Raw genomic sequence first — 57,671 nt, 5'->3', positions numbered from 1 at the left:
GTGATATGAAAAATGGAAATTCATACTATTTTCAATAGATGGTTTTCCGTATAATGGAAGAGTAAAAAAAAGGTGGTGTAAAGCTTTTGAAAATAGTACGAACACTTTTACTAATACTAGGCATTTTTATTATCTTGTTTTGTATCTTTGGCTATATCGATTATAACGGTCAAAAAATGGAGCTAGGAGCCAAACAAGAAAAAAACATCCCATCTTCCATTAACACTGACGGAGGAACCATTACGCTATCTGCTGTCAGTAAAAAATACGATAAAACGCAGTTTGGCTTTTTTGTTATTCAAAACAATTCGACGCATACCTTAACGATTCCTTATGAAAATACGGCGGATCACTTAAAAGACGGAAAGTGGTACGAAGTTGTGCTAAACGGATTAGAGTTTCCTGATAAAAATGTCACGCTGAAGCCAGGGAAATCCTTCAAACAAGATATCGCAACTCCTAACTACAAGGTAGGAAAATATCGTTTTGTGCAGCACTTTAAAGATGAAAATGGCAAAGAGTATGTATTAGCGGCTCCTTTTGAAATTGTCTGGCCGAGTCTTAAGAACGTTCTCGGGCAGTTTGATTAAAGGTAAAAGAGAGAGTTAGAAATACCGAAATTCATCTCACCTAAAGACGAGCAAATCGGGTGAACGATTAGTATGAATTGTTTGTTACCCCGCTGTTGATTTCCGTGCAAGACTTCGCTTTCCGCGGGCGGCCGGTGAGCCTCCTCGTCGCTTTCGCTCCTGCGGGGTCTCACCTGTTCCGCTTTTCCCGCAGGAGTCTTCGTCTTGCCCTCCAATCCACAGCTAGAAGGTGCTACGTTCACTATAAAAACAGAAAAAACGAACGGTTAATAGATAAACCGTTCGTACATTAATTCAACTTATCCTTGCCTCTCTTTATCAGCTCTGATTTAAAACACGAAGCGTAACTTGCTTTGTTCCGACCTTTACCGTCTCTCCGTTTTCGATAGTTTCTGTCACATGAAGACTGTGCAGCAGAAGATTTTCTTGAAGCAGCGTTTCAAACTTCGCCACGGCTTTCTGCACTTCTTTGTCTCCGCTAAGCTCTAAATCAATACGTAAATTCACGGGTAAATCCAGCTTTTTGCGATAATCTTGAACCGCTCGAATTACTTCACGAGCGACTCCTTCCTGCACGAGTTCTTCGGTTAACGCCGTATCCAACACCGCAGTATACGTGCCGTTTGATGCAACCGCAAAACCTTCTTTTGGCACTTTTTCAACAAGTACGTCAGCCGTTTCAAGCGTTGAGCTTTCTCCTGAAGCAAGCGTAACACTTAGCTTGCCTTGTTCAACAAACTCTTTTCCTTGCTCTTCTGAAAGGTTTTTCAGCGCTTGGTTGACCTCATTCACTTGTTTTCCGAACTTTGGTCCAGCCTGTTTAAAATCGAGTTTTAATACGTATGAAACAAGTTTGTCGTCGTCTTGCTCCACGTTAAAGTTCTTTACATTAAGCTCATCTTTGATGACATCACGATATGCTTTCCACTCTACATCTTCTTCCGTTACCACAAGCGAAAGACTTTGCAAAGGCTGCTTTACTTTTAACGAATGCGTATTTCGAATGCTTCGGCCTAGTTCCACTACTTGAAGCACCGCTGCCATTTCTTTTTCCAGCTTTTCGTTCACTTTCGTTTGATCACAAACAGGATAGTCTGCTAAATGAACGCTTTTCCCTGTTAGATTTTCATGAATATCATCCGCAACAAACGGCGTAAACGGTGCTAACAGCTGACTTAACGTCACTAACACTTTATGAAGCGTATCGTAAGCCGCTGCTTTTTCTCCGTCCATTCCTTCTGACCAAAAACGATCGCGGGAACGTCGCACATACCAGTTGCTTAGCTCTTCAATAAATGCCGCGATTTCACGAGCCGCGCTTGTAAATCCGTAATCTTCAAGATGTACTGTTGCGCGCTTGACCGTGCTGTGCAAACGCGAAAGAATCCACTCATCCAATTTTGTTTTTTTCAATTCATACGTTTGCTTCGGGTCATAGCCGTCAAGCTTAGCGTACAACACGTAAAAGCCGTACACGTTCACGAGTGTATCAATCACTTTTGACTTCGCTTCTTGCACGACGCGCTCTGAAAATTTCTTCGGATTCCAAGGCGCACTGTCTGCTAAAAGCGCCCATCTAAGCGCATCGGCACCAAATGCATGAATAAGATCAACAGGGTCCAGCGCATTTCCTTTACTTTTAGACATCTTTTGACCGTTTTCATCTAAGACGTGACCAAGAGACAAAACGCGCTTATACGGTGCTTTGCCTGTAAACAGCGTTGAAACTGCCATCAAGCTGTAAAACCAGCCGCGCGTTTGATCAATTCCTTCTGCGATAACGTCTGCTGGAAACTGTTTTTGGAACAGTTCATTATTTTCAAACGGATAGTGATACTGTGCAAACGGCATCGACCCGCTGTCAAACCAAACGTCAATCACTTCCGACGTTCGCTTCATTTCTCCGCTGCAGACCGGACACGTCAGCTGCACGTCATCTACATACGGCTTATGAAGTTCAATGCTGTCAACCACGGAATGAGACGCATGTTCCTGAAGCTCTTTGATGCTTTTTGGCGCTACTTGATGCTGGCATGCTCCGCATTCCCACACGTTCAGGGGCGTTCCCCAGTAGCGCTTTCTGCTGATGTTCCAGTCCACCATATTTTCTAAAAAATTGCCAAAGCGACCGTGCTTGATATGATCCGGGTACCACGTCACGCTTTCATTGTTTTTCAAAAACTGTTCCTTCAACGCCGTCGTTTGGATAAACCAGCTTTCATTTGCGTAATAAAGAAGCGGCGAGTCGCATCGCCAGCAAAACGGATAGCTGTGCTCGTGCTTTTCTTTATGATACAGCACATCTTGATTGGCTAAATAACGAACGATATCAACGTCGCAGTCTTTCACGAAACGTCCTTGAAAAAGCGGCACTTCAGACGTGTACTGTCCTTTTTCATCCACTACGTTCACAAATGAAAAGCCGTTTTCTTTTACAACTCTGTAATCATCTTCGCCGTATGCAGGTGCTAAATGAACAACTCCTGTTCCGCTTTGATCCGTTACGTAATCAGCCGTTACGACTTCATGCCCTTTTTCCACTTTCACAAAATGAAACGGCGGGTCATACGACATCCCTTTTAACTCATTTCCTTTATGGTGAGATAAAACCGTATACCCTCCTTTTAACACTTTGTCTGCGAGCGCTTCTGCCACTATATACACGCTGTCGCCTTGCTCAGCGCGGACATAACTCATCTCTTCATGCACCGCGAGCGCCACGTTTGACGGAAGCGTCCAAGGCGTTGTCGTCCAGCCTAAAAAATACTCATTATCGCGGTTTTTCACTTTAAATTTCACCGTTACCGTTAAATCTTTTACATCTTTATACCCTTGCGCCACTTCATGCGAACTTAATGATGTTTGACAGCTCGGGCAGTAAGGTGATACGCGGTGGCCTTTATAAAGAAGTCCTTTATCATGAATCGTGCCAAGCACGTTCCATACACTTTCAATGTATGAATTCTCCAAGGTGATGTAAGGGTCTTCCATATCAACCCAATAGCCAAGCTGCTCCGTGAACGTGCGCCACTGCTTTTCATACACAAACACACTTTCCTTACACTTATTGATAAAAGCTTCTACGCCGTATTTTTCAATGTCATGCTTCCCAGATATTCCGAGCTGCTTTTCAACACCGAGCTCAACCGGAAGTCCGTGCGTATCCCAGCCTGCTTTTCGAATTACTTGATACCCCGTCATCGTTTTATAACGGGCCACAACGTCTTTAATCGTCCGGCCTAGCGCGTGCCCCACGTGAGGCAAACCGTTTGCTGTGGGAGGTCCTTCATAAAATACAAACGACGGCTGCCCTTCTCGGTTTTGAACCGACTGCTGAAACACATTTCCTTTTTGCCACTGCTGCTGGATACGCTGTTCGCGCTCTTGCGAAGACTCCCTTACATTCACTTCTTTCATGTGATACCACTCCTTTTAAAGTTAAAAGCACACAAAGAAACCCGTCCCTATGACTAGGGACGGGTTTTAACCGCGGTACCACCCTGGCTTCTATTGATCCGTTCATCAATAGCACTCAGCAACGTACAATCATACGCGTTCTTTTTAACGGTAGACTACCGTTCAAACTTACTTATCGTTCAGTTTGACTTCTCAGAGAGGATATTCCCCTGCAGCTTGAACACCGGCTTTCAGCTATCACCAGCTCTCTGTGGAACAAACTTGCAGCGTACTGATTCTCTTCAACGAATTTGTGTGCTTTTATTAGTAGCTATTGTATGCATTTTGGAAGGGAATGTCAATGTTTATGATATTTATGTATGTTTCTTCTTATAATACAGCCGTCTATTGATAAAATAACTGCTTACCACTGTTTGCTGCCTTTTTCACGCTCTCAGGAAAAGGCAATGTACACAAAAAACCACCTCATTCAAGGTGGGTATTATTTGCATCTACCACTTGAAAGATGATCTTTAAAACCAGTTAATAAACGGCGGGATGCTCTGAGGGAAATGAAATAGATTGCACGGATCATATGCTCGTTTCACTTCTCGAAGCTTTTTAAAATTCTCTCCATAATAAGCTGTTGGCCAATCTCTGATGAACCGGTCCGGCCAGTTCACATAATCTCCAGTTGTATATCTCGATAAAGCATTTCTTAATTCTTCAATCCATCGAATGTTTGCTCGCTCTTCTGAAGGATGGCTCCATGTAGCAAGGTACTCCTGTGCGATAATAGCATCTCTATAATAGAAGGCCGTTTCATTAGAGCCAACCTCCTCCACTGCTCCTCCAAGAGACTGGTGCCAAATACTAGATTTTTCATTCGGAGCATTTTCTAAAAAATGCTTCATTGTTAAAATAGCGTCTTTTGGAAAAGGTTTATTAAGAAAAGAACCTGACCTTTTTCGAGGGGCAGGTTGGTTTCCGCTCGGATCGTCAAAAAATTGTACAGCTTCAATATATGAAACTTCCTTTATTACTACTTTTTTAGGACACCCAACATCTATTAAAGGCTGCAGGAGTTCCTTTAACTTGAATGATGAACCAACGAATTCACCTTGAGCGATAATCTGATTTGCTTCCTTGGATTTTAACTCAATCTCCGAAGTTAAGCGCTTATCGGTATTTGTGGCCCAGTGCTGCCATGCATCAAAAGCAGCTTCGAAATCTTCCCATTCCCATGTAATTGAAAAGATTGACACCTTTGAGATAGGCTGCACTTTGAATGTAAGGGACGTAACAATACCAAAGTTTCCGCCTCCGCCTCCACAACAAGCCCAAAAGAGATCACTGTTGTGATTTTTATTTGCCTTAATGAGTTCAACTTCTCTCTGTTCATTTACTATGGCCATTTCAACTTCAACCAAATTATCACAGGTAAGCCCAAACAACCTTGATAACATCCCAATTCCTCCGCCAAGCACAAGGCCTACAAGACCAACACTGCTTTCCGTACCTGCAGGGACAGTCGTTCCTTTTTCCCATAATTCATTATATACTTTCCCTAGATTAGCTCCTGCTTCTATTTTCGCTGTCATGTCTTTAGAGTTGAACGTGATTCTATCCATTTCACTGACATCAATCACTAATCCACCGTTTACTAATGAAAAATTTTCATAGCTATGCCTACCGCTTCTTATTCGAAATGGGACATGATTTTCCTTTACCCACTTCAATGCATTTACTACATCGTTTGTATTCTGACAAAATACAATTATTCTTGGAAATTTAGGCACACCTAAATTATTATTTGTTCTAGCCTGATCATATTCCGCATCATCAGGTGTAACGATTCGTCCAGTAAGCTTTGTTTCCTCCACGATATAACCCCTTTCTCACATAATACAGATAAGATGCTCTATCCTATGAATTTTCTTCAAAAAAGACACACAGTTTAAAGGGAGGAAACAGAGAATAGAAAACTTACTGGAGAGGTTCTGGACAAGTGTGCTCATTTATTTTTGATGCATCAACTCTCTTGTTGTAGATAAGTTTTCAATTGAACAAATCTTTGCTATAGATTAAAGCTTTCCTGGCGGTGTTGTAAACCGCATAAATTGAAGTACTTTTTATTTCCTATTAAATTATTTAAAAGTGCTATATCACAGATTTTTTCCATTTGAGTATAGGGCAATTTATATTCTTTAAATGAATGATTCGCCTTCCAAAAATGAAACTTCTTAATTATATCTGCTAAAAAAACCATTGAGCTTAGCCAACGGTTTTTTAGGGTTCTTTATTTTATCTATTATTCAGATATCGTATCCTGCTAGATCAATATAGTACCTATCATCCTCCACCATCTTCTTCAAAAACTCTTCTAAAGAATCGGCAATTTTTATATCATCATAATAAATCGCATTGTTCTGTTCTTCACTTATTTCTATCAACAGCAAGGCACTTTCATTTGCTTCAAAAAATATTAATTTGCCTGCTTCAAGATCTTCGTAAAGTTCGATATCAGTGTAAAATTCAAAATCGTTTACTTTTAATCTAGCGTCCCTGATTGAAGAAGGCCCCATGATACGGTTTACATTATATTCTGAACCCTGAAGGAAGCCATACCCCACCTCTAAAAGAAACTTGCTTAACTCAAAAGGAAACTTTAAGCCCAACGTTCCTTCTACTTCTTTAATATCACTTTCATATACGGGGTAAAATTGATTATCTTTTTGATCCGCGACAAAGTCGTACCTCATCATTTCCTCTCCTTTAGATCTTACACATACGTACACTCATTACACATTGCTTAACTTAATCCTCATCAGACAAAGCAAAAGCATCACTAACATCCTCTAATTCTTCCATGATGCTATTGAAGTCGCCCTCTATATGCAATAATTCCACCGTCTGGATAATCCCCACACCATCCACAAGGCAAATACCCGGATCTATGTAATTTAAATATGCTTTCAAAGAAGTTATTTTTAGTACCATTAACCGTTCTACTAATTGCACAATTGTTTAAATCTGCTACGATGTCTTCAAAAAAGGCGTCATAATCTTTTAGGCTCTGTCGTAAGTTTTTAGCTATAACTTTTACTATTTCTTCTAACTCACGAGGTTTTTCAGCGTCCGTTAAATCATAATATCCCTCCCATACGTCACTCATTTTTAATTCTCTAATGTCTTTCCAACTGTATTCTTCTTCACCATATACTTCTTCATATGCAAGATATTCAGCCTTACCATAATCGTATATTACTTGTATTTTATCTACATCTTCTTTTTCTAGAGAAACCTGGCCATAATTTTTTGATAGCTCAATGACCTCTTCTACTAAAGTATTAAACTTACCACCATTATTCATTACTTATGGAGCCGCCTTTCCAAATTGTGATTCTTTCTTTTTTCCGAATGAAGCCTTGTATCATAAACCCTTAATCAACCCCGAGAGATTTCTACTAATCCTTTTAAATGATTTTCTTTCATAATCTTCTAGCTTTACCTCTCCGCTTTTATTGTCTACCACTAACAGCAAACCGTTAGATTCTATCCCTATAGGAATGTTGACGAGGTGATGATGATGAGCTGCTTTATAAAGCTTTGTTTCTTGTTTGAAATCTTGTAATTCTACCCCCGGTACAACAGGATTTAATACTAAGTCATATCCATTGTAGGTTCCAGCCAGTTCTAAAAACCAGTAGGAATTAAAATCAGCCTTAATATCGGGATGCAGCTGAACGTTAAGTTCCTTTTCTACATCTTCAAAATTACTGTCCACCTCTTTTTTCAAAGGTTTCCAAGCTATATAGCCTTCTTCATCTTTTTTACCTTCAAAAATAAACTGTTCTGTTTCTTCCATCCACTCAGTCATAGGCAACGTACCATTAAAAGCTTTCCACTCTTTTAGTAATTTGGTAAAGTATATTTCCGTTGCTTGTTTCACATTTACTATTCCTTTCCTCATCTTCTCGATAAATTATGATTTCTTCAGCTTTATTTTTCTTATTAATTCCTCAAGGGAATGCTCCAATAATGTTAATTCGTTCGTTTCATAATCTTCTATATAAACTTTTCCGGTCTTATTATCTATGTTAATGGCCATTTCGTCCGGAGAAATAAAACCTATCTGTATGTATCTAAATTCCTTTCCTTGACTTTCATCATAATGCGCAAGATGTTTAAAATAACTTCGTACATCCTTACCCGGTTCAACAGGCTCAAGGCATATATATTTCGAATGATAAAGACCTTCTAAGCTTAAAAATAAATAACTGTTAAAATACTCTTTAATTGAATGATGCAAAGGCATTTCAATTTCAGCTTCAATCATACTAAAGTTTTCAACAGCCTTTTTTTCTACTGGCTTCCAAAAAACATACTCTTCTTCATCAGGCTCACTTACATATAGCATTGGATTTATCTCTTCATCCCACGGTGCCTTTGGAAATGTATTATCGTTTTCATTCCAATAATCTAGCAGTCTTTCAAAATAATCCGTCATTATCCCTTTTATACTCATCCTAAGTCTGCTTTATTTAAACTTACCGACTGAAATTTGCTCAATTTCTCCTTTTAATTTCCTCTTAAAGTTTTTCTCTTGGCGTTTTCTAATAATTAATAGAATAACTTTTTGAAATGTTCATCTTGTTTATACCATAGGTTTTAAAGTTTCAGACATCCCTCTATACACTTAAACATAATAAAAAACCTTGAAAGGTATAGAGCCAATCAAGGGTAAATAACTTAACAACCATATAGATTAATTTTAAAAGTCTTCGTCCCAATTTTCTTTGGCATCAAGAAGTCTATTTGTTAAAAACTCATAAAAGTTATCTGCTCTTTTGCCACTATATCCATCAATTCTGTCCCACGACACAACTACACATTCAGCGTCAATTAGGTTTTCAGTATCTAAACAATATACAAACTCTTCACAGTTTTCAACAACTACGTATTGAATTGGCAATCCAATGTTCCGAAATCTTTCAGTGTTTGTTATTACAGATGGAGTTGCGGATTTCCCCCAGCCAAGTATATCTACTCCAAACAGTCCTCCAGAACCATAATTTTCAAGAAACCAGATATAACTATCCGGAAATTTCACTTTAAGTGCTTTTTCAACTTCTTTAATAATTTCGTCTAAGACTCCTCCAGTAAAATCGTTAATCTTAGAATTGAATTGAATAAATTCACTGATTTCTTTTTGGTTCAAATTATTTCTCTCCTCATTAAAATCCTCTACAATAAGTTCTTTTGAGACCTCTATATAGTGCAGTAGACTATCCAATAAAGTGTATTATATTCTTAAACATATTTATCAATGTATCATAAACCGCTAATCAAAATCTACACTTAACCCAGCTAGTGTTTCTTACGGTAACAGCCTCAGCACTTTCGTATTTAATGATATAGTAATAAAGAAATCCCCTATTCCCTAAATCAACAAGGAATTACACAGAGTATGTCACGAAAATGGAGTTGTTGTGACAATGGTATAGTCGAATCTTCTTTGGAATTATGAAGTCTGAACCTTTTAAGCAATTTGAAAGTGTTGAACATTTTAAAAAGGAATTGAAGAAGTGTACTTACTATAAGCATAGAGGGATCAAAACAACATTAAAAGGCATGAGTCCAGTCCAATACCGAACTCATGCCCTGCAAGTTGCCTGCCAAAATAACCTGTCTAACTTTATGGGATCACTTCAAAACTTAAGGCTCTTTTCAGATTATAGCTTACTAATATTTAATGGATAAAAGTTCTTTAGGAACCACTTTTAATTATATCTATTATATTATGAATGTTTTCTTTTAATTCTTGATTCCTATTCTCTTTATACTGATGATATGCCTGAATTCCCCTATGAATAATAGCATTCATAGTAGGATGAAACGACTTATCTGTACACTCAATTAAAAAATCAAAAAACTCTGCACTAGCTGGGGGAGAATAAGAAAATACTTCTATAAGTATATTTATGGTAGCTCCCTGAATCTGTATAGCATCTTTTTTCTCTTTAAGAGAATAGCCGTTTATCATACCGAAACAAAATGTCGATACAACTTGTTTTTCTTGTTCATCTAAATTTTCCGGGGGTAATTGACATATTTCTAAAAAATGATTAACCACCTTTTTCATCTCGCTATAATATGCTAAATTACGCTCCATTTTTTCCTCTTAATATACTAATATGTTTCCATTTGGATAATCTCCATCCCATCCACAAGGAATATGACCACTTAAATAGATGTCTAACATACTAGTATAAAAATCTGAATTATAATATTTCTCATATGTAAGCACCATAATGATGTTGATAATATCAAATTTAACAGAATTCACTATATCACTTGATAACCCTAATATGCTTACTTGGTTTTCGATTTTATCAACAACTTTAGGTAATACCTCTGTTTTAACTTCTCTCACTAATACATTCCAATTTTTATTATACAGCTCCGGTTTATTCTTGGCTAAATAACCCGTTAAATTATTTCTCTCTTCAAGACAAATATTTTCCCATTTCACTCCTTTTACATTCTTATTAACTACTTTTTTATTTGATAAATAAGAATAATTACTTCCTTTTGGAAGATTAGTTTCAACTCCACAGTATTCTAGCCAATTATTAGATGTTATCGCTTCAACTACGGCATTATTTAGTTCCATATAGTTTTCTCCTCTATTTATTCTTCAATTTTATTTCTTCTATTAATTCTTGAAGAGAATGTGCCGCTAAATTCAATTCATTCGTCTCGTAATCCTCTATATAAACTTTTCCTGTCTCGTTATCTACGTTAATTGCCCTCTCATCTGGAGAAATAAAACCTATCTGTATATATCTGAATTCATTGCCTCGGCTTTCTTCATAGCTCTTCAAGTTTTTAAAATAAGTCAATAAATCTTTATCTGGCTCAACAGGTTCAAGGTATATATAATTTGAATGATAAAAACCCTCTAAGCTTAAAAATAAATAACTATTGAAATATTCTTTGATTGTTTCATGCAAGCGTATTTTACACTTTCAATTGTGTCAAAGTCTTCAACATCTCTTTTTTCTATTGGCTTCCAAAAATATACTCTTCTTCGTCAGGCTCACTTAAATATAGTACCGGATTTATGTCTCCATCCCACGGAGCTTTTGGGACTCCATTATATTTGTCATTACAATAATCTAGTAATCTCTCAAAATAATTCGTCATTGCACCTTTTACTTTCTTAAGTCTCCTTCATTAATCTTTCCATCACTTTAATTTCCTTTTTTCATAACCCTTTACACTACATAGATGTAACGAATCTAAAACGACTATTGCTAATTTTCAGTTGTAATAACCATTTCTCTAAAACAAAAAACATCACTCGTGAAATTCAAGTGATGTTTTTGCACAAAATCCAAAAGTATTTCCTTAATTATAAAAAGTTTAAAATATAAACCTTTTAATGTATTAAATCATCCAGCTACATACTTTACCGCTTTTCTATATGAAGTTTTTTAGCATGATTTATTCATAAAAATTCTCAACTTCAATAGGCCAAAAATACCCGTTTCCCATACATTTAGGGTCAATTTTATTTAATTGTTCTTTTAACCAATTAATTACGGATTCTGGTATATCGTTATCGATAAAAGCATCTTCACCATTTATTTGAATTGCCTTATCAATCATTCTTGAATATACTAATAAACATTCGGCAAATTGATTTATGGAAGAATTAATAAATACTTCTTTATAGTCATTACCATTATTAAGAAACACCACATTTTCTGTTTCTTTTATTATACATATTGGATCACCAGAACCAGTTGACCCTAAAAACCAATAGTTTTGAAACTCTTCTGGCATACTGAATATACTTGTAATAGAATTTAATACCCCTTGTGAGGAAGTAAAATCCAGATACGGTGCGGGAGTTTCAGGTAAACCTCCTATAGATAAAAACTGTTTTACTTCATCAGAAAAACCTGTGTTTACTAAAGCATCATATTCAAATTTTATTAGGGGCCCGTCTTTTTCAACATTCCATTTCTTATTAAACTCTTCTGGTAAAATCATTTTCTCACCTTCCTGAATTATTTATAAAAGTTTCCAATCTATTTGCAATTTTATCATCTATTCCAGTAATTCCCCACTCCTTTTCAACATTATGAATACCACCATATCCTGGATGCAAGCTTTTCGGTAAAGCTGCCGCTTGGCCACCCTCTCCTATATGATGATGCCTCATAGAATCTTTTATATAATCACCGTACTGAGGAAAATATTCTATGAATTGTTTATCAACCACAGGAACTCTCCCCCTTTTTATCATAGCTGTATTTTCTGGACTCCAAAATTCAGGATTACTTTTAAGCAATGTATTAAAAAACTTTTTTGCATTTCTCTCCCATCCCGCAGCATTAGTTCCTGCATTACCTTTACCTTTAAAATTCATTTCAACTACAAGTCTAGGATCAACTAAATATTCTATATCATAATCTGTTAAATCTCTGCCTTTATATCCTCGAATTTGATCATATTTTCCATCATTACTCCATCTAGGAATATCAAATGATTCCTTGTTGTTAGTTACACATCTATCTAAATGAAGATGTTGCTTATCTACTGACAGATCGACCGTTGATTTTTTAAACGAATCAACCTTTCTCTTCTCCACCTTACTAACACCATTCGGCTCCTTTATAAACCTTCCATTACCATCACGCCAACGTTTTCCATCAAAGGACTCTTTTCCTATAAAATGCATCGTATCTTTAGCCGTACTCTTCAACACATCCCGTACAGTTTGCTGCGCAAAGTCTACACTCACACCCACTGGTGCTTCCTGCGGTAAAAACCTCGGTACTTTTGCATCTAATACAGCATCATACATTTTCTTGGCTTTATCAACACCAGCTGCCGGCATGTTTCGCATTGCCCGCTGGATGTCTTTTCCGTATTTAGTCACTTTAGTCGTACGAACTACTTTGCGCATATCATTGAACTTTTTCGTGACTGTCTGTGCACCTTTTTCAACAAGCTGAGTGGATGCTTTTGAAGCGAGTACACCACCTGCCGCAATCCCAAACGATTGAAACAAACTAGCCTGTTGCTGCTTTTTTGTAAGCTTATTTCCTAATACATCTTTACCTGTTGTATACTCGTACATTCCATTCGTTAATACAAGTCCGTACAGCCCTTTTTCTGTTTGTTCAAGCGCTTTGAAAGCTTTAGGTGTTTGATAAAGAGCCATCGCACGGTGCGCGGCACTCATGCTTTTTGCGGTTTTGTAGACGACACTGGCTCCTTTTACCGCTCGTCCCGCCCAGCCTACGAACGGGATAAATCCAGCCGCTGCCATGGCTCCAGCCGTCACTCGCTGCGTTGTAGAAAGCTTTGTATGCGTAACGGGATCGACTCCCTCTACGGCTCGCTTATAATCATAGTATCCAGTAAGTTCTCCTGCAATGTCCAGTCCTTTTTCATACCATGGTTTATTGGCCTGAATTTGTCGTTGCCTTTCGGCTTCAATGGCTGCTTTTCTTTCTTTAATTTCTTGTTTTTGTTCAGCTTTTCCTTCTACATAACCTGAAGCGCCTTTATCAATTTGCTGCTGTGTTTTGTATGCTTCACTATGTTTGTAAGCTTTGGCATCAAAAGTGAGCTGATAAGCGCTGCCACCTTGAGAAGTCAGTTGTTCTAAACCATTTACGCTAAATTGAACGGATTCATAGAAAGAATTTAACATTTCATATTCACTTGAAAGTTGATTATCCAGTTCTTCTACTGAGGTAATAGTTTCTGTTCTTTTTTTCTCAGCAGCGCTTAACTCATCTTCAAAGGCCTCTGTGGGAAAGGGTGTAATATGTATAATATCTTCAATATTGCTTAAAATCGCTTCAAGTTCAGTGTGCTGCTGTTCGACCATTTGCTTAGAGCGATCATTAGCAACAGCCAGCTCTTGCTCTAAAAATGATACGTCTACAACCGTATCACCTTTTAATTTAGCTTGTTCCGCATAATCTGCAATACTATTAAAATAGGATTGATGTGAAGATACAAGGCTTTTCCAATGCGTAACCATATCTACTTGTGATGCATAAAAGTCTTTTATACTGTCGGCACCTTTCCCTTGAAATTCATGATCGAGTGTAGCCACGGCATGAAGGGCTTTTTTAATACATCTAGCTGTTCATCAAATGCTTTGTAAGCCTCCACTCTGTCTTTTGCATAAGCTAAAAGCGTACTGTCTTCATATACTTTTCCCATTAAATACCCTCTTTTATTTTATGATTAATATATCTCTGGTTTGAGTTTTTCCTCTATTATCCATTATAAAACTGCTAATACACTATCTAAATAGGATAATAATCCCTTTTATAAGCTTGTTGATTCATTAAAAAGGATATAACTTCAAAATAAAAGAGAATAGTCATAGGTATAAATATTTATCTCTAGTTTATATCATGTATAAAAACACTATGCTTCATGATTAGATTACATTATTCCTAATTGCTTTCCTTGTCGCAATTCTACTAAAGTGTAAAGTTTATTTACGGCATACTATCACATCTCAAAATCATATCATTCTACAAAAGAAAAGCTACATTCATCTCAAAAATACTGGTCACACTCTGGTCATATTTTGGTCATACACTATAGAAAATCAACGGAAACTATAGTTCATTTAAATCTCAAAATCCCCCTTAAACCCTTGACATAGAGGCATTTCTGAATATAGTAGAAAACTACAGGAAATTTCATTTTCCACGCTGGCAGCGTAGCAGTCACTCAAAACACTTCCCTCTCCCCCAACCACAATAACCGCTAGCCCTCAAAAGGAACTAGCGGTTATTCATAATCTCTCAGAAACCATTCACTCCTCCACCGGCTTCTGCTCATCTGTTAACGTATCAATTTTAGTAATTTGAAGTTTGTCTTTGCCAGCAGCTTTAACATGATAAATTCGTTCTTTCTTAAACTGCGTGCTTGCATCATATGAGTCGGTGAACGTATATACTTCGTTTGTATAAATGTCGTAGGTTCCGTCGTCATGTGATTCTGTCTTTTTCACTAGAAACTGATCGTTAGCAAACGATACGTTTTTTCCGGCTAAGGATGTGATATAGCTTTTTAGCTGTTTATAAACTGGCTGACCCGAGTCAATGTAAGGCGCCATCCCACTAAAGTCTCCGCTGTTTAAGCTTGAAAAGTAAGCAGCTTTATAAGAAATAAAAAAGTTTTCAAGATCCGTTTTGCTTACAGTATCTGGCTTAGGCTGTTCATTTTTTAACGACTTCGTGCTGGCCGTAGCTTTTATGTTTGAGCTTGTTTTTACAGTTTGATTATCACGATTCATATATACAATCGTCAGTAATAAGACAAGGATGATAGCGCCTCCTATTAAAATAGGAAAAGTGCGTCGTGATGATTGCTGCTTTTTGAGCACGGGAAAGTCTGCGTAGGATGGCAGCGTAACAGGTTCTATATCTACCTTTAACCGAGCTAATGGCTTTAGCATCTCCGTTCTTTTTATACTGTTAAGCGGCTGAAGTGCTAAAAATTCTTCATATGCAACAATAAACTCGTTTACTGCTATTCCTTTGTACATGCCGTAAATTCGGTTCCACAGTTCTCGACACCGATTATCCTTTATATCTTCACTCAGTTCGTTAAAAAATGGTCGTGATTTTTTAATAAAAGCCGCTAACCACGTTTGATGAACGTCGACTTTGTGGACTGTATTTAGGTCGTTAAGTGATTGCTTTAACTTGGCCTGTTCATTTGCATCGTTTTGGCTAATCACTTCCATACTGCGTTGCGTTTCTCCCAGAACAGTAGAAAGACTCTTACTCATTTTTTCTTGCAAGGCATCAAACTGACTGCGAACATCAGGCCAGTGAAGTTCGAGTAACTGTTTTTGTGCAGTCGTGGCTTTTCGAATACTTTCATTTAGCTCATGCTGCTTTGTGCGAAAGGCGGTCGTTTTTTGTTTGGTCACTACTTTATTTTTGCTTAGCTGATGCCATTCTTGCTTTAAACTCTTGTCTTCTTCGAGTACTGTGGCTATCGCTTGTTTTACATGTTCATGCTTTTTTTGAAAGTCAACGAACGCGGGCAAATAAGCATTCCAGCTTTCCTTGATTTCTTTTAACAATGACGTGTTAGCATGTTTTTCTGTTAGTTGAAAAAAGTCGTTTCTAAACGCTATCATATCCGCTTCAGAAAAAAGTTCTTTTCCGAAAAGCTCTGTCACATTCCTATGTATGCTTATTAATTGTTCAATCTGTCTCGTATTGCTTTGACGCTTTTTTATGTACTCGGGATAGTCGCTTGAAAGAAACGTCACCATTGTATATTCACTGTTGTTCATGTTGTACTCTGTACGTTCTTTTTCCAGTTCGTCATACACTTTCTGCAGATGACGTTCTACTATGGAGAGAAATTTTTCTTTATCCATCCCCTCTACTTCTTCTTTTAGCATGTTTAAAGATTCCGTTTCTCCAATAAGAGATGTTTTTTCTTTATATAGCTGTATCCATGCTTCTAGCAGCTGCGCTGCTGATTCATTCCAGTGGCTTGTATTCATTGTTTGCTTCACCTGTTGTTTTTATTTTTATCCTTTTTTAACTATACAGGAATTTAACAGAAATTCTATTACAGTTTTATTACTCTTGAAAAATCAGGTTCAAGCTTTCAAGAGCCGCTTCTAGCGTTTGTTTGTCTCCTTGATCGTAGCTGTTTGCCACTAAGACTACAGTTGTAAATACAGCTTTCCATTTTGCCAGTCTGTGCGTTTCTTCGTCTACTTTTCCGTATTCTTTAAAAAAACGTACTCTTCCTTTAGGAGGTAAAAAGCTGTAGGCAATCGCTAGGTCAACTGCCGGATGACCAATATGAACATCTCCCCAGTCAATGATGCCTGAGACCATATTGTTTTGATCAACAATCATGTTTTTAATATGAAGATCTCCGTGAACCAGTACGTTTTTTTCTTGATAGTGAATTTCTTGTATGTCATTTACATAGTTTTCAAGAATAGCTTGTTTCGAATAAAGACTGCGCTCTTTCATTTGCTTGACATATTTCTCTAGCGCCGGCTTTCGCTTCATCATATCAAGCCGATTCAGCTCATCAAACGGCACGCCGAGCTCTTGGGCTTTTAAATGAGAATAGTAATGCATCGTGCGAAGAAATCTTGCTAGTACAGAAGCGGATTGTATGCGCTCTTCTTCTGTTAATCTCGCAGGCGAAGTTCCTTGGACGTAGTGATAGCCCGTAAACGGCCAAGGATAGCCTGCATTCGGCTTACCGAAAAAAATGGGCTCTGCAATGGATAGCGGCAGCTGAGAAGCAAGGCTTGGTAAAAGCTGATTTTCTGTTTTTAATAGTCCTACTGCGAGTTCTCGTCTTGGAAACCTGAAAACAAAGCGGTCGTTTACTTGATAAACCGTATTGTCAAAGCCGTAGCCAAGCAGCGAAATTTTAGCGGGCGCAAGTTCTGGAAACTGCGTCTCGGTTAGCGTTTTGGCAAGCGGTGCTGATACAATTTGTTCTGCATCCCATGTATTTGGCACTGTGATCACCTTTCTTTGATGTTGATTTTGTATGTAAAGTATACTATAAAAATGAAAAAACCTCTGACTCGTTGTCAAAGGTTTTTTCACTATACGTATTAGACTTTCACCGAGTTAAAAAAATGCGGTAAATGAGATTTATGCGCGTCTAGCATTTCGTCCAAGAGCTGCTTGGCAATAGTATCAGATGGGACTAACGGATTGATTGTCATTGCAACAAGCGCGGTATTGTAATCTCCCGTAACGGCTGCTTCGGCCGCCACTCGTTCAAAAGATTTGATTTGCTGCACAAGTCCTCGAACAGCTACAGGTAAATCACCGACTGCAATTGGCTTTGGCCCTTCTTTTGTAATCACACAGCTCACTTCAACAGCAGAATCATTCGGAATGCTGGCAATTGCCCCATTGTTAATGGTATTTACAGGCTGAATATCGCCTTTATCATTATAGATAGATGAAATTAAGCTGCAGGCTGCATCGCTGTAGTACGCCCCTCCTCGCTTTTGAAGCTGAGGGGGTTTAATTGCAAGATTAGGATCTTTATAGAGCTCAAATAAGTCTTTTTCTAACGCGCGCACTACTTCAGCTCGTGTGCCTTCGAGCTCAGCTGCATTTTGTTCTTCTTGCAGCATTTCGTTTGTTTTATAATAATAGCGGTGATAGCCGCATGGAATAACTCCTAGGCCTTTAATAAAGTCAGGATCCCATGAAACTCCTTTGATATTTCGCATAGACATCGCATTCGTCGGGTCTGCCATGGCGTCAATCACTTGATCTTTCACGCTCACTCCGTCTAAAAAGACATCTAATCCAAAGACCATATGATTTAACCCGGCAAAGCTAACCTGTACGCGGCTTTCGTCTACTTCTAGTGCTTTAGCAATCCCCATGCGAATACCGATTGGCACGTTGCATAAGCCCACTACTTTTTTATGATTGCTATAGCGTAAAATGGCTTCTGTCACCATACCAGCTGGATTCGTAAAGTTTACAAGCCACGCATTTGGACATAGTTCTTCTATATCTTTCACAATACTTAAAATCACAGGAATTGTGCGCAGCCCTTTGAATAATCCGCCCGGTCCATTTGTTTCTTGCCCAATCACGCCGTATTTTAACGGAATTCGTTCATCTTTCATTCTTGCGTCTAACAATCCTACGCGAAATTGTGTAGTGACAAAGTCGGCATCTTTTAACGCTTTTCTTCGATCCAGCGTAAGATGAATATCAATTGGCACTCCTGCTTTTTCAACCATTCGTTTTGCCAGATTCCCAACAATCTCTAGCTTTTCTTTTCCTTCTTCTACATCTACTAGCCAAAGCTCTCGTACAGGCAGCTCGTCATAGCGCTTAATAAATCCTTCGACAAGCTCCGGCGTGTAGCTTGAACCTCCGCCAATGGTTACAATTTTAATTCCTTTTGTCATTTCAATCCCTCCGCTATAATGAATGATTTTAAAATACGTTATCCAACACTTTGCTGTTCTTCTTTTACCGGTGAACAATCTATAGAAGCTCCGGTTTCTTCTATAAGTTTTTGTTTGTCCCACATTTTAAAGAATGGAAAATAGACGCCAAACGATACCACCATTAGCACAAGCTGCAGAACAGCCCCTGATATGCTTCCTGTAATTAAGTAGCCGCTAATCACCGGCGGCATTGTAAACGGCGTGACAATTCCTATTGGCTTTGCAACGAGGCCGATATCCATCGATACATACGTAATGATAACCGATAGAAGCGGCGCTAAAATAAACGGAATAATCATAATCGGATTTAATACGATAGGCATTCCAAAAATAACAGGTTCGTTAATATTAAAGAAGCCCGGTCCGATGCTTAATCTTCCTAGCTGCTTCATTTGCTGGCTTTTCGCAAACAGCACCATCGCCAGCACAAGAGAAAGCGTAGTGCTGGACCCTCCTACAAACACAATATCGTTAAATTCATTCGTTACAATATGCTTCACTGGCTCACCAGAAGCAAGAGCGGTTGCGTTTTCCGTTGTTAGCGTAAGCCATACAGGCGTCATGACAGAACCAACAATCGTCGCACCGTGTAGCCCCGTACTCCACATAAGAGTAATTAAGATAAAAATCAGAATCGTACCGACTAAGCTTGTACCAATATGAGTTAAAGGCTGTTGCAGTAAAACCGTCACGACATTATGTAAATTCCCGAAGTCTCCGACGTTTTCTACAAGCAAACGTAGCATCCATATAACCATTACAGCGCCAAACCCTGGTATTAACGCTGAAAATGAACGAGCGACAGCTGGTGGAACGGTTTCTGGAAGCTTAATCACAATATTTTTTTGAATAATCTTCCGGTAAACTTCTGTTGCGATAACAGCTATGACCATCCCCACAAAAAGACCTTTACTCGTGAACATCGCCGTTTGGTAAGCTGTTTCGACCATAGCCGTTCCATCTGCGTTTTCTCCAATCGTATACGAAACAAAAGGTGTCCCGACAAAGAAAGCAGCTAAAGACACTGCACCTGAAGCAAGTGCATCCACTTTATACGATTCTGCTAAGCGATAGGCAATCCCGAACGTAGCTACTAAAGCCATAATTTCAAACGTTCCTCGGTACGGGTATAAAATGCTTGCTTTTAGCTTAGGATGTTCTGTTAAAAAATCTGTGTAGGCTTGAAAAGGCAAATTGGCTAAAATTAAGAAAAGTGAACCGATAATAATAAGGGGCATCGTCAGGACCATACCGTCTCGTAATGCTTGAAGATGACGCTGCTGAGCAGCTTTGCCAGCAAGCGGCATAATATATGTTTCAAGTACACGATTCATTTTGCTCAATTGATTCCCTCCTATTTCGAAACTAACTGCTCAGCAGATTTTAGCACTTCTTCTCCGTTACACATTCCGTAATGAACCGGATTAATAACCTCTACTGGAATTCCTTTTTCCTCTCCTAACTTTTTCATTTGAGGAAGCAAGTAGCGCACTTGCGGACCTAAAAGTAAAATATCTGCATCATCAATATGATTTCTAACCGAGTCTCCTGGTACTGCCCAGATTTTGCACGTTGTCTCTTTTTCTTTTGCGCTTTTTTCCATTTTAGTCACTAACAAACTTGTAGACATCCCTGCTGCGCAGCATAGTAAAATATTCATTTCCAATTCCCCCTTGATCAGTGATTGATTAACATCCATAAATGAGATAAGTATCTTGCTAAGGTGTTTTCTTGTTACCTTCACTATATATTGAAAACGCTTTCAATTAAACGTAATATTTTTCCGTTACCAAAGGAAAAATATTGTGTGAATATTCTTTAAATTCTGAGGGGAAGGAATTGTAAATCAAATTGAATTGTGGTAGATTCTTAAAAAAAGATAAGCAGCTCACCCATCTAGGTAAGCTGCTTATCGGCCCTTATTATAACCCAGTAGAAATTGTCTCCTGATGTGAGATTCCTAGGTGGCGGTATGAGATGGTTACTTTTTGTATACTTATATTATCTGCAAGAGAAAGCGCATATATCTGATCACTTTCTTTTCCTTTGTGCGATCTTTCTAGCTGTTCGTCAGGGCCTGTATGCGGCTGCAGCTTCACACTTTGCAAGCTCTTAAACGTATAGCCTTTTGTTTCTTCGCTAGTAAAGTCTCCAAGAAGGAACTCTTTTTTATCATTGCTTACTTGTATTTTTGCATATTCGGACGTTTTGTTTCCGTTGATACGGATTTGTTCTATTTGAATATCTCCTAGAGAGCCCTTATTACCTATAGAAATCAGCTGAACTTTTTTGTTCTTGGCACAGCCAGCGGCTTTAGCCTCCAACGATGCACTCATTTTTACAAATGTATATACTCCAACAAATACGATAATCAAGATACTAGCTATAAGAAAAATCTTTTTCAAAAAAACACTCCTTACCTGACTTTTTCATGAAATACAGCTTCTGTTTATTGTCTTTTTCATATACACGCATCTGCAAATTTCTTACAAGCTCCTATCAACTCTTCTTTTTTAGCAAGCTGACAAACCCACTCTTCAGGAATACCATCCAGCTGATAATATGCTCCTGCCATAGTACCTGCAATAAAGCCTATTGTGTCTGTGTCTTCTCCTAAATTCACAGCGGTAAATACAGCTTCTTTGTAGTCATCGCTTTGCAGAAAAGACCAAAGAGATGCTTCTAGCGAGCTGACGACGTATCCAGTTGACCCGATTTCATTTCTCGCTGCGTGCGGCAAGCTTAGGTTTAACACTCGTTCATACGCAGTGAACTCTGCTTCATACTCCGTACCTGTTAACTGCTTTTGACAAAGATTTACCGCTTTTTCATATGCTTCAAAAGGCTGGTCGCCGTCAAGAAGACAAATAAGCAGCTCCACGTATATAATGCAGCCAAGCGTAGAGCGCACATGGCGGTGCGTGACGTGAGCAATTCTTTCTATTTCTTCTTTTCTTTTTATAAAGCTAGGTTCCTGACGTAGTGTAAACGCAAGCGGAGCAATACGCATAAGCGCTCCGTTTCCGTTGTCGTATTCAGCACTTCCTCCCCACTCTTCTTTAGGAAGCCCGCTTTTATAGCGGCGAATCGCTTCGCTTGTGGCAATGCCAATATCAAACATTTCTCCGTACGGCGTCCAGTAGCCATTCGCCCAATAGCTCGCAAACTTTTGCATCAAATCATATTCATCTTGTTTGTCTAGTAGATTATCAATCAAGCACATCGTCAGAGATGTATCATCTGACCACGTTCCTTTAGGCTGGTTGTATGTACCGTAGCCTGTCATAGTTGTGATCCGAAATGTATCGCGTTTTTTAAACTCAACTGGAACGCCTAAAGCGTCTCCAACAGCTCCTCCTAGAATCGTAGAAAGGACTTTTTTATGTAGCGTCATGCAATCAACTCCTTTTTCTTATTGTAATTGTTTGATTTTGGAATTTGCAAGAGATCTCTTGCCTAGATGCTTTTTCTTCTTTATAAAATAGGAAGAAATATAAAGACATCCCTTCATAATTCTCTAAAACAATTGACCACCAAGAACAAACGTTCTATGATTACTTTGTAAATATATGGAGGTGAAAACAATGAGACCCGAACTTACAAAAAATTTATCTATCAATGACTTCACGGATTTTTACTGGCTCAAAACCGAGCTGCAGAAATTTTGCCGTGAAAACAACATGAGCCCGTCTGGATCTAACATGGAACTTTCAAAAAGAATTGAAGTGTTTTTAACAACCGGTGACACTCAACACTCAGGAGCACCTTCTAAAAGACGCTCGTCCTCTAAAACACAAGCGCCGCTAACATTAGATACCGTCATTGGGGAAAACCACCGCTGCAGTCAAGAAGTACGGGCTTTTTTTAAAGAAGCCATTCATCCTACGTTTCATTTTTCCACGTATATTCAAAACTACCTTAAAGAAAATGTAGGGAAAACCTATCGAGATGTGGTAAAAGCGTGGCATGAAGAAGAAGAACGAAAAAAGCAGCCTTCTTATCAAAAAGAAATTGCGCCTCAGTTTGAGTACAACCGCTTTATTCGCGATTTTTTTAACGATCCGAAAAACAAAGGAAAAAGCCGCGATGATGCAATTGTAGCGTGGAAGCATTTGAAACTTCAGCCTGGAAGCAATCAATACCACTCTTAAATCAAACTCTACATAAATAAAGAGCATTAAAACACCACCTCAAGAAAAGGTGGTGTTTGTGCACGCCTGTAGATTTCTTCACATACGCATGTGCTGTTTGTTACGGCGTAAAATCTTTAGCTATAAACAGACTCTTTTTTAATTAAACCAAGCGTCTGTGAAGTGGACGCATGAATTTCGTTAAAGAAGTCTGGATGATCAACTAATGACATGCCATAGGAAGGAATCATTTCTTTTATTTTTGGCTCCCACTTGTTCATGTTTTCTGGGAAGCATTTTTCCAATACTTCAAGCATAACGTGAACCGCCGTTGATGCACCAGGCGAAGCGCCAAGAAGTGCAGCAACAGAACCATCAGCCGCACTTACAACTTCTGTACCAAACTGAAGCGTTCCTTTTCCTCCGGCTTCCGTGTCTTTGATTACCTGAACACGCTGGCCTGCTACAACGATATCCCAGTCTTCGCTTTTAGCGTTCGGGATAAACTCACGCAGTTCTTCCACACGTTTTTCATTTGATAACAGCACTTGCTGAATCAGGTATTTCGTTAACGCCATTTCTTTGACGCCTGCTGCTAGCATGGTTAAAATATTATTCGGTTTTACAGAACTGATTAAATCCAAGTTTGAACCTGTTTTTAAGAACTTTGGTGAAAATCCGGCAAACGGGCCAAACAACAGCGTCTTTTTGTTATCGATATAGCGTGTATCAAGATGCGGAACTGACATTGGCGGAGCTCCGACTTTGGCTTTTCCATATACTTTCCCGTGATGCTGCGCAATGACTTCAGGGTTATTGCATACCATAAATAATCCGCTTACCGGGAAGCCTCCAATATGCTTGGATTCAGGAATACCTGTTTTTTGAAGTAAAGGCAAGCTTCCGCCTCCGCCTCCGATAAAGATAAACTTTGCCGTGTGGTACTCAACTTTGCCGCTGTCTACATCTGCGACTTTTACTTCCCACATACCGTCACTTTTACGTTTAATATCTTTTACACTTCGTTTGTAATGAACGTGAACCCCTTTATTCTTCAGATGGTCAAACAACATGCGTGTTAAAGCACCGAAGTTTACGTCTGTTCCCGAATCAATTTTAGTTGCGGCAATCGGTTCATTTGACGTGCGCCCCTTCATGATTAGCGGAATCCATTCTTTTAGTTTGTCAGGACTGTCGGAATACTCCATTCCTTGAAACAACGGATTGTTTGACAGCGCTTCAAAACGCTTTTTCAGAAACGATACATTTTTTTCCCCTTGTACCAAACTCATATGCGGAATTGGCATGATAAAATCTTGCGGATTGCGAATCAACTTGCTGCTTACCAGATAAGACCAAAACTGTCTTGACAGCTGAAACTGCTCGTTAATTCGGATCGCTTTTGTTATATCTATAGATCCATCAGCTTTTTCTGATGTATAGTTTAGTTCGCACAGCGCAGAATGGCCCGTCCCTGCATTATTCCATTCGTTCGAGCTTTCTTCCCCTGCGTCTGCGAGTTTTTCAAATACTTTAATGTCCCATTCAGGTGCTAACTCTTTGAGTAATGATCCCAAAGTTGCGCTCATGACTCCGGCACCAATTAAGATAACGTCTGTTTTTTTCTGTACGTTGCTCATTATAACCTTCCTCATCCCCTATATTTGTAAAAAGATGTAGGCGCTCCTGCTTACGTAGTAAAAAAATTCAGGTGCGACCTAAGAACACACCTTTTTCTGTCTCACTTATAACTATATCACAGTATAATTGTCTGATGATTATAAACTATTCAAAAATGATAAAAAAGTGAGAAAATCGCCCACAAATTCCAAAAAACTTATTAAATTCCGTCTGCATTTTCTTTTATTAGTAAACTTTTATACCTACTTCTAAGTGGCAAAGCATTGATTAATAAAATAACAAACTATTCCAAAAATTCAGCTTAAAAACCAAAATAACTGTCTTGAAAATTTCACCTACTATAACTATACTCATTTGAAAGAACAAACAGCACTATAATTAGAAATGCCTTCATTCTTTTTGACTAGTTATACGTAGACGTATATATATGTATAGAGCACCGGCTCGTCCAGGTGCATATTTAGAAAAATAAGTATATATTGCAATGGCTAATTTTCAGCTCATATTGCAAGTTACAATATCTATGTCATATAACATACCATGAAATAAGTGAATAAGTAAATGATTATTCAGAAATTTATGTTATAAAACCTAACATGTATGTTGACTTTTACATAGGACATAGTTATTGATAAAGAGTAGCACCTTACATGCTTCTCTTATTTCAAAGTTGTTTAGTTAAATCGTTCATGCGTCGTGGTTATTATTAGCTTCCACCAAAATAAGCCACGCTTAGCACGTGACTTGTTTTGGTTCTTATTGAGCTTGGTTGAATATTCTCTCGTGTAAACGTCCAAATACCACGATTTTTACCAAAACCGCTAAATTCAAACTTAAAATCGCCTTCTTTTAGTATATCAAACATTGCAATACCGCTTTGTTTTTTCTCCTGGTGAAATAATTTCCATTCAAATAATCCTCTGTGGCACCAGAAACAACCTTGGCATTGTCCATATTCATCTAAATAAATTATTCTATCTATCGTGCGCTCTGAATGCAAATACAAAGTTTTTTTGTTCTTATACTTATGCCTTTTTTAATAAATTCTTATGGTGTACCTATTAAACCAGGATTTATTTGTTCAATCCTTGCCCAGTCAAATAAACACGTAATAGACATTCTATTAGTACATTGAATTTTTATAGATCCCCCTTCCCCAATATCTTCAATTTCGAATTCCTCAATTTCATTAATAGTTCCAAATGAATTGATTTCCAATTCTTTCACACCCAAAAATGACATTTCAATATATACTATGTCCCATTCCCCCCACCGTTTAGGCTTATTTTTTACAATCTCTTTAGTAGATAATTGAATAAATAATGTCGGACCATCTCTTTTTATTTGAACACTCAATAATTCAGAATTGTTAAATATTGGCATCCTACCAAAAATGCCTGTAACTGCTTGAGGGTTCATTATCCTACTCGAGTTAATCATATATACACTCCTCTATTTCTATTAATACGTTGTCTATCTCTTACACGCTTTATAATTAATCAAGACTATATCTCTGATATAAATACAATACATATCTACATGAAATATATAACCTATTTTTTATTTCTTTTATTAAAATAATAATGATCCTCCATTCCTTCTACTTTACCAGTTCTTGTATTCTCTGGAGGCCTTACATTGTAATGAGATGGCTGATCACCAATCCCCCCTTCTCCAAACTTATGACCTGCTGAATGATCCTGTATTATTACTGTTTGACCATTTATTTCGTATGTCAATTCTCTTGTCATTACAGGCTGTTTCATCTCATTTAATATTCTATTTCCTGCTCCATCAGTTAAAGGAACCATCTTTTGACTTATAGGGTGTTGTGTCCTTGGTATACCTAACTGTTTTTTTATTTCATTTAGACTAGCATTTCTATATTCTTTAAAATTCCCATCTGATTTTTCAGGATTACCCCTACCCTTACCACCTGGCTTTTCCACTTTCTCCAACGCATTCGACTGCCCTTTTGAAACACGTCCAATCTTATACGTCGTTAACCCATTTAACGCTTCACCAAAGGTCTTTCCAGGTAAAGCCTTTCCTATCCCTACCAGTTGAGGTTGAGGACGTAAAGTCGGTATCTCAGCATCTAGTAAAGATTGAAGCTGCTTCTGAACAGGTTCATACACCTTCTTCGACCAATTGCTTGCTGCTTGTGCGCTAAATCATTTGTTCAAGACCTACTTCATTTATTACGTTCACTTGTTTTTCTTTTCTTGTCAAGGTTAGTTAAATCCAGGCTTACTCCTAGTTAGCTACTCTCATTACTTCTTGATCACTACATCTATTCTTCTTTGGATACCTTTTTATCGAATCCAACTTTATAAAAAAACCTTGAAAGGCGTTTAGCCAATCAAGGTAGTAATAAGAAATGTTAACATAAATATTTTTCTTGTCTATGTTCGTAAAATCTCATTTCCCAGCATGAATTTCATAATTTTTTCTTTTATGAAAATTTCAGCAAATCATTCATCCATCCTAAAGTGGAAGAACCGTCTCTTCCTAATTAACACTATTCAAACATTACACCAAAACTAACATTTTCAAAATTCAAATATGCGTTGCAAATATCAGAAGTATAATAGGGTTCAAGTTCTCGAATTTTTCTTGAAGTAATAAACAATCCAAATCCTGATATATCGTTACAATTTTTTTCAAATACTTGGATTTCCGTATCTGTTTCATCATTAGCTACAATTATTTCCATATTTTGGTTAACTAATTGAATAACCTTTTCATGAATCTTAATCAACTTATCAATTTCTATGTATATATTTCCCTTTAGAAATTCTATGTCAATTATATCAAAATCAGTTTCATAATATTTACGATCATCATATTTATAGCTATTTACTTCTATATTTTTATCATATTGTTTCTTAAATATATTGCAAATCACTTCAATATCTTCTTTCTTTAATTCATGTTCTGAGAGAAGGGTATTAACTAACCTCACTATTTTACAACTCCTTTCTCAATTAAATATTTGTATTGTGAATCACTTAATTTGAAAACTGTATTCATAGTTCCATCTAAGTTAATACAAGTCCATTGTTTAGTAGTTTCGTTGTAAATATGCGTTCCTTCAACGTTTCTATATTTACCTTGTTTTTGAACTCCAGTATCAATCAGCTCTGAAACATCGTTTTTGAATAATTCCACACTAGATTTGCTACCATCAGGATAACTTCCAAAATCATTTCTGTGTTTACTGAAAGCTTTATCTATTGAACTTTGTTTGAATACAACATCATCAGCATTGTTGACAAATTTAACCGTACCCTTAGAAACAGCCGCCTGATCATGTCCCCCTTCAACACCCGCATTACCACCAGGCCTTTCCACTTTCTCCACAGCTTCTGACTCACCCTTGGAAACATCTTTAACCTTATGCTTGGTTACGGTCTTTTCTGCTTTGTTTACACGAAGTACGTATTCTGCTCCTTCGCTTCCGTATTTCACCACTTTCCCTGGCACCCTCGCAAAGCCGCCAAAGACAATTCCTGCTCCAGAAACAGAATGGTCAAAATGAGAGAGTTCATCGCCAGTAACAGGGTCGTACCTACTTCCTATCCACCTTTTACATTGGAAATCAAAGGCACCATATCTAATGCAAAAGAAACAGTTCCTAGACCGTCCTTTTGTTGCTTTTTGGCTTCCTCCTCATATACACTTCTTGCAATTTCAGGCTTTTTATCATTCGTATATATCTATAATAGATGAATAGATGCTTATTTAATTTTAATTTCACTATATATGGGATTTAAGTGATGCAGCTAACTTTTATGACAAAGAAATTTTAAAAAAACTTATAAAAAAACAAATAAACCTTGAAAGGCCTATAGCCAATCAAGGAATAATTTAAAAATCATTTTTTGTTTCTATAAATTCATCATGTAAAAGTCTGATGCGATTTCACTCCAGTAAGTTCAATCAATAATACGGAACTATAAAAAATCATACTAAGGATTTCATCACAAAAGAACTGTTTCAAATGCATCACCTAACAGGGAATCAAAATTTTCAAATGACTGAATTAAAGTTCCTGAAGGTTTATCGAGTTCAACATATAAACTCTCTGTTAAATCATAACAGTACCATGCTGTATCAGAATCCCCCAAAAATATATATTGCTTTTGCCAACCATTTTCGTACCAAAGCTCGTTTGCTTCAATAAAACCATAAATGTCTTCATCTACTTCCTTATCTAGTAAAGCTTTATCAACACCATATATTACTAAACCATTAAAATCTAATCCATTTACATTTTTCAAAAATTCAATATATGATTCGGGTAATGTCATACTCCCTAATTTCTCTTGAATATTATGATTTAATTTCATAATATCTCTATCTGATGCTGGACTTCTAAGTGAACTTCCGTATTTTTCTTCAACCTTTTCTATTTCCCTCAACAAATCTTTCCACTCGGGCATATCTACTCTTCCCTTCTTTTAAAAGGTTTTAGGGGATAAACATCATCCTCAAACATTGGCCAATCTATAGTTTTACTTTGTTTTGGTGCCAAACCTCTTGTTAAAGAGTTTTGTTGATTAGTAACCGCTTTATGATAAGGATCATTCTTTATTAATACTAAGTTAGTAAAAGCATTTGTACCACCATCATCTAAAGGTAAATTGTGATGCACTTGCCATCCTTTAGGATTAAGTCCATCTTTCATTCTAGCAATATCACCTTCACCCAGACCAGCTTCTCTAAGATATTTAACTCTTACAGAGTCGTTAGCAAATTCTTTAAGGAAATTTTTCCTAATAGAACTATTAAATTTCTTCCTAAGCTTAGCTGTTTCTTCAGGAAGTCTTTTAGTATAAATGATTTCTTCTACCTTTACACCATTTAAATGAATTTTCTCTCCTTTTAACGTTCCTATAAAGTAATCATCTTTTTCACCATTTCCTCTACCCTTAACCACTGCCCTTTGATCATTGATCTCCTCAACATCCCTCTTGCTCTTACCACCAGGCTCTTTCACTTTCTCCAATGCTTTGGACTGACCTTTCGAAACATTCCCCATCTTATACGTCGTTAATCCATTTAACGCTTCACCAAAGGTCTTTCCAGGCAAAGCCTCTCCTATCCCTACCAGTTGAGGTTGAGGACGTAAAGTCGGTATCTCAGCATCTAATAAAGGTTGAAGCTTCTTCTGAACAGGTTCATATACCTTCTTCGACCAATTGCTTGCTGCTTTTGGGCTGACGACATTTCGCATATAGCTTAGTGTTTTGGTCGCTTTATGGGCAGGTACACGCGGAACGTTTGTTACTTTTGGAACGGATTTTACGGCTCCTGCGGGTTTCGCTCCTCCAATTACGCTCGCAAACAGAAACATGCTGTTTTCCCAGTGCTCTTTTGAAAGAGGTTTGTCCGGATTAAGTGCCTGCTGCCCTACATCTAAGAGTCCCATCGTTGCGTGATTGACAAAGTCATACGGTGAATCAAACGATTTTTCTCCTCGCTCAATTAAGCCTTCTTTGAAGGAAACAGCGCCATCAAATCCGCCCATCGTTATATAGTTTCCAAAGTCATACAAGGAGTTGTACCGTTTATCTGCTCTCTCTCCCATACCGGCCCAAACGTCTTGTGCTACGCCTTTAGTACCCGTAACTGTACCTTTTGCTAAAGTTATAGCACCTTCTCCTACGTCCTTGACTACAGCTTTTATACCAGTTTCTTCTTTTTTAGCCGCAGGGTTCTCGCAGATTTCTGTAAAGTCAAAGGATTCAGCAGTTTTTTCAGGTGTCACATCTCTAATCTGCCCCTGACGCACCACCGACTGCATAAGCATTCCCTCAACGCCCGTAGCGTTTTGAAGAATCTGTTGAGACGCTAGCATGCCCACAGTTGAAGAATCGTTGAGCGCCTGCAGGTATGGGCTTTTTTCAAGTTCCACTGCTTGCTCTGCAGGTGACAGTTCCGCTAGTTTTTTCATGTTAGCAGGTGCTGTATCCTGCTGAATTTGCGTTAGCACTTCTCTTATGTAAGGCGAGTTTTTTTCAAGCTTGTGAATTTCTTTTAACTGTTCAGCAGGCGTCATTGCTTGAAGCTGAATCAGCTTTTCAAGACCTACTTCCTTTATCACTTTCTCTTGTTTTTCTTTTCTTGTCAAGGTTGTTTGAATGCCTTTTTCAAAAACCGAGACGCCTCCTGAATCGGTCATCGCTTTTTTCGCCAACGCACTCAGCTCACTTACATTGCCTGGCTGAATGGAACCATTTTGAAACCCAGCTTTCACTTTAGAAAGCAGCGAGTTTAAAGACGTCAGCTGATCTTGAATGACTGAAAGGCTTTGCGTTTGCTGTTCGTCAAAACGGACTAAATCGTTCATCGTTTTGTCCGCTTTGCTTTTTGCTTGTTCTACTTCTGTTAAAAAACCTTGATCGTTAAGCGCTGAAACAGAAGCAAGATGACTGACTTTTTGAATCGCTGCATTCGCTTGATCGACAAGCGAAACGGTTGTATTTCTTGTTTGATTTAAATGCGCGGGAATAGTGTCTTGCAGAAAGGGCTGCGTAATGTAGCCGTCTTCGCTCGGCTCAAATGAGCGCAGCGCATGTGTGATTTGAGTTAGTCGAGCTTCATAGGAAGTGAGTAATGAATGATACAGCGTTAAAAAAGAAGCATGTCCCGTTTCGTAAAAAGACCGAATCGCTTCTCCTCCTTTTCCTTTAAACCCATCATCTAAGCTTGAAAATGCCTGAACCTGTGAAATCAGGCCCTGAATTTGTTCTTTTTGACTTTTAATAGAGTCTAAGATAGTTTGAATATTTTCGTGAAAAGCATCGACATCAAGTGTTTTCAATAATCTGTAACCTCCTAGCTGTACCGATGTAGAAAAACAACGAACGGTTAACGAACAACCCCGTCATTTTTCTAAACCTAAGCGGACGCTCCTTTTTACAAGGCTTGCATCATCCGCTAGATAAAACCTTTTTATTTGAATGCCAAATCTATGCTGGTTGAAAGGTTGTTTTTGATAGCTTTATATAAAATATGAACATTATTTAGGGGCGTTTGCAGCTTTTTCATCTGCTTCTTTTATGGACTGCACGGATTTTTTGGTGGCGTTCAAATCATCGAGGAGCGTTTGCTTATAGTCCACAATTAACGTTTGAAGCTGCTGGTTCAGCTGGTTTAATTCATCGAGCACCGCTAGTTCTTGTCCGCTTCCGACGTGAAACGGAAAAAGCGGCTGAAACTGCTGCGCAGCAGTGCTTAGGTCACTAAGCGTTCTATTAATTTCACCATCTATTACTTTAATTTCGTCTGCCATACTGCATCACACCTTATCTTTTGCTTCGTCTTCTTGCATTTTAATGGCGCGTTCCATCCCTTGTATATCTGATTGAAGCGCCGTAATTTTTGCATCAATTGTCGTAAGGGCATCCGTCAGCTGACGGGTCAGCAAATCATCGTATTCGTCTAACATAGCCGTACGGATGTCTTCAAACCCAACAGCAAGGCTGCCTGACCAAGTGGCGGAAGTGAGCTCTGGTTCTTTCACCTTTTCCTTTGCACGTTCAAGCTCGCCTTTGACTTCCGTTAACGTGTTTTTACTAGCCGTAAGCTGCTGGATATCTTCATGTGCCTGCTTCACTTGGGTATACAGATGAGCAACAAACATCTCATTCATATGATGACACTTCCTTTATATCTATCTCTTGGATCTTCTAACATTAATTCCCTTTTACAGCTTATCAAATAAAGAAAGAGAGCACATCGGCACGTTTTCTTATATTTTTTGGGAATAATGTAGGTTTTTAGTTCAATACCCACTCTTCAGGATAAAATAACCAAAACTATCTTACCATTGACGATTTATCAAGATTTTTGGACTACTTCACTTGTTATTTCCGCGCCACTAAAAGGCCTTTTTACACAATTTTTTTGTTAAAACGCCTTCATTCTTTCTATTTCCAAATATTTAAACATGCGCTAGTATATACATAATATAAAGAGGAGGTTGAGTATGAGAGAAAAGCTCGTAAGACTCGGTTATTTACTGGGGTTGGCTCTTGTTTTGTCCGGCATTTTATATTTCTTTGCATCGAACTGGCAAGGCTTTGACCGCTACACTAAAATTGCGCTGAGCGTGGGGCTGATGCTGCTGTTTTACGGAAGTGCGTTTGTAGTGCGAAAGCTGCTTCCTCAGCAGGCGTTTTTAAGTCACTGGACGCTTTTGGCGGGCGCTCTTTCATTTGGATTAAGCATCGCGCTTCTTTCTCAAATTTACAACACGCACGCTGAATCGTACTGGCTGTTTTTAATTTGGCTTGTGCCGGTTATTTTGTTTAGCTTTTTTACAAAGTATCAGCCGTTTTACGTGTTATCGTTTGTTTTATTTCAATTCACCATGGCTTTTTTCATTTCACCAATAGGCGCAGTTTCACAGCGAGGCGAACACGAGACGCTTTTACTTTACGCAGGAATGGCGTTTGTGAACTTACTCATCTTTTGGATCATAAAAAAGAAACAGCGCTCGTCTCCTGTGATCATGTATGCGGCGTTTTGTTTGTTTCACTACATTTTTTTAACTGTTTCCCTGCCGGATTTCACAGGCAGCTCTAGCTTACGGATTGGTCTTATTATTTTTTATTTGCTGTTTTTACTAAGCTCCTTTTTTTATTTTTCAAAAGTGGAGCCGCAAAGGTCGTTTTTAGGGATTTCCATCGTGGCATTTGCTTTATTTGTTATTGAACAGTTTTTCTCTTTTATTTCTAAACACTACGCTGAATGGTCACTATTCTTAGCTTTAGGATTCGTGATTTTATTTATTGGTGCAAGCGTATGGTTTGTCAAATGGCTCACTGCCAACACGTCAGCACAAAAAACCTCGCTCCGCGTAATCAAACGAATAGCGGTGATTGGGATTACGGCCATTGCATCGGTGATCGGCAGCAGCTCTTTAGGAGGACTTGTCACACTTATTACAGGAACGTACCCAACAAACGGAATGCTCGTGATTGGCGTTTTGCTGATTGTGGCATGTTATTTGATTAAAGCAGATATTCCAACCGTGAAATATACGCTTTTAATGATGGGCGTATTAATTAGCGGCGGCGCTTCTTTTTTTGTGAACGACATTCTGTTTTTTATCTACGTCATCGCACTTGTAGCGCTTTTAGTATTCACGAAGCATACGCCCGTTCGTCTGCTGCTTTTTGTGCTAGTGCAAGGGCTTCTGTTAATAAAGGTTCCGACTGCTTACTATGACACTATCAAAATAGATTATGTGCTGCTCGCTTTGTTTCTATTAAATGCCGCTATGTACGCGATAAACGTACACCACGCGTTTAAAAAAGCAGCGCTGCTTCTTGCTTTTATCTTTTTACTGTCGCTGACTGAATTAAGCGAACCGTCTTTTTTAAATATCATTTACTGCACGGTGTTTTTTGTGATTTCGACCGTCTTTTTATTTGTGACGGTACGAAAAGAGCCAAAATATGATTTTATTGTCGGCATGATTTTCTGGTTTGTTTTTTTAGCGATGAAATATTACGACTTTGTGTGGGATTTATTTAATAAATCACTTGTGCTCGTTATTTTAGGTCTTATCTTTCTTTTCCTAAGCAGGAAATGGGACCTGTCAACGCCTGACCAGCCGCAGCCGTCGTTTCTTGACCGCAGCCGAACCGCTGTATGGATCATCATTCTTGTTCAGCTTATTATGCTGGGCGGCATTTTCACTAAAAACGAAGTGCTTCTTCAAAACGGAAAAGAAATTAAGCTCGCTTTACAGCCGATCGATCCGCGCTCGCTGCTGCAAGGCGATTATGTTGAGCTGAATTACGACATTGCGCACGTTACCTTACCTCATGTGAAAGACGGAGAAAAAGTGAAGCTCGTTCTTCGCCCTAACAAACAAGGTGTGTATAAATACGCAAAAATCTACCAAGCGGATGATGACTGGAATAAACCGTATACTTCTAAAAAGAAAGACGTTGTCATTACGGGCAGCTATCACGACTGGGGAATTCAGTACGGAATTGAGCATTACTTTATTCCAGAAGGAACCGGCAGCAAAGTGGAAAGCGAAGCTCGTTTTGCTACTGTACGAGTTGGAAAAAACGGAGATGCCATTGTTACAAAAGTAGGCAAATAAAAAAGCAGCCGCTTCAACATTGAAGCGGCTGCTTTTTGTTTTAATTGATAAATACGCCGATGATCATCGTTAAAATAAGAATCACAAAGAAAATAATGATGCCATACCCAATCCATTTTATTCTTTTGGGCGTTCCTTTTACATTCATATCCGTTATTTTTCCTTCAATATGCTTTTGATGTTCAGTAACATCATTGTATTCATTGTTAGGCGAAGTGATGTTATCCTTCCTTTCTATTTAATCGTTTTCTTTCTTCTAACAGCTCTTCATATCTTTTTTCAAGACGCTGCTTGTCTTTTCCTTCTGGGGTGATAGAAAGCTCGCTAATCACTTTTGTTAATTCTAATTGAAGCGCAAGTTTCTCCGCTTCATTTTGCTGCTGTGACGCTTTTTTGCTTTTACCCGTGTCTTCAATCGCCGCGAGCTCCGCTTTAGACTGTTTTAACGTCAAAACATGCGTCGCAAGCTTTTTAACAAAGTAGCGGTCGTGCGTCACAAATAAAATCGTCCCTGGATAAGCTTTTAATACTTCCTGCAGCGCTTCTTTTGTATGAAGATCAAGATAGTTGGTCGGTTCATCTAAAAGAAGAACGTTATAATTTCCTAAAAAGACTTTTGCTAATGCCGTTTTGACTCGTTCTCCTCCGCTTAGCATCTCTACTTTTTTATACACGTCTTCACGTTTGAAAAGTAAGCGCGATAGTACCGTACGAATAAAATGCTCGGTGTACGGACTGTCTTCTTTAATGTTTTCTAAAATGCTTTTAGCGGGATCTAGATTTTCAAGACGCTGATGGAAAAAGCCGAGTTTTACAGGCTTCGCAACCGTGATGCCTTCTGCTCGCTGCTCAATCATATTCAGCAGCGTAGATTTTCCGGCGCCGTTTTTGCCGACAATCGCTACTTTCGCTCCCGGCTTCACACCGCCTTTTAGGTTTTGAAACAAGATATGATTACCAGCTGATGCTGAGACTTTGTCAAAGCTTAGTACCTGCTTGCTGTGCACTTGATGAAACTGCGATAGGTCAAAATGAATTTCTTCCATTTCTTTTGGCTTTTCTTTTTTCTCCAGCTTTTCAATTCTTGTTTCAATCGCTTTTGCGCTTCTGTCTAGCTTCGCTTTTTGTTTTCCGACCGCTCGCTTATGAAGTCTCGCTTCAGAGTTGCCCATGCGGCTCGGCGCTTTTTTAAGCGACTTTGATTTTTGGCTTTTTTCTTCAGACGCCAGTTCAAGCCGCTGCTTTTCTTTTACATACTGTTCATATTCAAACTGCTGTCTTTCAACTGCGTGTTTTTTTTGCGTCACATATTCTTGATAATTGCCTTCATAGCAGTTAATTTTGCCGTCTTCTACTTCCCAAATAGACGTACAAAGGCGGTTTAATAATTCTCGGTCATGTGAAATCAGCAGGAGACTGCCTGTAAAAGACTTCATTTCTTCTTCAAACTTCTCTACGCCTTTTACATCTAAGTGGCTCGTTGGCTCATCGGCTGCAAGCAGTTCTGCGCCTGATGAAAGAGCAGCTGCAATTTTTTTTCTTGTTTCTTCTCCCCCGCTAAGAAAGTCCGCTTCAGTTGGCACACTCCACTGACTTTTCATCTCAGGAGAAACAGCTCCTGTAGCTTGAACATCAAGCTGCGGAATCAGTGAGGAACGGCCATATGTTTGTACAATCCCTTGATCTGGACTCATTTTTTTCATTAAAATATGAAGCAACGTCGATTTGCCTTCTCCGTTTTTCCCGACAATTCCAATTCGCTCTCCGCGATGTACTTGAAGTTTCTCTACTTGAAACAGCAGGCGATCTCCATAGCTTTTTTCAATATTTATAGCTTCTAACAATAACATAAAAAAACCTCCCTAGGATTTCTAGAGAGGATTAGAGGTCATAATTAGGCATACGCAAATATGCACCCTTTTTATAGAGTAAAAAAAGGGAGAAATCACTTCATATAAGACATATAGAAATGGCACCTAAAAATGTACAGACTAATCCTATCTAGACAAATGTTCATTTAAAATAAAGTTTTAAAAGAATGTCTAAAAAAATAGGATTACTTATCCATTGTCTACGGTACCTTTCCTTTCTTAGTATAAAATGACTTGCTTCTTACAGTGTATGATGAAGTTTTTTAAATGTCAATATCCATTTGGATGATATTCCCTTCTTTTACTACTCACAAAAAAATCCTCAGCCGATCAAAGCCGAGGATTCTTTTATTACACGTATTGGTTCACTTTCCCTGTAAAATCAGGCAGCCACTCGCCGTGGGCTTCAATTAAATCATCGCACATACGAATGATGTCATCCATAGATAATTCCGCATTTGTATGAGGATCTAGCATCGCTGCTTGATAGATGCGCTCTCTTTTTCTAGTGACCGCTGCTTCAATTGTTAGCAATTGCGTATTAATATTCGTACGATTTAACGCCGCAAGCTGCTCAGGTAAGTCTCCTACATAAGTCGGCATAATGCCGCTTCGGTCTACAACACATGGAACTTCTACGCACGCTTTTGTCGGCAGGTTACTAATTAAGCCCCCGGTATTTAATACGTTACCGGCAAATTTAAACGGCACGTTTGTCTCCATTGCTTCAATGATTCTAGAGCCGTACTCATGTGAACGTGTATGAGTTAACTGACTGTTGTTAACCATTTCTTCTCTCATTGATTCCCAATTGCTAATTTGCTCTTCGCATCGGCGCGGGTATTCATCCAGAGGGATGTTAAACTGATCAACAAGATTTGGATATTTATGTTTAATAAAGTATGGATGATACTCTGCGTTATGCTCAGACGATTCGGTAATATAATAACCGAACCTATCCATTAGCTCAAAACGCACCATATCGTGATGCTTTGTCTTTTGTTTTTCTTTTGCCAGACGCTTGATTTCTGGGTATAAGTCTTGCCCATCTCTTTTTACTTCTAGCAGCCATGCCATATGGTTGATGCCTGCGATTTTCTCTTGTATTCCTTCATGATTCATTCCGAGAGAATCAAATAAATCTTTTGTACATACTTGAACACTGTGACAAAGGCCTACCGTCTTTACATTGGTATAGCGCAGCATTGCACCCGTTAGTGTTGCCATTGGATTGGTGTAATTTAAAAACAGCGCATCTGGACATACTTCTTCAATATCTTTTGCAAAATCAAACAGGACCGGAATCGTGCGCAGTGATCTGAAGATTCCTCCAATTCCTACTGTATCTCCAATCGTCTGACGCAAGCCGTATTTTTTAGGAATTTCAAAATCAATGACGGTGCTTGGTTTGTAACCGCCTACTTGAATGGCGTTAATCACATACTTCGCTCCTGTTAAAGCTTCTCTGCGGTTCAAATAGGCTTTAACCGTAATATTCACTTTATAGTTTTCTTTTAGATTGTTTAGCATATTTTCCGAATCTCTTAAACGCTCAGCATCTATATCGTATAGCGCAAATTCAAAGCCAGCTAAAGCAGGCACAAACATGCAGTCTCCTAAAATATTTTTTGCAAAAACTGTACTTCCCGCTCCGATAAATGTGATTTTAGACATTGTCATCTTCCTTCCTCGTATTGGTTTTATCCTTTTACAGATCCTGATGAAAGCCCTGCAATAAAGTATTTTTGTAGCACTAAAAATAAAATGGTCATTGGAAGCATCGCAATAATCGCAGCTGCTCCTACTAAGCTAAGATTATTTTGATTTTCGGCAAAAAAGCTTGCTAACGTAACGGTTAATGTATGCATTTCCTTATCTTGAAGGAAGAAAATTGCAAACTGATAGTCGTTCCAAATATAGACGCTCGCAATAATTAAAATAGACGCAGTGACAGGCTTTAGCAGTGGAAATACGATTTTAAAGAAAATCGTTAACGTGCCGGCCCCATCAATTCTTGCTGCTTCCTCGAGCTCTTTAGAAATAGTGGAGCGAATGAAGCCCGCATACAAAAAGATCGTTAGCGGCAAAAAGGCTGCGACATTATTTAAAATAGCAATTTGGTACGTGTTCATCATCCCCATATTCACAACCATTTTGTACAGCGGAACTAACGCTGTTAAAGGCGGTATTACCATCACGGCGATAAAGATAAAATAGACGTACTTATTTAGTTTCGTTTGGCGGCGCGCTAGAGGATACGCAGCCATTGATCCTAAAAAAATAAGCAGAACCGCCGAAACGAACGTAATGATAAACGTATTCATAAAAGAACTGCCTAAATTCGCTTGCTCCCAAGCCGCTGTGAAATTTTCAAGGTTTATGCTTTTTGGAAATACCCATTTGGAACTAAAATCCCCGGTTGCTTTTAAAGAAGTCGTAACAAGAATATAAAAAGGGACAATATGAACGAGCGTTATACAAAGAGCTAGAAAGGTAAAAAATCGCTTTTTCCGTTTATTTGTATAGTCCATCACGCTTCTGTCTCCTTTCGCTTAAAGTACACAAGTGCTGATAAGCTAATGACTAAGATAATGAGCGCCATGCACACACCTTGAGTTGCAGCATAGCCGGCGTCCTGTCTTCTAAAATATAAGTCATACATAAAAGTAGACATTGACTGCGATGCATCTCCAGGCCCTCCTCCTGTCAGCGCAACAATTACGTCAAACAGTTTTAAACCTCCGATAATATTTAAAACGACATTAATTGTAATCGAAGGCATAAGCAATGGAAGCGTGATGTTTTTAAACTGCTGAAGAGCAGATGCTCCGTCAAGCTGCGCTGCCTCGTAATAATCTTTTGAAATACTTTGCAGCCCCGCTAAATAAATAATCATCGCAATTCCAACGAATTGATACGTATTGACGAACACGATAATCCAAGAGTTAAGCTCTGGAGTTCCCAAAGCATTAATCTTCTCAAAATCTAAAAATACAAGAAGGTCATTTAAAGCGCCTCCTTGGTAGGCAAAAAAGAAGTACCAGATATACCCCATAATAATTGGGCTGATAATAACCGGAAGGTAGACAATTGTTCTTGTTACAGCTTTCATTTTAATGCTTTGATTCAGAAGTAAAGCGTATAACAAGCCAATAATATTTTGAAAAATAGTACTGCCTATTCCGTAGAGCAGCGTATTTTTTATCACAAGCCAAGTCGTTGGATCTGCAAGCAAACGTTTATACTGCTGGAGCCCAATCCAATCATATGTTTGTGAAAATCCATTCCAATTAGTAAAGGAAAGTCTAATTCCGTTAATAAAAGGATAGATAATAAAAACGGTGATAATTACTAAGCCGGGAAGATACATCCACCATAAAGAGGACTCTGTTTTTAATTTTTTCTTTCGTTTTTTCGTATCTCTTACTACAGAAACCGGCTCTTTCCGGACTAATTCATTCATCGTGTTCACTCCTATTTCAGCTTGTGTTGAAAAGAAGCAGAAGCCTATCTCCCTGCTTCTCGGCGAACAAGGAACTTTTGCACACTATTTTATTGTTTACTGAGACGCTTGTACTCTTTTTCCATCTCTTTTGATAATTGCTTTGGCGTTAAACTTCCCGCTAGCAATTCTTGACCTGTAGAAGACATCACTGCCCACATACCGCTCGGTAAATACTTTCGGTCGAAGTATGGCTCAACTTTAATATCGCTATACTTATCGTAGTATTCAGAGTAGTAGTTTTGTGTTTTATTGTTTTTCAGAGCCGATGCTGAAGACGTTCCTTCGGCAATCTTTTTGGCAACTTCCGGCTGTGACACAAATTCAATAAATTTCTTGGCTTCTTTAAGGTGCTTAGAATCTTTCCACGCAGCAAGGGTAAAGCGCTCTCCGCCGATCCAGCTTTGCGTACCGCCTTTATGAATAGCAGGCACCGGTACTGTTCCTACTTTTACTTCAGGATTTAATTCTGTTGCATCCGGTCCAAGAGATCCGCCCACAAATGTGAAAGCAATTTTATTTTGAGCCATTAATTCCGTTGCTTGAGATACTTTTGCGGTTAATACATCTTCATTCAGCAGCCCTTTCTTCTTCATTTCTGCCATTGTTTCCGCTAGCGGCGTGTAGTTTGACCAATTAAATGTTCCTTTTTCCAACTGCTTAGCGTAGTTCTTATTTTTTGCTGTAATAAGCTGAGGTGTAGCCAGCTGATCAAACACTTGAGCAATATTGCCATTTTCCCCTCCTGGGATCCATAGAGGCGCTATTTCTCCTTCGCTCTTCTTTTTTACTGTTTCTAATGCTGTTATAAATTCATCCATTGTGTTAGGAGGCTTTATTCCGTATTTTTCTAACAGCGTCGCATTATAGCTAATTCCGTCTTTTGCTTGATTTAAAGGATATGCATACACTTTGCCGCTTTTATCTTTTAAAATTTGATTTAGCGCTGGATCCAAATGCTGAACCCAATCCATATCTTTTAAATCTGCTACATATTCCCCGTAGCGAAGCTGAGACCAGCCGTGCGTATCAAATAAATCCGGCATATCATTTGCACCCATTTTCACACGAAGCATATCTTCATAGCCGTTACCCGGAAAATTCGCATCAATTTTAATATCTGGATTTTGTTTTTCAAATTCTGCAATCGCATTTTGAAGCGCTTTTCTCTCCCCTTTATTACTCATCGTAGAAAAAAGCGTTAGCGTTGTTTTCCCATTTCCGCCTGTTGCCGCTTCTTTATTTCCGCAGCCCGCTGCCACAACAGAAAAGACTAGTAATAGAACGAAAAGATACGTAAGCTTTTTCATTTATCTTTTTTCCTCCTTATACTCTATCAAGACATAAATAACTGAATATTCAGTTATTTATACATAGACAAATTCATTGCACAACGAAATAAAGTCACTTATAATTTAATCCTATACTTTTACAAAGGTTCAAAGAGTCCTAGAGATGAAAAAGTTTTTTCATTTACATACTTATCTGCCAATAAGTATGTAGTTTCTAGGGCTTTTTAACCTGCTTTTTCTATGGTTTTTTCTATTTTTCTTCCCCCTTATCACTCTTTATGTATGAATTCTTCTTTTCTATCACCCCCTTTCAAGTTATAACTTTTAGGCTACTGTTTTTTGAGTAAGGCTCCGCAGCTTTCACGATAAATTAATTTAGTCGGCACCATGACTTTTAAAGGAACGGATCTGCCGCTTAACCGATCTACTAGCATTTTAACAGCCTGCCTTCCCATTTCTTCAGTATATACTTTAACCGTTGTGAGCGGCGTGCTCGCAAATGCTGCGATATCTACATCATCAAAGCTTACAATCGCTACGTCTTCAGGAACCTTTATATTTGATTGCTGCAGGGCACGCATTGCTCCTATCGCCATTGCATCACTTGCGATAAAAAATGCCTCAGGAAGATTTCCTTGCTTAATCGCTTGTCCCATCAGCTCATAGCCTTCAGTCATTGAGTACTCTCCTATATAAACTTTCTCAGAATCGAGCAGGCCTTTTTCATGCATAACGCGTTCAAAAACCGTTTGACGCTGATCTTCAATAATAGAACTTCCATTGATATAATGTTCTCTTTCTGTCCCTCCGATATAGCCGATTCTTTTATAACCGAGGTCAAATAAATGATTTAATGCGTGTTTAGTAGCTTTCTCAAAATCAATCATGACCGAATCGTACAAATCCTCATCCGCTTTGTGATTAATAAAAACAATAGTATCTAAATGATTGCTCACTTCTTGAACCGTTTCTGGACTAACTCTTCCCACTACAATCACTCCATCAAGATCCTGCAGCAGCTCTTCTTGCTTCATGCCTTTTAGCCTAAATGACTTTACTGTAAAAATTTCTTTTTCTGAGCATTCACTCTCTATTCCATGGCGAATAGAAGAGAAAAAAGGGTCTACTAACTCTTCTTCAAGGGACTGAGCAAAAATAATACCTATTCGAGGAGCTTCTATATCCTTTCCGTTTGCCGTTCCTTTTCGTATCTTCACGGGCGTATATTGCAGCTCTTTGGCTGCATGGAGAATACGTTCACGAGTAACCTCAGATACAGAAAGCGTATGATCATTATTTAGTACTCTGGATACAGTTGAACTGGAAACCTTAGCGTACGCCGCTATATCTTTTAAAGTTGCCATCTTTTTACCTCTCTATTATAATCTTCTATTTTTACTAAATATTTATCTCTTATATTGGAAGAATAGCACATTAATAAAACGCTTTCAATAAATAATTTTAAAATTTCAGTAAATTTATTAAAATATTCTCTAAAATCCTTCATTTCTTTTGTTAGTTCCGCCGTTAAAATGACAAAAAAGCCGCTATTACTACTTTATTTTTATCACACCGAACTAAAACTTAAGTAAACTTTTAGTAAACATTAATTTTCGTAAGAATTTGTTCATATTTGATATAAAACGGTTTGTTGGGGAAAATAAAAGGAGAAATACTGATAAGGAAAGAGAGAGCCTATGATTAGCCAACATTCTTATTTTCAACAATGTCTGCATGCCATTCAACAATTGCATAATATGAATTTTACGAAAGAACAGCTGTTGCAAAAAGACTTTTTAATCGCTCAAGAACGGGAATTAAGCATGTACTACTCGCCTCATAACGATTACATAAATCCAGATGCTCATATTATCATTGCCGGCATCACACCAGGCTGGTTTCAAATGAAAACTGCTTTTACACAATGCGTTTCCAGCCTGTCTCATCATCATCAGCTTGAACAAGTCCTGTACGAAACAAAAAAAGCAGCTAGCTTTAGCGGAACGATGAGAGTCAATTTAATAGACATGTTAGATCAATGCGGAATTGCAAAAGTCATGGGCATTAACGGTGCCGCTGAGCTATTTGCTTCACAGAGAGATTTGCTGCATACAACGTCCGTACTGAAATATCCTGTGTTTTATAAAGGAAAAAACTACACGGGACATCAGCCACCAATCGAACGATCAGCGCTTCTTTCTCGCTATGCCTTTGAAGTATTTCCACATGAATTGAGCGAAATAAAGAATCCGTGCTTAATCGTTCCGCTAGGAAAAGCAGTTGAAAATGTTTTAAGAAAACTTTCAAGTGAATCTTCGCTTTCTCAGCATACGTATTTATTTGGCTTTCCACATCCATCAGGAGCAAACGGACATCGAAAACGAATATTTGAAGAACACCTAAGTGAATTTACGGAAATTGTGGAGGAGTGGGCTGTAAACAGAAGGAGTTGAAAACGACCTTTAGCTCTTTCTGTTTACAACATCTCCTTCTTTTTCTTCTAGTTCTCGTTCATTTTGCTCTTCATGAAACTCTTCTTCTGTTTGTGCAGCAAGATAGTCAAACGGCGTATAGTAATTACGAGGAAGCTTTCGGTGCCAAACTGTTTTAACAATAATAATCATCAACGGAATACTCACCGTTAAAATAGCGACTAAAACTAGTAGCGAAAAAATCATAAATTATTTCCTCCTGCTTTATGAACCGTGCCTCCTGAAATAACAAAGCGGATCCCCTACACCCATCCACTTATATTTAATCTACATTCACTGTCATCAGTATACGAGATTCATGAGTAACAAAACCGTTCTTTTCAAAAAAACGTTCTGGTTTGCCTTGGCCTCTTTCAGTAGACACATAGACTTCTTTCACTTCTTTTTGTATAAGTAACTCGTTAAGGAAAGATAAAAGACTCGTTCCTACGCCAGTTTGCTGAGTGTTGCTTAACACACAAATTTCATTTACATAAAACGTCTTATAGTTCGCCCACTGTTCTTCATTTCCTACTATAAATCCTATGAGTTTATTATTTTCACTATGAAAGTAACCTATCCCTATGTAACCTGGAGTTTTACTGATATCGTATAAACGAGCATAAGCAGTGTTTATACTCCAAGGCTCGTTCCACGGTGACCCACTAAAAACGTTTGTATAGATGATTGCTGCTTCTTTAAGATCTTCATCAGTCAATAGACGAACTTCGGCTTTCATCGTGTTTCCCCTTTTCCCATCAGCATGCTTGAAACTCATTAATAACGTTTAACAGCTCTTTTAAATCCTCTATTACATACGAATCTGTGAAACTTCCGTCAAAGAAAACGTCTTTTTTCCATACAGCATGCATACCTGCGCCTCTTGCGCCAAGCACATCATTTTCTGGATGATCCCCGATATATACACTTTCTTCAGCCGACACATCGAGCGCTTTTAACGCTCGCAAAAAGATATCTTTTTGCGGCTTTTTAATGCCTTCTTGCTCGGAAACAAGTATAGTATCAAAATAGTGATCAATTCCAAGCGCTTTAATATTCATCCACTGAAAGTCCGTAAAACCATTTGTGATCATGCCTAGTAACAACCCTTTTTTCTTTAGCTCTTTTAGTACATCCTCCATATGTAAAAACGAAACGCAGTGAGCTGGAAAATAGTGAAGGTAATCATCTAGCATCCCTTCCCACGTTAAACTTGGAATATCATATTCAGTCAAAAGCTGCTCATATACTTTATCTTTCCATACGTAGCCTTTCTGATCTAACTCAATAAATCTAGATGTGTACTCTTGCTTCGGTATGAGTGCTAGTTCTTCACTATATCTCTCGTACTGATCTTGAATAAAAAGCTTCAGTGAACTGTCTCGATCTAATAATGTCCCATCTAAATCAAAAATGACGGCTTTAATCATGTTTTTCCTCCTCTATATGTAAATCAATTTAACGATTGGTTAATTATAGCATTTACGACTGTAAAACTAATAAACCATATTTAATTCTTTCCTGTAAAAGAAAAAGGAGACCTACGGTTCGGGGCTCCTTTTCTAGGATACACTTTATTTTTTATACTTGAATTAATAGATGTATCTATAAAACCATTTACATATTTGCTCATTTCTCTGTACTTCGTCCAGTGTAAATAGTGATGACCTTGTAAAACGACTAGTTTTTGCGATGATACGTAACTTAATTGGTTTTGATAAAACGTAATATTCGATTTTCCTTCTTTTTCTTCTTTATCTATTTTTCTAGTAAAAATCATTACGGGCATTTTTGAAGGAAACGACATATCGAGAGTTTTATTTATATTGTTGTTCAGTTCTTTTGCTTCATCAATGACGTTTTTGTTGTAGCCTTTCCAGCTGGATATTGCTTTTGTCATTTTTAAATTTGTTGTTGTATACGTTCCTTCTTCGGCTAGCGGTAGATACTGATCAGGGCTAGTAAGCAGGGCTAAGCGAGCAAGTCCACTTGGCGCTAAAACACTCATCAAACTTGGTATATTCGGCGCTTCTTCTTTAAAATAATCCAGCGCTTTTGGCAACGTAGGGTCTATTCCAATAATTGCTTTTACTTCATCTGGATATTTATTAGCGTAATACATGCTGTACACGCCAAAAACTGAGTGCGGCATTAATATATACGGACCTTTTATATCCGATTTTTGCAAAGCTTCTCTCATTTCACTTACACTATTTTCTACCGTCCGTTTTTTATTCGTAATGTCACTCCACCCGTATCCAAATGGTTCTACTACCACAACTTTATTATCCTTCGACAGTTCATTTACTAACGGTTCAAAATCCAGTGCAGGCGCAGTCGTTCCCAACCCGCTTAGTAGTACAATCGTATTTTCCCCTCTACCTTTTGTATATACATGAATATCTCTGCCATCAACCTCTACTAATTGACCAATAGGCGGATACTTTTTCTTTTCCACTGCCGTCATTACTTGATTCGTTACAATCCATATGATGCATATCCCCAATATAGCTACTATCACGTTTCGTAAAATTCTCAAGAACCTAAACTTTTTTTCCACGTTAACCTCTCCTTTCCATAAGTAGCAGTTAGTAAGCCGACGAGAATGCGAGAGAACCTTTAGAACTGCTTACTCACTATGACGCTTCAGAAAACGTTTAGTTCTATTTCCTATATAAAATTTAAAAGAATGATAGCAGCTTACTTCAGCACTAAACGAAAAAAAGGCCTCTTCTGATGGAAGAGACCTTTTACCATTTATTAAAAAGAGAACAATAAAAACTGTAACTCCTTCACTTGATGCATAAGCGTATAACTGACGCTACGTTTTTAGCCGTTCTTTCAATGTTTTCACCGGCTTTTTCCAGTGCTTCTGATAGATCGACCGCTCCGGGCACGACGCTGAATAACGCAGAAATACCGTGTTCATATACAGCTTCGCTTCCCGTTCCAATGCTCCCTGCTATCGCTATCACGGGAACGCTATGCTTTTTTGCTGTTTTTGCTACGCCAATGGGGGTTTTTCCGTAAATGGTTTGTCCATCTATTCTTCCTTCACCAGTAATGACAAGGTCAGCATCTTTAATATAACTTTCTAGCTGAGTTGCCTCAATGACAATGTCTACACCTGGGTTTAACTCCGCAGATAAAAATGCCAGCAGGCCCCCTCCTATTCCTCCTGCCGCCCCAGCACCAGGAACGTTCTGAATATGAATATCCATTTCTTTTTCAATAACTGCTGCGTAATGAGCTAGATTACGGTCAAGCTGTTTAACCATATCAGGAGTTGCGCCTTTTTGAGGGCCAAATACCGCAGATGCTCCGGTTTCACCCGTTAACGGATTGTCTACATCGCAAGCCACTTCTACTTTGACTTCAGCAAGCCGGGAATCCAAGTTTGTCAGATCAATAGCAGCTAACTGGTTTAAACTGCCGCCTCCTTCTTTCATTTCTGCTCCGTTAGCATCAAGAAGCTTTGCCCCTAAAGCTTTTGCCATACCGGCTCCTCCATCGTTTGTAGCACTTCCTCCGATGCCAATAATGATATGCTTTACTTTTTGATCTAATGCTTTGAGAATGAGCTCACCGGTTCCTCGCGTTGTTGTGATAAGCGGATTGCGTTTATCCACCGGAACATGATGAAGGCCTGAAGCGGCTGCCATTTCAATAACAGCCGTTTTGCCGTCTCCAAGAATTCCATAAAAAGCTTCCACCTCTTTACCTAAAGGTCCCGTTACTTTAGCTTGTATGATTTGTCCGCCCGTCGCGTCCACAAGCGACTGAACGGTTCCTTCTCCTCCGTCTGCCATAGGTACTTTACTAATCTCCGCGTTAGGAAAATGAGTTCTTATTCCTTTTTCAACCGCTTCACAAACGTTCAGAGCTGTTAAGCTTTCTTTAAATGAATCCGGTGCAATCACAATTTTCATGCGTAAACACTCCTTTTAGTTTTTAGCCATATAGCTTTAATACACCAAATATCAGCGTGGATACAATTGCCATAATGAGTCCAATAAGCGATTCGTAAGGGATTAATTTTAAACGTTCTTTTATTTTCATATTTACACTTCCGCCCGTTGCGTGGAAAAAGCTTCCGTGCGGGAGGTGATCAAGTACGGTCGCTCCGGCATGAACCATAGCAGCTCCGGCTAAAGCAGAAACGCCTAGCTCTAAAATTGTCGATCCAAAAACTTGGCTTGCGACTGCTGTTCCTGCCGTTGTCGAAGCGGTTGCCGCTGACATAAAAATACCTGAAACCGGAGCTAAAACATAAGCGGGCAATCCAATGGCAGACAAGCCTTGAATAATAACGTCTTTTAGCTGGGAGTTAGCAATAATACCTGCTAATGTCCCCGTTCCAAGTAGCATAATGGCTACACCTGACATTTTTCCTAATCCAGAAATAGCATATGTATTAAGCTGTTTTCCTTTTTTCATCACAATAGCACCAACAATTCCTCCTACAGGAAGCGCAACCATTGGATCAATATTAAGGTCAAAAAGCGGTCGCAGCGCCAGCAGCACGATGGTAACAATGGGTGCTATGATGGCTGTTAAAAACAGCGGCAAGCTACTTGCATCCACTGTATCTATTTCTTCAGCTTGAACCATTGTTCCTTTTTTCACTAATCGTTTGGCTACTAGATAAGTGACCGCTACGCCAAATACAGCGGGAATAATTCCTGCAGCCATCACGGATGTAAGCGGAATATTAAATGCATCCGAAGCAGCAATAGCGTTAGGATTAGGAGACATTAAATTTCCTGCCTTTCCTCCTCCAATCATTGCTAATAAAATAGCAGGCTTTGACATACCCGTACGTTTAGCAATGGCTAAAGCAATAGGCGCCACTGTGATCACAGCCACATCAACAAACACACCTACTGTCGTAAGAATGAGTGTGGCTAGCGCTAGAGCTAAAAGCGCTTTTGTTTCTCCTAGTTTTTTTACAATGGTTTCTGCTATAACCGCTGCAGCACCCGATTCTATTAATACCCCGGCCAATATACCAGCTGCAAGAATCCGCAGCACTGCGGGAATGATGCCTTGTGCCCCTTCAATCATTAAATTAACGGTATCAGCAATATTAACTCCGCCAATCAATCCTCCAATTAAAGCTCCGGCTATCATTCCGTATGCGGGAGCCACTTTCTTTAAGATTAATATAATAGCAATTACTAATGCACAGATCGCGCCTAACGCGCTTACTTGAACGTCCATAAAGCCATCCCCTTTCTTATTTCTCCTGTCCCTAATGTTAATTGTAAGCGCTATCTTATATTCTTTCATTAGTCACTTCAACAGAAAAAGACCTCACTATCGCAAGATCTTTTATGCACGTGCACAGTTATGAAATTTTAGATAGCAGTAGCGCTACATATAGTTCAAGAAGGTCTTTGACTTTTCTTGGATCTTTTCCCGTAATGCTTTGGATTTTATCTAGACGGTAGCTTAGCGTATTTCGATGTATAAAAAGCTTTTTAGCTGCCGTGCTTCCTTCGCCATTTTCTTCTATGTAGACCGTTAACGTTTCGATAAGTTCTTTTTTCTTATCGTATTCCTTCAGCTTTTCATAGTGATGCAACAGTTCATGATTTTCTTGAAAACCGGCGCTTTGACGTAACAGCACGGGAATTTGATAATCCGAATAGCAGTAGAAAACAGCTTCTGGGTGAAGCTTTGAGCCGACAGCAAGCGTATCTTTTGCCTGCTGATAAGATACATGAAGGCCTTTAAAGTCAGCTTGAACAGATCCTGCCGCTAACTTACACACCATACCAGACGCCCGAAGCTGTTTTTCCATCTGTTCCGCATAGCTGCTAGCGCTGCCTGCTTCTGTAGATTTTAATATGACCACTCCGTCTGGAAGCATAGCGTATAGGTCATTGTTAGCTATGTATTTCTTTACAAGCTTCATAACTTCATGGCGATTGTCCGCTGTAACAATCAGTGCCACTCGTGGAAGGTATAAATTAATATCAAAGCGGTTCGCTCGGTCAAAAAATAAAGAGTCAAACGGCTCTTCTTGCTGAAGAAGCTGATGAACCACCTCTTCTTTTAATCGCTCATCCCATTGAATTTCCTCTATTAAAATCATTTCTTGAAAAATCATTTCAGCCGCCATGCGCACGAGTTCTCCGTAATTACGAATCTGTTCTGGCAGTCCTGTTAATCCCACGACTCCAACAATTTCTCCGTTAAAGAAAATAGGGAAATTCACGCCCGGTTTGGCCCCGCGCAGCGAGTCAGCCTGCTGTTGAGTAATTTCGTAGGAACTGCCGCTTTTTAATACCCTCAACGCTCCTTCGTGGATTTGATTCATTCGCTTTTTGTCACCCGAACCAATAATGACTCCTTTTTCGTTCATCACGTTAATGTTGCAATCAATAATCTCCATCGTTCTACACACAATTTTCTGAGCTAATTCTTTTGTTACGTATCTCAACATTTCCTCATCCTTTGCCTCTGTGAAGTAAAGCTCAATTTTTTCGTGACAGCTAATTTGTATTCAATGAAAAATTTGCGATACTTCATTATAATATACGTAGAAGCAAAACCACATCTTTGAAACCTCCAACAAAACAGTGCCTATAGGAGGATAAAAAAATGACTGTGTCAAAACTAGTTTTTACCCCTCTTAGCTATACAGGATGGGGATCACTTCAGCAATTGCTTCCGGAAGTAAAAAAATATCACCCTGCTCATATTTTAATTGTCACAGATCCTGTTTTAAAAGACATTGGACTTGTAGATAAAGTGAGTGCTCCTCTTATCCAAAATGGATACGAAGTAGATGTATACGCAGATACGGCACCAGAACCGCCTTTAGCACTCGGTGAAAAACTCGTATCCTACGCAAAAAGCCGAAAATTTGATTTAGTCATTGGGGTTGGCGGCGGCAGCGCATTAGATTTAGCAAAACTTACGGCCGTTTTAGCCGTTCACGACGGCGCTGTAGAAGAATACTTGAACTTAACTGGTACAAAACAAATTTCAAAAAAAGGTCTTCCTAAAATTTTAATTCCCACAACTTCCGGCACGGGCTCAGAAGTAACGAATATTTCTGTATTATCTCTTGAAAGCACCAAAGACGTTGTGACCCACGACTATTTGCTTGCAGACGCTGCGATTGTAGATCCTGAGCTTACGCTAAGCGTGCCTTCTAAAGTAACGGCGGCTACAGGGGTTGATGCATTAACTCATGCCGTTGAAGCTTATGTATCAGTAAATGCAAATCCAGCAACCGATGCCTTAGCACTAAAGGCTATACGCATGATTAGCTCTTCTTTGCGAACAGCTGTAGAAAATGGCGAAGATAAAGAAGCGCGAACTCAGATGAGCTACGGAAGCTATTTAGCGGGCCTTGCTTTTTTTAACGCTGGTGTTGCTGGTGTTCATGCGCTTGCTTATCCGTTAGGTGGACAGTTTCATATTTCACACGGTGAATCGAACGCCGTATTGCTTCCATATGTGATGGGTTACATACGCAGCAGCTGTGTGGAAAAGATGCGAGATATTTTTGAAGCACTGGGCGGAAACGCTAACTCTTTATCAACAGAAGAAGCTTCTTATCAGTGTGTAAAACAGCTGCAGTCACTTGTCGAAGACGTAGGCATTCCTCAAACCCTTCGCGGATTTGATATTCCAGAAAGTGCCCTTCAAAAGCTGACAGAAGATGGCGTCCAGCAAAAACGAATTCTCGCTCGCAGTCCTTTGCCTCTTCTTGAAAAAGACATCCGAGCTATTTACCAATCGGCGTATGATGGTGCTATAGTAGAACCTGTGCACTAAAAAACTCCCCCTTGTGTAAGGGGGAGTTCTATTTATGCTACTTTAGCCGTTGTACCAAAACGATTCTCTTTTGGATCGCTAGGCTGGTAGAATAAAATAATCAGCCAAATACTTCCGATTAATGGAACTAATGTAATGAGCTGCCACCATCCGCTTTTTCCCGTATCGTGGAGCCTTCTTGCTCCTACCGCTAACGAAGGGACTGCAATCAATAGCGAGTAGATTACCGGCAAAAAAAGAGGCTTATCAATAAAGAACTGAATGAAAGAAAGAATAAATGAAATAACAAAGTTGACCAATACAAACATCCAGTATTCAGTTCGGCTTGCTCTGCCCGAAAACGTCCCGTAATTTTTCAACACTTTTATGTACCACTTCATATGCAACACCCTCCTTTTTTAGTATAAAATTGTAAATTTATAGTTTATATATCCTTTTTATTCAAAAAACAAACCGTTAAACGAACAAATAACGACATTTTTTATGCAAAAGAAAAAACTTCTTTCAAAAAAAGAAGTTTTCGTAATGTATTATGCTTTTCTATTTAATCAAATCATTTCGGTCTTCCATACTTGGCGGTTCTTCAAGCCATCCGTTTTTAGCCATGATTTTTCCCCCGTCTTGCCCGTATGTTAAAATGTCTTTGGCGGTACTGACAAGAGTAAGAGGAAGATCTCCACGTAAACTAAACGCAGTGCCTAAAGCGTTGCTTCCTAGTCCGAAACTGCAGAATAAACTCACGCAGTACATCATTAGTTTATCTGAAAAGGGTGCTACTTTTGACTCGGTCGCCTTCGCTCCCCACGTCGCAGGCGTCTGAATATCGCTTTCCAAAAGAATTTTACTATAATCACTTACAATTTTTTTAGCCAGCTCTTTTCCTTTTACAAAGTACTTCTTCACTTCAGGCTTACTTGCTACTTGAGCGAACCCTGTGATCATTTGCATGCCAAAAATGTTGCTTTCAATTGCGTAATAAATATGTGCTACCTCTACAGTATTTAATGCCCGTTTACTCGAAAATAAATGGTTTCCATTCATGTAATCTGTGCCTTCAGCAAACTTCGCTTTTTTAGGTACGGAAACAGCTGGAGGCCTTGGAAGCACGTTTTTATCCTGAAGATAATCTACACATTTGTCATAGCCACTTTGCGTGAAAGCGGTAAGTTCTTTATAGAGAGAGATTATGTCTTTTCTGTAGGACATGGTTAAATGAAGCGTATGTAGCCCCATACTAATTTCTTTTAAAAGGCGAAGAAACATAATATCAAACATCTTATCATAGAGCTTAGGAACGCCTATATTTACATCTTTTTCTGTATATCCCACTGGTATGGAAGCCCCTTCATTCTGTAAAATTGTTTTGATATCTTCAATGTAGTTCACCACTTGCCTATGCGTATCTTGCATAATTTCCTTTGCCCCGTCATCTTCTGCCTGTGCAATAAAATATTCCAAAATTCTTTGGGTCATTGTTTTTTGCTGATAGGTCATCCAAAGAGTAGCAATTTCACTTGAACTTAACGGTATTTCTTGACTCATGCACTAAACCTCCTGCTAGGGATACATACGTAAATCTTCATTTATTCAAGAGTGGGTATCTGTAATGAAGACTTTATTCTAGACCTTAACATTCGCCCCCGCAGTCAGATACACAACTCTGTCTCTTCCTCAATTAATTCTGCTTCATTTACTATGCACAAATTGGAAGAATTCTATGTATTTACCCTCGCTTTTAAATGGCGGAAACAAAAAAAGCCCCCTCTCATTAAAGGCGCTTTTTCAAAGAAAACGTTTTTATTCCATCGTATCAGAAATTCTTTTGTAGCTTCCGCATTTTTTTAGATATTGAATAATATCTTGATCTTTTACACGCTGAATAGCTGATCCGAACAGTTCTGCTGCTACCTGCATGCGTTCATGTTTATGTTCAATGGTCATAATATATCGAAGCGCATCCACAACCGGTGCATTGTGACGTGTACGACGAGTTATGTACTCGTGAATGGCTTCATTTAACCCTTCCGATTCCGCTTGTTGAAACTCAGGTTTTCTTACTACTTGACTATATACCACTTTTTGACACTCCTTCTCCTCATTTTTAATCATTTTTATCTTTCTTTTATTTCCATTTCCCTAACAAAAAGGAAACAAAACATGCAATGTTAACTTTTTTTAGAGTTTTCTAGCAGATGCATTTAAAAGAGCATAGGTTTGATCCTTATAAGGAAACTATGATATATTTTTTGTCTACACAGACTATACACAGTAAGGAATGAGGTATTTAGATATGAATAAAGCTGAATTTATTGATGCTACAAAGGCTCCAGCCTTTAAGCCAGGAAAAGAATTTAAAGAAGCTGTTAAATAAAGAATCTAATGCTGGGTATAAAGTAAAACAAGCAGGCTCTTAATAATTAAGAATCTGCTTGTTCTGCTCTATATAAAGACTATTTCAGTAAGTTATTTTATTTTTTTCTAAAAAGATACATATCTAACGGCATATTAACAAGCAATAGATTAAGCTACTATATTTATTTTAATATACAGTTGAGCTAGATAGAATATCTTTATGAAAACGTACTGTTTCAGAACTATAAGTAGTCATATTTAGTACACTTTTTATAGAATATGAGATGAGGATACCCCCATCTTCCATTGTACTCACCCAATAAGGATGAAAGGGTATTAAAAAATAAAATCGCTTATCAAGTTTTTCTAAAACAAATGGTTCGGTAACATTTTTAGTTTCTAAATTACCAACAGAGACATCAATTTTATCACCTATTCTCATCCCACCATAACCCTCTATACAAATTTCAATAAATCCAGTTTCTTGAAGTAATTCTAATTCAGCTTCTCCGACGTAATCATATCTTTCTAGTATGTTCGTTCCATTTTTAATTGATTGACGTACGAAATCCCCGTCATAATAAAAAACAAATGGCAATTCTAAATCTTTTAAGTCAATAAGATTTTGTATGGTGATAGTACCAACTCCTTTATACCAACTCGTTTATTATTATAACATTATTGGCTATTCCAACGTTTTATCTCATATTCTTGATAGGTGCTTCCCTTTTAAATGTAGTCTACATGGGGATCAAAGCAAACTTATTTAGAATTAGCATTGTGAATCCCATTCAAAGCATAGCCAAACTACATACTCGAATGCAGCTACTCTGTCTTGGACTGTATTTTATCTTCCACTTTTTCTTTTAAATCAGAAGTAGGCATGAAGAAAGAGACATTTTACAATAAGGTAAAAGTATACGAGGCAAGGAAGTAAAGTTTTCTTCATTTCCTAATTTTATTGGACGTCCTGACAAAATAAGTGACTCAACAGTTTGTTCATAATCAAGCTTATAGCTTCAATAAAATCACAGTTTTTTTAAAATACGTTGATTAAAAAAACACCCTGAGAGGATGTTTAATAGTTAGCTTGTAAAGCTTCACTCTTTTTCTTTAGTTTTTGACTTTCTTCTTCTAACTCAATAATTTTATTTTGGAGCTCTGTATTATCAAAGTCTTGCTCTAACTCTTCAGATAGCTTTATTCGCTGTTTATGAATTTCAATTCGTTGTTTAGCAATCGCTTCTACTTCTTTGTTTAATTGTAATTGTTCATATGGATTCATATAAATTCCTCCCTTACTTTCACTTTCAACACAAGAAGACAGATTCCTTTAAAATAAAGTCCAGTGAGTGTTCCCTATAAACATGCTAATGGCCCCAAACGCACTAGCAATAAAACTAAAATTCCATACAGTCCGCATCCAAACTGCTAAAGAACCATATGTCTTTTTAAAGGCTACTTCACGCATAAAGATGAGATAAAGAACTGTAAACCCATATACACCAAATGCTACCCATTGAAAAGTTTCTTGAATTTGTGGAACTATTAGAACAACTGCTACTAAAGCTACGGTGAAAATGAGGTTCACAATCATAAAGAAGCTGACGAAACGCATCCACTTAAATCCCTTTTCGTCTAGTTCCGCAGCACCTTGGTTTTTTCGCTTTAATTCCTCCATTATTCATTACCCCTAGTATTCAGTTTCATCCATTATAGCACGTTATCCTAGTGTTATTCTTAAAGTACTAGTATCGTTATGTTCAAATTTAAGAGATTAGACTCAAAAATTTTAAAGTTTTCACATTAGAATTTTATACAGCCTCAATCAAAATCTGTAGTTATCTAACATAAATAAAAGAGCAGTTTGCAAATGCAAACTGCTCTTTCGATGACCCGTACGGGATTCGAACCCGTGTTACCGCCGTGAAAGGGCGGTGTCTTAACCACTTGACCAACGGGCCATGATTGTTTTTTAAGTTTAACTTAACTGTTTGTTATACTGGTGGGCCTAAGTGGACTCGAACCACCGACCTCACGCTTATCAGGCGTGCGCTCTAACCAGCTGAGCTATAGGCCCATAATCCTCATATGTATCTAAATTGGCAGGGGCAGTAGGAATTGAACCCACACTGACGGTTTTGGAGACCGTAGTTCTACCTTTAAACTATGCCCCTATAAAAAGTGGCAGTCATGACGGGATTTGAATCCGCAATGATGATAAAAATAAATGGAGGAGGAAGAGGGATTCGAACCCCCGCGGGCTTTGACACCCCTGTCGGTTTTCAAGACCGATCCCTTCAGCCGGACTTGGGTATTCCTCCGATGTTAGAATGATAAACCTTCTACTCTAAACAACTGAGCTAAGGTAATATTATACTTCTGGTCGGGAAGACAGGATTCGAACCTGCGACCCCTTGGTCCCAAACCAAGTGCTCTACCAAGCTGAGCTACTTCCCGTTCATGGCGCGCCCGAGAGGAGTCGAACCCCTAACCTTTTGATCCGTAGTCAAACGCTCTATCCAATTGAGCTACGGGCGCTTCTTAAAATGAGCCATGAAGGACTCGAACCTTCGACCCTCTGATTAAAAGTCAGATGCTCTACCAACTGAGCTAATGGCTCGAAAAACTGGTGGAGGATGACGGGATCGAACCGCCGACCCCCTGCTTGTAAGGCAGGTGCTCTCCCAGCTGAGCTAATCCTCCAAAAAAATCTATATAAGCGCTTTGATAAGCGTTATTTTCATTACTTATAATAGAATATTTCAAATAAAAAACCCCTATGCTCTTTTATAAGAGGCTCATAAGGGTCTTATTCATTGCCTGGCAACGTCCTACTCTCACAGGGACAAAGTCCCAACTACCATTGGCGCTAAAGAGCTTAACTTCCGTGTTCGGTATGGGAACGGGTGTGACCTCTTCGCTATCGCCACCAGACCTGTATTTCAATAATAATTAGTTGGTTGCGGGGACAGGATTTGAACCTGCGACCTTCGGGTTATGAGCCCGACGAGCTACCGAACTGCTCCACCCCGCGATGATAAAAAAGCAAAATAAAAATGCCTAGCGATGTCCTACTCTCACAGGGACAAAGTCCCAACTACCATCGGCGCTAAAGAGCTTAACTTCCGTGTTCGGCATGGAAACGGGTGTGACCTCTTCGCCATTATCACTAGACATTTTATATGAGATTGTTCTCTCAAAACTAGATAACAGTTTGCTGAGTAAAGCTTACGCTTTTAAAATTTGGTTAAGTCCTCGATCGATTAGTATCAGTCAGCTACACATGTCGCCACGCTTCCACCTCTGACCTATCAACCTGATCATCTTTCAGGGATCTTACTAGCTTGCGCTATGGGAAATCTCATCTTGAGGGGGGCTTCATGCTTAGATGCTTTCAGCACTTATCCCGTCCACACATAGCTACCCAGCGATGCCTTTGGCAAGACAACTGGTACACCAGCGGTGTGTCCAT

At 38.6% G+C, this 57,671-nt stretch carries 54 protein-coding genes, 9 tRNA genes, 3 rRNA genes, 2 pseudogenes and 1 other annotated feature; of the genes and pseudogenes, 6 read left to right on the top strand and 62 right to left on the bottom strand.

Annotated elements, in window-relative coordinates; translation table 11 throughout:
• Nucleotides 1-86: 86 nt before the first annotated feature.
• On the top strand, nt 87-590 hold the full coding sequence (locus AC0KUU_RS06650) for an immunoglobulin-like domain-containing protein (protein ID WP_043983045.1): 504 nt from the start codon (nt 87-89) through the stop codon (nt 588-590).
• Between the two features lie 318 nt (nt 591-908).
• Here AC0KUU_RS06650 and ileS read toward each other — a convergent pair whose 3' ends face one another.
• The 7 genes from ileS to AC0KUU_RS06615 all read right to left on the bottom strand — a co-directional run bounded on the left by ileS (nt 909) and on the right by AC0KUU_RS06615 (nt 9,207).
• Nucleotides 909-4,007 (bottom strand): isoleucine--tRNA ligase, encoded by a 3,099-nt coding sequence (gene ileS / locus AC0KUU_RS06645; protein WP_322552124.1) that lies wholly within the window; start codon nt 4,005-4,007, stop codon nt 909-911.
• 52 nt (nt 4,008-4,059) lie between these two features.
• Nucleotides 4,060-4,301 (bottom strand) — a binding site (T-box leader).
• 218 nt (nt 4,302-4,519) lie between these two features.
• Nucleotides 4,520-5,869: an FAD-binding oxidoreductase gene (locus AC0KUU_RS06640; RefSeq protein ID WP_322552125.1), complete on the bottom strand. Its 1,350-nt coding sequence runs from the start codon at nt 5,867-5,869 to the stop codon at nt 4,520-4,522.
• Between the two features lie 432 nt (nt 5,870-6,301).
• On the bottom strand, nt 6,302-6,748 hold the full coding sequence (locus AC0KUU_RS06635) for an SMI1/KNR4 family protein (RefSeq protein ID WP_322552471.1): 447 nt from the start codon (nt 6,746-6,748) through the stop codon (nt 6,302-6,304).
• 113 nt (nt 6,749-6,861) lie between these two features.
• On the bottom strand, nt 6,862-7,359 hold the full coding sequence (locus tag AC0KUU_RS06630; RefSeq protein WP_322552126.1) for a hypothetical protein: 498 nt from the start codon (nt 7,357-7,359) through the stop codon (nt 6,862-6,864).
• 60 nt (nt 7,360-7,419) lie between these two features.
• Complete coding sequence (locus AC0KUU_RS06625; protein ID WP_322552127.1) at nt 7,420-7,938, bottom strand: SecY-interacting protein Syd; 519 nt, start codon at nt 7,936-7,938, stop codon at nt 7,420-7,422.
• 33 nt (nt 7,939-7,971) lie between these two features.
• Nucleotides 7,972-8,514, bottom strand: coding sequence for a SecY-interacting protein Syd (locus tag AC0KUU_RS06620; RefSeq protein ID WP_322552128.1), 543 nt, complete (start codon nt 8,512-8,514; stop codon nt 7,972-7,974).
• A 246-nt stretch (nt 8,515-8,760) separates the two neighbouring features.
• Entirely contained in the window at nt 8,761-9,207 is a 447-nt protein-coding gene (locus AC0KUU_RS06615) for an SMI1/KNR4 family protein (RefSeq protein ID WP_162214398.1), read from the bottom strand.
• A 195-nt stretch (nt 9,208-9,402) separates the two neighbouring features.
• Here AC0KUU_RS06615 and AC0KUU_RS06610 point away from each other — a divergent pair.
• A pseudogene (locus AC0KUU_RS06610) lies at nt 9,403-9,662 on the top strand (IS3 family transposase); the annotation flags it as partial.
• Nucleotides 9,663-9,756: 94 nt separating this feature from the next.
• Here AC0KUU_RS06610 and imm48 read toward each other — a convergent pair.
• From imm48 to AC0KUU_RS06545, 13 genes are all read right to left on the bottom strand, one after another.
• Nucleotides 9,757-10,161 carry an Imm48 family immunity protein gene (gene imm48, locus AC0KUU_RS06605; RefSeq protein WP_162214400.1) on the bottom strand — a complete coding sequence of 135 codons (405 nt, stop codon included), beginning with the start codon at nt 10,159-10,161 and terminating at the stop codon, nt 9,757-9,759.
• A 9-nt stretch (nt 10,162-10,170) separates the two neighbouring features.
• Complete coding sequence (locus AC0KUU_RS06600) at nt 10,171-10,662, bottom strand: hypothetical protein (protein ID WP_165575043.1); 492 nt, start codon at nt 10,660-10,662, stop codon at nt 10,171-10,173.
• A 13-nt stretch (nt 10,663-10,675) separates the two neighbouring features.
• The gene (locus AC0KUU_RS06595; protein ID WP_237075010.1) at nt 10,676-11,002 is read right to left on the bottom strand and encodes a SecY-interacting protein Syd; all 327 of its coding nucleotides are present in this window, start codon (nt 11,000-11,002) and stop codon (nt 10,676-10,678) included.
• Nucleotides 11,003-11,495: 493 nt separating this feature from the next.
• Nucleotides 11,496-12,047 carry an SUKH-4 family immunity protein gene (locus AC0KUU_RS06590; protein ID WP_098196604.1) on the bottom strand — a complete coding sequence of 184 codons (552 nt, stop codon included), beginning with the start codon at nt 12,045-12,047 and terminating at the stop codon, nt 11,496-11,498.
• A 4-nt stretch (nt 12,048-12,051) separates the two neighbouring features.
• Nucleotides 12,052-14,130, bottom strand: coding sequence for a T7SS effector LXG polymorphic toxin (locus AC0KUU_RS06585; protein WP_322552129.1), 2,079 nt, complete (start codon nt 14,128-14,130; stop codon nt 12,052-12,054).
• Nucleotides 14,082-14,240: a hypothetical protein gene (locus AC0KUU_RS06580; protein WP_322552130.1), complete on the bottom strand. Its 159-nt coding sequence runs from the start codon at nt 14,238-14,240 to the stop codon at nt 14,082-14,084. The genes AC0KUU_RS06585 and AC0KUU_RS06580 overlap by 49 nt, the downstream gene beginning before the upstream one ends.
• A gap of 607 nt (nt 14,241-14,847) precedes the next feature.
• On the bottom strand, nt 14,848-16,560 hold the full coding sequence (locus AC0KUU_RS06575) for a TcaA NTF2-like domain-containing protein (protein ID WP_322552131.1): 1,713 nt from the start codon (nt 16,558-16,560) through the stop codon (nt 14,848-14,850).
• A gap of 79 nt (nt 16,561-16,639) precedes the next feature.
• Complete coding sequence (locus AC0KUU_RS06570; protein WP_322552132.1) at nt 16,640-17,548, bottom strand: phosphotransferase; 909 nt, start codon at nt 17,546-17,548, stop codon at nt 16,640-16,642.
• A 98-nt stretch (nt 17,549-17,646) separates the two neighbouring features.
• Nucleotides 17,647-18,975: a 6-phospho-beta-glucosidase gene (locus AC0KUU_RS06565; protein WP_473451746.1), complete on the bottom strand. Its 1,329-nt coding sequence runs from the start codon at nt 18,973-18,975 to the stop codon at nt 17,647-17,649.
• A 38-nt stretch (nt 18,976-19,013) separates the two neighbouring features.
• Nucleotides 19,014-20,360, bottom strand: a complete 1,347-nt coding sequence (celB, locus tag AC0KUU_RS06560) for a PTS cellobiose transporter subunit IIC (RefSeq protein ID WP_322552134.1) — start codon at nt 20,358-20,360, stop codon at nt 19,014-19,016.
• 11 nt (nt 20,361-20,371) lie between these two features.
• Complete coding sequence (locus AC0KUU_RS06555) at nt 20,372-20,677, bottom strand: PTS sugar transporter subunit IIB (protein WP_043983066.1); 306 nt, start codon at nt 20,675-20,677, stop codon at nt 20,372-20,374.
• A gap of 262 nt (nt 20,678-20,939) precedes the next feature.
• Nucleotides 20,940-21,422: a hypothetical protein gene (locus AC0KUU_RS06550; protein WP_043983069.1), complete on the bottom strand. Its 483-nt coding sequence runs from the start codon at nt 21,420-21,422 to the stop codon at nt 20,940-20,942.
• Nucleotides 21,423-21,478: 56 nt separating this feature from the next.
• Complete coding sequence (locus AC0KUU_RS06545; protein WP_280559813.1) at nt 21,479-22,411, bottom strand: ADP-ribosylglycohydrolase family protein; 933 nt, start codon at nt 22,409-22,411, stop codon at nt 21,479-21,481.
• A 190-nt stretch (nt 22,412-22,601) separates the two neighbouring features.
• On the opposite strand from AC0KUU_RS06545, the gene AC0KUU_RS06540 reads away from it, so the two are divergent.
• On the top strand, nt 22,602-23,168 hold the full coding sequence (locus AC0KUU_RS06540; protein ID WP_043983073.1) for a DUF6434 domain-containing protein: 567 nt from the start codon (nt 22,602-22,604) through the stop codon (nt 23,166-23,168).
• Between the two features lie 116 nt (nt 23,169-23,284).
• Here the strand turns inward: AC0KUU_RS06540 and AC0KUU_RS06535 are convergent, their stop codons facing one another.
• The 11 genes and pseudogenes from AC0KUU_RS06535 to AC0KUU_RS06485 form a co-directional block, all read right to left on the bottom strand.
• On the bottom strand, nt 23,285-24,787 hold the full coding sequence (locus tag AC0KUU_RS06535; protein WP_013083523.1) for a malate:quinone oxidoreductase: 1,503 nt from the start codon (nt 24,785-24,787) through the stop codon (nt 23,285-23,287).
• Between the two features lie 707 nt (nt 24,788-25,494).
• A complete protein-coding gene (locus tag AC0KUU_RS06530; RefSeq protein ID WP_155726330.1) occupies nt 25,495-25,653 on the bottom strand; it encodes a hypothetical protein in 159 nt (52 codons plus the stop codon).
• Between the two features lie 182 nt (nt 25,654-25,835).
• Entirely contained in the window at nt 25,836-26,228 is a 393-nt protein-coding gene (locus AC0KUU_RS06525; RefSeq protein WP_322552135.1) for an immunity 50 family protein, read from the bottom strand.
• A gap of 113 nt (nt 26,229-26,341) precedes the next feature.
• A complete protein-coding gene (locus tag AC0KUU_RS06520) occupies nt 26,342-26,926 on the bottom strand; it encodes an HNH/endonuclease VII fold putative polymorphic toxin (RefSeq protein ID WP_322552136.1) in 585 nt (194 codons plus the stop codon).
• 383 nt (nt 26,927-27,309) lie between these two features.
• Entirely contained in the window at nt 27,310-27,753 is a 444-nt protein-coding gene (locus AC0KUU_RS06515) for a hypothetical protein (protein ID WP_043983077.1), read from the bottom strand.
• On the bottom strand, nt 27,753-28,262 hold the full coding sequence (locus AC0KUU_RS06510) for a colicin D domain-containing protein (protein ID WP_043983079.1): 510 nt from the start codon (nt 28,260-28,262) through the stop codon (nt 27,753-27,755). The genes AC0KUU_RS06515 and AC0KUU_RS06510 overlap by 1 nt, the downstream gene beginning before the upstream one ends.
• Before the next feature lie 6 nt (nt 28,263-28,268).
• Nucleotides 28,269-28,370, bottom strand: a pseudogene (locus AC0KUU_RS06505) (pre-toxin TG domain-containing protein); the annotation flags it as partial.
• 401 nt (nt 28,371-28,771) lie between these two features.
• Entirely contained in the window at nt 28,772-29,233 is a 462-nt protein-coding gene (locus tag AC0KUU_RS06500) for a YrhA family protein (RefSeq protein WP_043983082.1), read from the bottom strand.
• 2 nt (nt 29,234-29,235) lie between these two features.
• Nucleotides 29,236-31,617, bottom strand: coding sequence for a T7SS effector LXG polymorphic toxin (locus tag AC0KUU_RS06495; protein WP_080781711.1), 2,382 nt, complete (start codon nt 31,615-31,617; stop codon nt 29,236-29,238).
• A gap of 198 nt (nt 31,618-31,815) precedes the next feature.
• Nucleotides 31,816-32,088, bottom strand: coding sequence for a YwqI/YxiC family protein (locus AC0KUU_RS06490; protein ID WP_043983083.1), 273 nt, complete (start codon nt 32,086-32,088; stop codon nt 31,816-31,818).
• A gap of 6 nt (nt 32,089-32,094) precedes the next feature.
• Nucleotides 32,095-32,448 carry a YwqH-like family protein gene (locus AC0KUU_RS06485; protein WP_043983084.1) on the bottom strand — a complete coding sequence of 118 codons (354 nt, stop codon included), beginning with the start codon at nt 32,446-32,448 and terminating at the stop codon, nt 32,095-32,097.
• A 336-nt stretch (nt 32,449-32,784) separates the two neighbouring features.
• Between AC0KUU_RS06485 and AC0KUU_RS06480 the strand changes: the two genes are divergently transcribed.
• On the top strand, nt 32,785-34,917 hold the full coding sequence (locus tag AC0KUU_RS06480; protein WP_043983085.1) for a GDYXXLXY domain-containing protein: 2,133 nt from the start codon (nt 32,785-32,787) through the stop codon (nt 34,915-34,917).
• A 221-nt stretch (nt 34,918-35,138) separates the two neighbouring features.
• Here AC0KUU_RS06480 and abc-f read toward each other — a convergent pair whose 3' ends face one another.
• The 6 genes from abc-f to AC0KUU_RS06450 form a co-directional block, all read right to left on the bottom strand.
• Nucleotides 35,139-36,767: a ribosomal protection-like ABC-F family protein gene (abc-f, locus tag AC0KUU_RS06475; protein WP_322552137.1), complete on the bottom strand. Its 1,629-nt coding sequence runs from the start codon at nt 36,765-36,767 to the stop codon at nt 35,139-35,141.
• A 372-nt stretch (nt 36,768-37,139) separates the two neighbouring features.
• Complete coding sequence (gene melA / locus AC0KUU_RS06470; protein ID WP_322552138.1) at nt 37,140-38,462, bottom strand: alpha-glucosidase/alpha-galactosidase; 1,323 nt, start codon at nt 38,460-38,462, stop codon at nt 37,140-37,142.
• 26 nt (nt 38,463-38,488) lie between these two features.
• Nucleotides 38,489-39,319 carry a carbohydrate ABC transporter permease gene (locus tag AC0KUU_RS06465; protein ID WP_043983089.1) on the bottom strand — a complete coding sequence of 277 codons (831 nt, stop codon included), beginning with the start codon at nt 39,317-39,319 and terminating at the stop codon, nt 38,489-38,491.
• The gene (locus AC0KUU_RS06460; RefSeq protein ID WP_322552139.1) at nt 39,319-40,251 is read right to left on the bottom strand and encodes a carbohydrate ABC transporter permease; all 933 of its coding nucleotides are present in this window, start codon (nt 40,249-40,251) and stop codon (nt 39,319-39,321) included. The genes AC0KUU_RS06465 and AC0KUU_RS06460 overlap by 1 nt, the downstream gene beginning before the upstream one ends.
• 89 nt (nt 40,252-40,340) lie before the next feature.
• A complete protein-coding gene (locus AC0KUU_RS06455; RefSeq protein WP_162214416.1) occupies nt 40,341-41,600 on the bottom strand; it encodes an ABC transporter substrate-binding protein in 1,260 nt (419 codons plus the stop codon).
• Nucleotides 41,601-41,911: 311 nt separating this feature from the next.
• A complete protein-coding gene (locus AC0KUU_RS06450) occupies nt 41,912-42,946 on the bottom strand; it encodes a LacI family DNA-binding transcriptional regulator (protein ID WP_043983093.1) in 1,035 nt (344 codons plus the stop codon).
• Between the two features lie 333 nt (nt 42,947-43,279).
• Between AC0KUU_RS06450 and AC0KUU_RS06445 the strand changes: the two genes are divergently transcribed.
• A complete protein-coding gene (locus tag AC0KUU_RS06445; protein ID WP_237075025.1) occupies nt 43,280-44,035 on the top strand; it encodes a hypothetical protein in 756 nt (251 codons plus the stop codon).
• Nucleotides 44,036-44,044: 9 nt separating this feature from the next.
• On the opposite strand, the gene AC0KUU_RS06440 is transcribed toward AC0KUU_RS06445, so the two are convergent.
• From AC0KUU_RS06440 to AC0KUU_RS06410, 7 genes are all read right to left on the bottom strand, one after another.
• Complete coding sequence (locus AC0KUU_RS06440) at nt 44,045-44,260, bottom strand: DUF3951 domain-containing protein (RefSeq protein WP_043983097.1); 216 nt, start codon at nt 44,258-44,260, stop codon at nt 44,045-44,047.
• Nucleotides 44,261-44,336: 76 nt separating this feature from the next.
• Entirely contained in the window at nt 44,337-44,792 is a 456-nt protein-coding gene (locus AC0KUU_RS06435) for a GNAT family N-acetyltransferase (RefSeq protein ID WP_322552140.1), read from the bottom strand.
• 19 nt (nt 44,793-44,811) lie between these two features.
• The gene (locus tag AC0KUU_RS06430) at nt 44,812-45,483 is read right to left on the bottom strand and encodes an HAD family hydrolase (protein WP_162214420.1); all 672 of its coding nucleotides are present in this window, start codon (nt 45,481-45,483) and stop codon (nt 44,812-44,814) included.
• Between the two features lie 80 nt (nt 45,484-45,563).
• Entirely contained in the window at nt 45,564-46,520 is a 957-nt protein-coding gene (locus AC0KUU_RS06425; protein WP_322552472.1) for an alpha/beta fold hydrolase, read from the bottom strand.
• 325 nt (nt 46,521-46,845) lie between these two features.
• Nucleotides 46,846-47,982 (bottom strand): glycerate kinase, encoded by a 1,137-nt coding sequence (locus tag AC0KUU_RS06420; RefSeq protein WP_322552141.1) that lies wholly within the window; start codon nt 47,980-47,982, stop codon nt 46,846-46,848.
• A gap of 22 nt (nt 47,983-48,004) precedes the next feature.
• Complete coding sequence (locus tag AC0KUU_RS06415; protein ID WP_102813940.1) at nt 48,005-49,273, bottom strand: GntP family permease; 1,269 nt, start codon at nt 49,271-49,273, stop codon at nt 48,005-48,007.
• Between the two features lie 127 nt (nt 49,274-49,400).
• Nucleotides 49,401-50,501, bottom strand: coding sequence for a sugar diacid recognition domain-containing protein (locus AC0KUU_RS06410; protein ID WP_322552142.1), 1,101 nt, complete (start codon nt 50,499-50,501; stop codon nt 49,401-49,403).
• Between the two features lie 158 nt (nt 50,502-50,659).
• On the opposite strand from AC0KUU_RS06410, the gene AC0KUU_RS06405 reads away from it, so the two are divergent.
• Nucleotides 50,660-51,844 carry an iron-containing alcohol dehydrogenase gene (locus AC0KUU_RS06405; protein WP_322552143.1) on the top strand — a complete coding sequence of 395 codons (1,185 nt, stop codon included), beginning with the start codon at nt 50,660-50,662 and terminating at the stop codon, nt 51,842-51,844.
• 32 nt (nt 51,845-51,876) lie between these two features.
• On the opposite strand, the gene AC0KUU_RS06400 is transcribed toward AC0KUU_RS06405, so the two are convergent.
• The 18 genes from AC0KUU_RS06400 to AC0KUU_RS06315 all read right to left on the bottom strand — a co-directional run.
• On the bottom strand, nt 51,877-52,224 hold the full coding sequence (locus AC0KUU_RS06400) for a DUF805 domain-containing protein (protein WP_322552144.1): 348 nt from the start codon (nt 52,222-52,224) through the stop codon (nt 51,877-51,879).
• Nucleotides 52,225-52,384: 160 nt separating this feature from the next.
• Nucleotides 52,385-53,386, bottom strand: a complete 1,002-nt coding sequence (locus AC0KUU_RS06395; protein ID WP_322552145.1) for a DUF3231 family protein — start codon at nt 53,384-53,386, stop codon at nt 52,385-52,387.
• Between the two features lie 255 nt (nt 53,387-53,641).
• On the bottom strand, nt 53,642-53,920 hold the full coding sequence (locus AC0KUU_RS06390) for a hypothetical protein (protein WP_028408159.1): 279 nt from the start codon (nt 53,918-53,920) through the stop codon (nt 53,642-53,644).
• Between the two features lie 463 nt (nt 53,921-54,383).
• On the bottom strand, nt 54,384-54,794 hold the full coding sequence (locus AC0KUU_RS06385) for a hypothetical protein (protein ID WP_043983110.1): 411 nt from the start codon (nt 54,792-54,794) through the stop codon (nt 54,384-54,386).
• A 480-nt stretch (nt 54,795-55,274) separates the two neighbouring features.
• Nucleotides 55,275-55,481, bottom strand: coding sequence for a hypothetical protein (locus AC0KUU_RS06380; protein ID WP_016766132.1), 207 nt, complete (start codon nt 55,479-55,481; stop codon nt 55,275-55,277).
• 48 nt (nt 55,482-55,529) lie between these two features.
• Nucleotides 55,530-55,877, bottom strand: a complete 348-nt coding sequence (locus AC0KUU_RS06375) for a hypothetical protein (RefSeq protein ID WP_025753676.1) — start codon at nt 55,875-55,877, stop codon at nt 55,530-55,532.
• Nucleotides 55,878-56,088: 211 nt separating this feature from the next.
• Nucleotides 56,089-56,160, bottom strand: a tRNA-Glu gene (locus AC0KUU_RS06370).
• Between the two features lie 39 nt (nt 56,161-56,199).
• Nucleotides 56,200-56,276, bottom strand: a tRNA-Ile gene (locus tag AC0KUU_RS06365).
• A 23-nt stretch (nt 56,277-56,299) separates the two neighbouring features.
• A tRNA-Trp gene (locus AC0KUU_RS06360) sits at nt 56,300-56,373 on the bottom strand.
• 54 nt (nt 56,374-56,427) lie between these two features.
• Nucleotides 56,428-56,520 (bottom strand) — tRNA-Ser (locus AC0KUU_RS06355).
• 59 nt (nt 56,521-56,579) lie between these two features.
• A tRNA-Pro gene (locus AC0KUU_RS06350) sits at nt 56,580-56,656 on the bottom strand.
• A 4-nt stretch (nt 56,657-56,660) separates the two neighbouring features.
• A tRNA-Arg gene (locus tag AC0KUU_RS06345) sits at nt 56,661-56,737 on the bottom strand.
• A gap of 9 nt (nt 56,738-56,746) precedes the next feature.
• Nucleotides 56,747-56,819 (bottom strand) — tRNA-Lys (locus AC0KUU_RS06340).
• 7 nt (nt 56,820-56,826) lie between these two features.
• A tRNA-Val gene (locus AC0KUU_RS06335) sits at nt 56,827-56,902 on the bottom strand.
• 115 nt (nt 56,903-57,017) lie between these two features.
• Nucleotides 57,018-57,133, bottom strand: a 5S ribosomal RNA gene (gene rrf, locus AC0KUU_RS06330).
• Nucleotides 57,134-57,156: 23 nt separating this feature from the next.
• Nucleotides 57,157-57,233: transfer RNA gene (locus AC0KUU_RS06325), tRNA-Met, on the bottom strand.
• 24 nt (nt 57,234-57,257) lie between these two features.
• Nucleotides 57,258-57,373: ribosomal RNA gene (gene rrf / locus AC0KUU_RS06320) — 5S ribosomal RNA — on the bottom strand.
• 69 nt (nt 57,374-57,442) lie between these two features.
• Nucleotides 57,443-57,671: ribosomal RNA gene (locus AC0KUU_RS06315) — 23S ribosomal RNA — on the bottom strand; the annotation flags it as partial.

Source organism: Priestia sp. ST2, from assembly GCF_055810735.1.
Note: the sequence above shows the minus strand (reverse complement) of the source record. Positions and strands in the feature narration are given on the sequence as shown.

Excerpts from the sequence above, each read along its gene's own strand:
- AC0KUU_RS06425 (WP_322552472.1), bottom strand. The coding sequence starts at position 46,520 with ATGACGGCAGTGGAAAAGAAAAAGTATCCGCCTATTGGTCAATTAGTA.
- AC0KUU_RS06485 (WP_043983084.1), bottom strand. The coding sequence starts at position 32,448 with ATGAATGAGATGTTTGTTGCTCATCTGTATACCCAAGTGAAGCAGGCA.
- AC0KUU_RS06375 (WP_025753676.1), bottom strand. The coding sequence starts at position 55,877 with ATGGAGGAATTAAAGCGAAAAAACCAAGGTGCTGCGGAACTAGACGAA.
- AC0KUU_RS06420 (WP_322552141.1), bottom strand. The coding sequence starts at position 47,982 with ATGAAAATTGTGATTGCACCGGATTCATTTAAAGAAAGCTTAACAGCT.
- AC0KUU_RS06395 (WP_322552145.1), bottom strand. The coding sequence starts at position 53,386 with ATGAGTCAAGAAATACCGTTAAGTTCAAGTGAAATTGCTACTCTTTGG.
- AC0KUU_RS06455 (WP_162214416.1), bottom strand. The coding sequence starts at position 41,600 with ATGAAAAAGCTTACGTATCTTTTCGTTCTATTACTAGTCTTTTCTGTT.
- AC0KUU_RS06580 (WP_322552130.1), bottom strand. The coding sequence starts at position 14,240 with ATGGGAAAAGTATATGAAGACAGTACGCTTTTAGCTTATGCAAAAGAC.
- AC0KUU_RS06400 (WP_322552144.1), bottom strand. The coding sequence starts at position 52,224 with ATGAAGTGGTACATAAAAGTGTTGAAAAATTACGGGACGTTTTCGGGC.
- AC0KUU_RS06555 (WP_043983066.1), bottom strand. The coding sequence starts at position 20,677 with ATGAATATTTTACTATGCTGCGCAGCAGGGATGTCTACAAGTTTGTTA.
- abc-f (WP_322552137.1), bottom strand. The coding sequence starts at position 36,767 with ATGTTATTGTTAGAAGCTATAAATATTGAAAAAAGCTATGGAGATCGC.
- melA (WP_322552138.1), bottom strand. The coding sequence starts at position 38,462 with ATGTCTAAAATCACATTTATCGGAGCGGGAAGTACAGTTTTTGCAAAA.
- AC0KUU_RS06405 (WP_322552143.1), top strand. The coding sequence starts at position 50,660 with ATGACTGTGTCAAAACTAGTTTTTACCCCTCTTAGCTATACAGGATGG.
- AC0KUU_RS06460 (WP_322552139.1), bottom strand. The coding sequence starts at position 40,251 with ATGAATGAATTAGTCCGGAAAGAGCCGGTTTCTGTAGTAAGAGATACG.
- AC0KUU_RS06430 (WP_162214420.1), bottom strand. The coding sequence starts at position 45,483 with ATGATTAAAGCCGTCATTTTTGATTTAGATGGGACATTATTAGATCGA.
- imm48 (WP_162214400.1), bottom strand. The coding sequence starts at position 10,161 with ATGGAGCGTAATTTAGCATATTATAGCGAGATGAAAAAGGTGGTTAAT.
- AC0KUU_RS06445 (WP_237075025.1), top strand. The coding sequence starts at position 43,280 with ATGATTAGCCAACATTCTTATTTTCAACAATGTCTGCATGCCATTCAA.
- AC0KUU_RS06525 (WP_322552135.1), bottom strand. The coding sequence starts at position 26,228 with ATGATTAACTCGAGTAGGATAATGAACCCTCAAGCAGTTACAGGCATT.
- AC0KUU_RS06410 (WP_322552142.1), bottom strand. The coding sequence starts at position 50,501 with ATGTTGAGATACGTAACAAAAGAATTAGCTCAGAAAATTGTGTGTAGA.
- AC0KUU_RS06380 (WP_016766132.1), bottom strand. The coding sequence starts at position 55,481 with ATGAATCCATATGAACAATTACAATTAAACAAAGAAGTAGAAGCGATT.
- AC0KUU_RS06565 (WP_473451746.1), bottom strand. The coding sequence starts at position 18,975 with ATGACAAAAGGAATTAAAATTGTAACCATTGGCGGAGGTTCAAGCTAC.
- AC0KUU_RS06635 (WP_322552471.1), bottom strand. The coding sequence starts at position 6,748 with ATGAGGTACGACTTTGTCGCGGATCAAAAAGATAATCAATTTTACCCC.
- AC0KUU_RS06530 (WP_155726330.1), bottom strand. The coding sequence starts at position 25,653 with ATGTTTGATATACTAAAAGAAGGCGATTTTAAGTTTGAATTTAGCGGT.
- AC0KUU_RS06415 (WP_102813940.1), bottom strand. The coding sequence starts at position 49,273 with ATGGACGTTCAAGTAAGCGCGTTAGGCGCGATCTGTGCATTAGTAATT.
- AC0KUU_RS06620 (WP_322552128.1), bottom strand. The coding sequence starts at position 8,514 with ATGAGTATAAAAGGGATAATGACGGATTATTTTGAAAGACTGCTAGAT.
- AC0KUU_RS06465 (WP_043983089.1), bottom strand. The coding sequence starts at position 39,319 with ATGGACTATACAAATAAACGGAAAAAGCGATTTTTTACCTTTCTAGCT.
- AC0KUU_RS06480 (WP_043983085.1), top strand. The coding sequence starts at position 32,785 with ATGAGAGAAAAGCTCGTAAGACTCGGTTATTTACTGGGGTTGGCTCTT.
- AC0KUU_RS06535 (WP_013083523.1), bottom strand. The coding sequence starts at position 24,787 with ATGAGCAACGTACAGAAAAAAACAGACGTTATCTTAATTGGTGCCGGA.
- AC0KUU_RS06490 (WP_043983083.1), bottom strand. The coding sequence starts at position 32,088 with ATGGCAGACGAAATTAAAGTAATAGATGGTGAAATTAATAGAACGCTT.
- AC0KUU_RS06600 (WP_165575043.1), bottom strand. The coding sequence starts at position 10,662 with ATGGAACTAAATAATGCCGTAGTTGAAGCGATAACATCTAATAATTGG.
- AC0KUU_RS06575 (WP_322552131.1), bottom strand. The coding sequence starts at position 16,560 with ATGAATACAAGCCACTGGAATGAATCAGCAGCGCAGCTGCTAGAAGCA.
- AC0KUU_RS06500 (WP_043983082.1), bottom strand. The coding sequence starts at position 29,233 with ATGCCCGAGTGGAAAGATTTGTTGAGGGAAATAGAAAAGGTTGAAGAA.
- AC0KUU_RS06450 (WP_043983093.1), bottom strand. The coding sequence starts at position 42,946 with ATGGCAACTTTAAAAGATATAGCGGCGTACGCTAAGGTTTCCAGTTCA.
- AC0KUU_RS06440 (WP_043983097.1), bottom strand. The coding sequence starts at position 44,260 with ATGATTTTTTCGCTACTAGTTTTAGTCGCTATTTTAACGGTGAGTATT.
- AC0KUU_RS06540 (WP_043983073.1), top strand. The coding sequence starts at position 22,602 with ATGAGACCCGAACTTACAAAAAATTTATCTATCAATGACTTCACGGAT.
- ileS (WP_322552124.1), bottom strand. The coding sequence starts at position 4,007 with ATGAAAGAAGTGAATGTAAGGGAGTCTTCGCAAGAGCGCGAACAGCGT.
- AC0KUU_RS06590 (WP_098196604.1), bottom strand. The coding sequence starts at position 12,047 with ATGATTTTACCAGAAGAGTTTAATAAGAAATGGAATGTTGAAAAAGAC.
- AC0KUU_RS06630 (WP_322552126.1), bottom strand. The coding sequence starts at position 7,359 with ATGAATAATGGTGGTAAGTTTAATACTTTAGTAGAAGAGGTCATTGAG.
- AC0KUU_RS06545 (WP_280559813.1), bottom strand. The coding sequence starts at position 22,411 with ATGACGCTACATAAAAAAGTCCTTTCTACGATTCTAGGAGGAGCTGTT.
- AC0KUU_RS06435 (WP_322552140.1), bottom strand. The coding sequence starts at position 44,792 with ATGAAAGCCGAAGTTCGTCTATTGACTGATGAAGATCTTAAAGAAGCA.